At 55.2% G+C, this 46,905-nt stretch carries 44 protein-coding genes (1 of these 44 cut by a window edge); 22 read left to right on the top strand and 22 right to left on the bottom strand.

Annotation, left to right across the window (positions count from 1 at the left end; translation table 11 throughout):
- Nucleotides 1-107: 107 nt before the first annotated feature.
- Together mobB and mobA are read right to left on the bottom strand one after the other, a co-directional pair.
- Nucleotides 108-611: a molybdopterin-guanine dinucleotide biosynthesis protein MobB gene (gene mobB, locus LJA86_RS21580; protein ID WP_229226710.1), complete on the bottom strand. Its 504-nt coding sequence runs from the start codon at nucleotides 609-611 to the stop codon at nucleotides 108-110.
- Entirely contained in the window at nucleotides 608-1,192 is a 585-nt protein-coding gene (mobA, locus tag LJA86_RS21575; protein WP_229226709.1) for a molybdenum cofactor guanylyltransferase MobA, read from the bottom strand. Before mobA ends, mobB begins: the two co-directional genes overlap by 4 nt.
- A 68-nt stretch (nucleotides 1,193-1,260) precedes the next feature.
- On the opposite strand from mobA, the gene LJA86_RS21570 reads away from it, so the two are divergent.
- The 3 genes from LJA86_RS21570 to dsbA all read left to right on the top strand — a co-directional run bounded on the left by LJA86_RS21570 (nucleotide 1,261) and on the right by dsbA (nucleotide 3,243).
- Nucleotides 1,261-1,530, top strand: a complete 270-nt coding sequence (locus LJA86_RS21570; RefSeq protein ID WP_008501866.1) for a YihD family protein — start codon at nucleotides 1,261-1,263, stop codon at nucleotides 1,528-1,530.
- A gap of 75 nt (nucleotides 1,531-1,605) precedes the next feature.
- Nucleotides 1,606-2,592: a serine/threonine protein kinase gene (locus LJA86_RS21565; RefSeq protein ID WP_045909080.1), complete on the top strand. Its 987-nt coding sequence runs from the start codon at nucleotides 1,606-1,608 to the stop codon at nucleotides 2,590-2,592.
- Nucleotides 2,593-2,619: 27 nt separating this feature from the next.
- Nucleotides 2,620-3,243, top strand: a complete 624-nt coding sequence (dsbA, locus tag LJA86_RS21560; protein ID WP_045909081.1) for a thiol:disulfide interchange protein DsbA — start codon at nucleotides 2,620-2,622, stop codon at nucleotides 3,241-3,243.
- A gap of 23 nt (nucleotides 3,244-3,266) precedes the next feature.
- On the opposite strand, the gene LJA86_RS21555 is transcribed toward dsbA, so the two are convergent.
- Nucleotides 3,267-4,175 carry an acyltransferase gene (locus LJA86_RS21555; RefSeq protein ID WP_024909221.1) on the bottom strand — a complete coding sequence of 303 codons (909 nt, stop codon included), beginning with the start codon at nucleotides 4,173-4,175 and terminating at the stop codon, nucleotides 3,267-3,269.
- 440 nt (nucleotides 4,176-4,615) lie between these two features.
- Between LJA86_RS21555 and polA the strand changes: the two genes are divergently transcribed.
- Nucleotides 4,616-7,408 (top strand): DNA polymerase I, encoded by a 2,793-nt coding sequence (gene polA, locus LJA86_RS21550; RefSeq protein ID WP_229226708.1) that lies wholly within the window; start codon nucleotides 4,616-4,618, stop codon nucleotides 7,406-7,408.
- A 312-nt stretch (nucleotides 7,409-7,720) separates the two neighbouring features.
- Here the strand turns inward: polA and yihA are convergent, their stop codons facing one another.
- Entirely contained in the window at nucleotides 7,721-8,350 is a 630-nt protein-coding gene (gene yihA, locus LJA86_RS21545; protein ID WP_048226811.1) for a ribosome biogenesis GTP-binding protein YihA/YsxC, read from the bottom strand.
- 577 nt (nucleotides 8,351-8,927) lie between these two features.
- Here yihA and yihI point away from each other — a divergent pair.
- Entirely contained in the window at nucleotides 8,928-9,443 is a 516-nt protein-coding gene (yihI, locus tag LJA86_RS21540; RefSeq protein WP_008501860.1) for a Der GTPase-activating protein YihI, read from the top strand.
- Between the two features lie 188 nt (nucleotides 9,444-9,631).
- On the top strand, nucleotides 9,632-11,005 hold the full coding sequence (gene hemN, locus LJA86_RS21535; RefSeq protein ID WP_229226707.1) for an oxygen-independent coproporphyrinogen III oxidase: 1,374 nt from the start codon (nucleotides 9,632-9,634) through the stop codon (nucleotides 11,003-11,005).
- Nucleotides 11,006-11,105: 100 nt separating this feature from the next.
- On the opposite strand, the gene LJA86_RS21530 is transcribed toward hemN, so the two are convergent.
- From LJA86_RS21530 to glnA, 4 genes are all read right to left on the bottom strand, one after another.
- On the bottom strand, nucleotides 11,106-11,216 hold the full coding sequence (locus LJA86_RS21530) for a YshB family small membrane protein (protein WP_032622955.1): 111 nt from the start codon (nucleotides 11,214-11,216) through the stop codon (nucleotides 11,106-11,108).
- Between the two features lie 110 nt (nucleotides 11,217-11,326).
- Nucleotides 11,327-12,739, bottom strand: a complete 1,413-nt coding sequence (gene glnG, locus LJA86_RS21525) for a nitrogen regulation protein NR(I) (RefSeq protein ID WP_023309765.1) — start codon at nucleotides 12,737-12,739, stop codon at nucleotides 11,327-11,329.
- A gap of 11 nt (nucleotides 12,740-12,750) precedes the next feature.
- Nucleotides 12,751-13,800 (bottom strand): nitrogen regulation protein NR(II), encoded by a 1,050-nt coding sequence (glnL, locus tag LJA86_RS21520; protein ID WP_032644301.1) that lies wholly within the window; start codon nucleotides 13,798-13,800, stop codon nucleotides 12,751-12,753.
- A 170-nt stretch (nucleotides 13,801-13,970) separates the two neighbouring features.
- The gene (gene glnA / locus LJA86_RS21515) at nucleotides 13,971-15,380 is read right to left on the bottom strand and encodes a glutamate--ammonia ligase (RefSeq protein ID WP_008501856.1); all 1,410 of its coding nucleotides are present in this window, start codon (nucleotides 15,378-15,380) and stop codon (nucleotides 13,971-13,973) included.
- A 378-nt stretch (nucleotides 15,381-15,758) separates the two neighbouring features.
- On the opposite strand from glnA, the gene typA reads away from it, so the two are divergent.
- The gene (typA, locus tag LJA86_RS21510; RefSeq protein ID WP_023331638.1) at nucleotides 15,759-17,582 is read left to right on the top strand and encodes a ribosome-dependent GTPase TypA; all 1,824 of its coding nucleotides are present in this window, start codon (nucleotides 15,759-15,761) and stop codon (nucleotides 17,580-17,582) included.
- A 54-nt stretch (nucleotides 17,583-17,636) separates the two neighbouring features.
- On the opposite strand, the gene LJA86_RS21505 is transcribed toward typA, so the two are convergent.
- Both LJA86_RS21505 and LJA86_RS21500 read right to left on the bottom strand, forming a co-directional pair.
- Nucleotides 17,637-20,513 carry an autotransporter outer membrane beta-barrel domain-containing protein gene (locus LJA86_RS21505; RefSeq protein WP_229226706.1) on the bottom strand — a complete coding sequence of 959 codons (2,877 nt, stop codon included), beginning with the start codon at nucleotides 20,511-20,513 and terminating at the stop codon, nucleotides 17,637-17,639.
- Between the two features lie 71 nt (nucleotides 20,514-20,584).
- Complete coding sequence (locus LJA86_RS21500) at nucleotides 20,585-21,202, bottom strand: helix-turn-helix transcriptional regulator (protein ID WP_229226705.1); 618 nt, start codon at nucleotides 21,200-21,202, stop codon at nucleotides 20,585-20,587.
- 547 nt (nucleotides 21,203-21,749) lie between these two features.
- On the opposite strand from LJA86_RS21500, the gene LJA86_RS21495 reads away from it, so the two are divergent.
- From LJA86_RS21495 to fabY, 6 genes are all read left to right on the top strand, one after another.
- Complete coding sequence (locus LJA86_RS21495) at nucleotides 21,750-22,487, top strand: winged helix-turn-helix domain-containing protein (RefSeq protein ID WP_048226821.1); 738 nt, start codon at nucleotides 21,750-21,752, stop codon at nucleotides 22,485-22,487.
- Nucleotides 22,484-22,954 carry a hypothetical protein gene (locus LJA86_RS21490; protein WP_048226823.1) on the top strand — a complete coding sequence of 157 codons (471 nt, stop codon included), beginning with the start codon at nucleotides 22,484-22,486 and terminating at the stop codon, nucleotides 22,952-22,954. Before LJA86_RS21495 ends, LJA86_RS21490 begins: the two co-directional genes overlap by 4 nt.
- An 88-nt stretch (nucleotides 22,955-23,042) precedes the next feature.
- Nucleotides 23,043-23,642 (top strand): glucose-1-phosphatase, encoded by a 600-nt coding sequence (yihX, locus tag LJA86_RS21485; RefSeq protein WP_045909089.1) that lies wholly within the window; start codon nucleotides 23,043-23,045, stop codon nucleotides 23,640-23,642.
- Entirely contained in the window at nucleotides 23,636-24,517 is an 882-nt protein-coding gene (locus tag LJA86_RS21480; protein WP_045909090.1) for a virulence factor BrkB family protein, read from the top strand. The genes yihX and LJA86_RS21480 overlap by 7 nt, the downstream gene beginning before the upstream one ends.
- Nucleotides 24,514-24,951 carry a D-aminoacyl-tRNA deacylase gene (gene dtd, locus LJA86_RS21475; protein WP_006808716.1) on the top strand — a complete coding sequence of 146 codons (438 nt, stop codon included), beginning with the start codon at nucleotides 24,514-24,516 and terminating at the stop codon, nucleotides 24,949-24,951. Before LJA86_RS21480 ends, dtd begins: the two co-directional genes overlap by 4 nt.
- A 44-nt stretch (nucleotides 24,952-24,995) precedes the next feature.
- A complete protein-coding gene (gene fabY / locus LJA86_RS21470) occupies nucleotides 24,996-25,937 on the top strand; it encodes a fatty acid biosynthesis protein FabY (protein ID WP_023309755.1) in 942 nt (313 codons plus the stop codon).
- A gap of 8 nt (nucleotides 25,938-25,945) precedes the next feature.
- Here fabY and LJA86_RS21465 read toward each other — a convergent pair whose 3' ends face one another.
- Nucleotides 25,946-26,866, bottom strand: coding sequence for an alpha/beta hydrolase (locus tag LJA86_RS21465; protein ID WP_229226704.1), 921 nt, complete (start codon nucleotides 26,864-26,866; stop codon nucleotides 25,946-25,948).
- Nucleotides 26,867-27,064: 198 nt separating this feature from the next.
- Here LJA86_RS21465 and LJA86_RS21460 point away from each other — a divergent pair, with 198 nt between their 5' ends.
- A complete protein-coding gene (locus LJA86_RS21460) occupies nucleotides 27,065-27,307 on the top strand; it encodes a ribbon-helix-helix protein, CopG family (RefSeq protein ID WP_045909092.1) in 243 nt (80 codons plus the stop codon).
- A gap of 2 nt (nucleotides 27,308-27,309) precedes the next feature.
- Nucleotides 27,310-27,681 (top strand): type II toxin-antitoxin system VapC family toxin, encoded by a 372-nt coding sequence (locus LJA86_RS21455; protein ID WP_080347348.1) that lies wholly within the window; start codon nucleotides 27,310-27,312, stop codon nucleotides 27,679-27,681.
- 39 nt (nucleotides 27,682-27,720) lie between these two features.
- Here the strand turns inward: LJA86_RS21455 and fdhE are convergent, their stop codons facing one another.
- The 4 genes from fdhE to fdnG are packed head-to-tail and all read right to left on the bottom strand — an operon-like array spanning nucleotide 27,721 to nucleotide 33,244.
- Nucleotides 27,721-28,650: a formate dehydrogenase accessory protein FdhE gene (gene fdhE, locus LJA86_RS21450; RefSeq protein WP_008501833.1), complete on the bottom strand. Its 930-nt coding sequence runs from the start codon at nucleotides 28,648-28,650 to the stop codon at nucleotides 27,721-27,723.
- Nucleotides 28,647-29,282, bottom strand: a complete 636-nt coding sequence (gene fdoI, locus LJA86_RS21445; RefSeq protein ID WP_014172232.1) for a formate dehydrogenase cytochrome b556 subunit — start codon at nucleotides 29,280-29,282, stop codon at nucleotides 28,647-28,649. The genes fdhE and fdoI overlap by 4 nt, the downstream gene beginning before the upstream one ends.
- Nucleotides 29,279-30,181 carry a formate dehydrogenase subunit beta gene (gene fdxH / locus LJA86_RS21440; RefSeq protein ID WP_008501831.1) on the bottom strand — a complete coding sequence of 301 codons (903 nt, stop codon included), beginning with the start codon at nucleotides 30,179-30,181 and terminating at the stop codon, nucleotides 29,279-29,281. Before fdxH ends, fdoI begins: the two co-directional genes overlap by 4 nt.
- A gap of 12 nt (nucleotides 30,182-30,193) precedes the next feature.
- Nucleotides 30,194-33,244: a formate dehydrogenase-N subunit alpha gene (fdnG, locus tag LJA86_RS21435; RefSeq protein WP_086374971.1), complete on the bottom strand. Its 3,051-nt coding sequence runs from the start codon at nucleotides 33,242-33,244 to the stop codon at nucleotides 30,194-30,196.
- A 372-nt stretch (nucleotides 33,245-33,616) separates the two neighbouring features.
- Here fdnG and fdhD point away from each other — a divergent pair, with 372 nt between their 5' ends.
- Together fdhD and LJA86_RS21425 are read left to right on the top strand one after the other, a co-directional pair.
- Nucleotides 33,617-34,453: a formate dehydrogenase accessory sulfurtransferase FdhD gene (gene fdhD, locus LJA86_RS21430; RefSeq protein ID WP_045909097.1), complete on the top strand. Its 837-nt coding sequence runs from the start codon at nucleotides 33,617-33,619 to the stop codon at nucleotides 34,451-34,453.
- Between the two features lie 114 nt (nucleotides 34,454-34,567).
- Nucleotides 34,568-34,780 (top strand): DUF1471 domain-containing protein, encoded by a 213-nt coding sequence (locus LJA86_RS21425; protein ID WP_021242795.1) that lies wholly within the window; start codon nucleotides 34,568-34,570, stop codon nucleotides 34,778-34,780.
- 40 nt (nucleotides 34,781-34,820) lie between these two features.
- Here LJA86_RS21425 and LJA86_RS21420 read toward each other — a convergent pair whose 3' ends face one another.
- Both LJA86_RS21420 and LJA86_RS21415 read right to left on the bottom strand, forming a co-directional pair.
- Entirely contained in the window at nucleotides 34,821-35,144 is a 324-nt protein-coding gene (locus LJA86_RS21420) for an AzlD domain-containing protein (RefSeq protein WP_008501826.1), read from the bottom strand.
- Complete coding sequence (locus tag LJA86_RS21415) at nucleotides 35,144-35,803, bottom strand: AzlC family ABC transporter permease (RefSeq protein WP_223539708.1); 660 nt, start codon at nucleotides 35,801-35,803, stop codon at nucleotides 35,144-35,146. The genes LJA86_RS21420 and LJA86_RS21415 overlap by 1 nt, the downstream gene beginning before the upstream one ends.
- Before the next feature lie 102 nt (nucleotides 35,804-35,905).
- Here LJA86_RS21415 and LJA86_RS21410 point away from each other — a divergent pair, with 102 nt between their 5' ends.
- From LJA86_RS21410 to LJA86_RS21395, 4 genes are all read left to right on the top strand, one after another.
- Nucleotides 35,906-36,454, top strand: a complete 549-nt coding sequence (locus tag LJA86_RS21410) for a helix-turn-helix domain-containing protein (RefSeq protein WP_023309744.1) — start codon at nucleotides 35,906-35,908, stop codon at nucleotides 36,452-36,454.
- A gap of 17 nt (nucleotides 36,455-36,471) precedes the next feature.
- Nucleotides 36,472-37,467 (top strand): LacI family DNA-binding transcriptional regulator, encoded by a 996-nt coding sequence (locus tag LJA86_RS21405; RefSeq protein ID WP_048226829.1) that lies wholly within the window; start codon nucleotides 36,472-36,474, stop codon nucleotides 37,465-37,467.
- 104 nt (nucleotides 37,468-37,571) lie between these two features.
- Nucleotides 37,572-39,695, top strand: coding sequence for an alpha-galactosidase (locus LJA86_RS21400; RefSeq protein ID WP_229226703.1), 2,124 nt, complete (start codon nucleotides 37,572-37,574; stop codon nucleotides 39,693-39,695).
- A gap of 44 nt (nucleotides 39,696-39,739) precedes the next feature.
- Nucleotides 39,740-41,017 carry an MFS transporter gene (locus LJA86_RS21395; RefSeq protein WP_229226702.1) on the top strand — a complete coding sequence of 426 codons (1,278 nt, stop codon included), beginning with the start codon at nucleotides 39,740-39,742 and terminating at the stop codon, nucleotides 41,015-41,017.
- Here the strand turns inward: LJA86_RS21395 and rhaM are convergent.
- The 5 genes from rhaM to rhaB form a co-directional block, all read right to left on the bottom strand.
- Nucleotides 41,005-41,319, bottom strand: coding sequence for an L-rhamnose mutarotase (gene rhaM / locus LJA86_RS21390; RefSeq protein ID WP_069719780.1), 315 nt, complete (start codon nucleotides 41,317-41,319; stop codon nucleotides 41,005-41,007). The two genes, LJA86_RS21395 and rhaM, sit on opposite strands and share 13 nt — an antisense overlap.
- Nucleotides 41,316-42,464, bottom strand: coding sequence for a lactaldehyde reductase (gene fucO, locus LJA86_RS21385; protein ID WP_229226701.1), 1,149 nt, complete (start codon nucleotides 42,462-42,464; stop codon nucleotides 41,316-41,318). The genes rhaM and fucO overlap by 4 nt, the downstream gene beginning before the upstream one ends.
- Before the next feature lie 41 nt (nucleotides 42,465-42,505).
- Entirely contained in the window at nucleotides 42,506-43,336 is an 831-nt protein-coding gene (gene rhaD / locus LJA86_RS21380; protein WP_048028382.1) for a rhamnulose-1-phosphate aldolase, read from the bottom strand.
- A 95-nt stretch (nucleotides 43,337-43,431) separates the two neighbouring features.
- Complete coding sequence (gene rhaA, locus LJA86_RS21375; RefSeq protein ID WP_229226700.1) at nucleotides 43,432-44,691, bottom strand: L-rhamnose isomerase; 1,260 nt, start codon at nucleotides 44,689-44,691, stop codon at nucleotides 43,432-43,434.
- The gene (gene rhaB, locus LJA86_RS21370) at nucleotides 44,688-46,157 is read right to left on the bottom strand and encodes a rhamnulokinase (protein ID WP_229226699.1); all 1,470 of its coding nucleotides are present in this window, start codon (nucleotides 46,155-46,157) and stop codon (nucleotides 44,688-44,690) included. The genes rhaA and rhaB overlap by 4 nt, the downstream gene beginning before the upstream one ends.
- Nucleotides 46,158-46,458: 301 nt before the next feature.
- On the opposite strand from rhaB, the gene rhaS reads away from it, so the two are divergent.
- Nucleotides 46,459-46,905: the 5' portion of an HTH-type transcriptional activator RhaS gene (gene rhaS / locus LJA86_RS21365; protein WP_048226845.1), read on the top strand. 390 nt of this gene lie beyond the right edge of the window; only the first 447 of its 837 coding nucleotides appear in the window; the start codon lies at nucleotides 46,459-46,461; its stop codon lies beyond the right edge, outside the window.

Here is a 46,905-nt window from a genome sequence, read left to right as displayed (position 1 = left end):
CTGCCAGGCATCAATTAAGTGAAGAGGCCATCCGAAAGGATGGCCTTTTTGCGTTTATACGCCAAAAAAACGGCAGGCCGGGTAAGGCAAAGCCGCCACCCGGCACGTCAGGGCGCACTCCACGTCACAATAAAGCCCGCAATCCCATCCACATCATTTAAGTCCAGCACCGGAACCTCAAGCGGCAATACCACATCACTGGCCACCGCAATAACATGCTCATCAAGCGTCAACTCGCTCATATCATGCCCGGCATCGCTTCTGAACAGCAGGATCTTAGGTACTGCCTCATGCTTAAATCCCTCAATCAGCACCAGATCCAGGGTGGAATGATCCATCCGACTGACCAGATAAGCGAGATCCAGCGGCGCCTCATCCGGCGTTTCTGTCATTAACGCCCAGCGCTGAGGACTTGCTACCATCGTTTGTGCTGCTCCGGCCTTACGCAGCTCATAGCTGTCTTTTCCTGGCGTATCGATATCCATGTTGTGATGACTATGCTTAATCAATCCTGGACGAAGGCCTCTGGCACACAGCGCGGGTATCAGCTTTTTCAGCAGCGTGGTTTTCCCGGTCCCACTCCATGCGGAAATGGCTAAAAGAGGTATCATTTTTTCTCCTGCATCATCTGCAAATCTTCATGCGTATTCACGTTCACAAACGCTGATTTCACATCGCTAAAATCAACGGAATGGCCGTCAGACTCACGCATGAAGACCATCACCCTGCGCTCTCCCACAGCCAGATAGCTCTGCAGAGCAGGCACTAGCGATCGATGCATCAACGCGATAGCAGGATGGTCACGCTCGCCGTCATGTACCCAAACCACAGGTGCTGTACCACGAAGCAGGAACAGACGCTCGACGAGATCGGAGGGAATAAACGGGTTATCGCAGGGGCAGAAGATAAACCACTCTCCGTGCGACTGTTGCATGACCGAAAGCATACCGGCAAGCGGGCCCGGGTAATTCTCAAGGCTATCCTGATAAACGGCGTACCCGCTGCGCCGGTAAGTGTCGATATGCCTGTTCGCGCTGATGGCCATTGCCGTCACCTGGCCGGCGAGCGTATCGGCGACATGCTGCCATAAGGGTTTTCCATTAAGAAGCTGAAGCCCCTTATCTTTACCGCCCATTCGCGTTGCTCTGCCGCCTGCCAGAACGACCCCGATGATTTCCTGGCTAACATTCACGAATATCGCCTCTTTTATTGTGGGATTGACCCTGCTAACGTGTCACTCTAAATGAAAGGAGCACCACCATGAAATGTAAACGTCTGAATGAAGTTATTGAACTCCTCCAGCCCGCCTGGCAAAAAGAGCCAGAGCTAAATCTGATGCAATTTTTACAGAAACTGGCGAAAGAGTCAGGTTTTGACGGCGATCTGGCAGACCTTTCTGACGACATCCTGATCTACCACCTTAAAATGCGCGACTCCGCCAAAGATGCTGTTATTCCTGGTATTCAGAAAGATTATGAGGAAGATTTTAAGACCGCATTGCTGCGCGCCCGAGGCGTAATTAAAGAGTAAAAGCTTGTAAGCGGCGGCACCGAAATCGCCACAAGATGATATCCTGAATCATTCGTATAATTTCCGGATGATCGGATGAACGACCAGGCTTTTACTTTCCAGACATTACACCCGGACACCATTATGGATGCCCTGTTTGAACAGGGTATTCGGGTGGATTCCGGGCTAACACCATTAAACAGCTACGAAAACCGCGTCTATCAATTTCAGGACGAGGATCGTCAGCGCTACGTCGTAAAATTCTATCGTCCTGAACGCTGGTCCGCTGAACAAATTCAGGAAGAGCATCAGTTTGCTCACGATCTGCTGGATGACGATGTCCCCGTTGCCGCGCCCCTGAAATTCAATAACCAAACGCTCCTCACGCACGAAGGGTATTACTACGCAGTATTCCCAAGCCTGGGTGGTCGTCAGTTTGAAGCGGATAATATCGATCAGATGGAGTGGGTTGCCCGCTATCTTGGGCGTATACACCAGACGGGACGCAAAAAAGCCTTTATTGCCCGCCCGACGATGGGGATTCAGGAATACCTTCTTGAACCGCGCGAACTATTCGAAACGTCTGCAATGATCCCCGCTGCGCTAAAGGATGATTTCCTCAACGCCACCGATAAGCTTATTGCTGCAGTGAAAACCTGCTGGCGCGATGATATTTCCGTCCTGCGCCTGCATGGCGATTGTCACGCCGGGAATATTCTCTGGCGTGATGGCCCGCTGTTTGTCGATCTCGATGATGCGCGTATGGGGCCAGCGGTTCAGGACCTGTGGATGCTGCTCAATGGCGACAAAGCCGAGCAACGCATGCAGCTTGAAACCATTATTGAAGCTTATGAAGAATTTAGCCCGTTTAATTCAGACGAAATTGCCCTGATTGAGCCTTTACGTGCGATGCGTTTTGTTTATTATCTCGCATGGTTAATCAGGCGTTGGGACGATCCGGCATTTCCTCGCAATTTCCCGTGGCTTACCGGAGAGGATTACTGGCGTAGCCAGATATCTACATTTACTGAGCAGGTTAAGGTTCTTCAGGAGCCCCCTCTGCAATTAACGCCGATGTATTAATTGGACACACCCAGGAGAGAGTTAATCATGAAAAAAATTTGGCTGGCGCTGGCAGGTATGATTCTGGCATTTAGCGCTTCTGCTGCGCAGTTTACCGACGGCAAACAGTTCATCACGCTGGACAAGCCGGTCGCTGGCGAGCCACAGGTTCTGGAGTTCTTCTCGTTCTATTGCCCACACTGCTATCAGTTCGAGCAGGTGCTGCATGTTTCTGACAACGTGAAGAAAAAGCTGCCGGAAGGCACCAAAATGACCAAGTACCACGTTGAGTTCCTGGGCCCATTGGGTAAAGACCTGACTCAGGCATGGGCGGTGGCGATGGCACTGGGCGTGGAAGATAAGATCACTTCGCCAATGTTTGAAGCCGTACAGAAAACCCAGACCGTTCAGACCACTGCGGATATCCGTAAAGTGTTCGTTGATGCGGGCGTGAAAGGTGAAGAGTACGATGCCGCATGGAACAGCTTCGTGGTGAAATCACTGGTTGCCCAGCAGGAAAAAGCGGCTGCTGATCTCCAGCTTCAGGGCGTTCCGGCGATGTTTGTTAACGGCAAATATCAGCTGAACATGCAGGGCATGGACACCAGCAGCATGGATATTTTCGTACAGCAGTATGCAGATACCGTGAAATACCTGGTTGAGAAGAAGTAATTTCGTTGATGTAAAAACGCCGGTCACTGACCGGCGTTTTTGTATGAAGATTTTATCTTGTCTATCTGTTCGTCTTTCTCTTTCCAGAGCGTATTAAGCCACTGCTGGAAACGACGTTTGAAGTTCTTATCGTTTACGTAATCACCGTGCAGTTCAGCGTCAATCGGAACCAGATCGACGTGCACGACAATGCGCGTCAGTTTGCCGCTGAGCATATCGAAGAACGGCGTCCTGTCGTTTTCCGGATAGCAGAGCGTGACGTTAAGAAGTTTATCGAACTGTGCTCCCAGTACGTTAAGCGCCATCGCAATCCCTGCCGCTTTTGGCGGCAACAGGTGCTGATAAGGAGAGCGAGTTTGCTGGCGCTTCTCTTCCGTAAACCGGGAACCTTCAACAAAGTTCACGATGGTCGTAGGATGTGCGCGAAACTTTTCACAGGAACGGCGCGTGGTCTCCACATCCTTACCGCGACGTTCCGGATGACGAATCAAATAGCTGCGCGAATAGCGTTTCATAAACGGCATATCGAGCGCCCAGCAGGCCAGCCCGATAAAAGGCACCCAGGCGAGCTGCTGTTTCAGGAAGTATTTGTTCATCGGGATGTGTTTGCGAAAAAGCACGCATAACACCACGATGTCCGCCCAGCTGTGGTGATTGCAGATCAGCAGGTACCAGTTCTTTTTGTTGAGACTCTCGAGCCCTTTGACATCCCACTTCAGATGCGGGTTAAGGCACAACAGGATCGCCAGCCCTTCGCACCAGCAATACATCATGAAGTTACAAAATGCGGACACGGCTCGCCACACCACGGGTACGGGCAGCAGCAGTTTAATGATCCCGGCGAGAATGATCGGCACGGAACAGGCGATCGTCACCAGGATAGTTAAAATGATGCTTAGCAGTAATGTTATTGCAGCGAGCAATCTCGACATGATGAGCTTTTTCAAATAGTTAGCTGTAAGTGAGCGACCGGCTAGTCGACGCTGGGCGCTGATTTTACCAGAAAACAAACGAATGAATGGCGCTTTCACATGATGATTTGGCGGCTTTTACCCTGGCGCAGCAGATTTCTCTGGGGTTCTGCGCGAATCAAGGCTTATATCCACATAGACTAAATTGCCATCAGTTGACCATATAGATAAGATCTAACAACATAACAGCATGATAATTAAGATCTAAATATTACCTCATATGTGTTTTTCGTGTCTGTTATTCATATGAAGTGAAAATATTCACAAACTTATCCACAGTTTTATTTTTGCGAGCGATCCTCACTATCGCAAAATCTTTTCCTGTATCTGGCGCTAATAACTGATGTTTTCATCCTTCTGTGGCATCCTTTACTCATAAATTGATTAAAGGCACGGACATTATGGTTCAGATCCCAGAAAACCCTCTTATTCTCGTCGATGGCTCTTCTTACCTGTATCGGGCATACCATGCGTTTCCTCCTCTGACCAATAGCGCAGGGGAACCTACCGGCGCAATGTACGGCGTGCTGAATATGTTGCGCAGCCTGATCCTGCAGTATCAGCCAACCCATGCGGCCGTCGTTTTTGATGCAAAAGGCAAAACGTTCCGCGACGAGTTGTTTGAACATTACAAATCCCACCGTCCGCCAATGCCTGACGATCTGCGTGCGCAGATAGAGCCGCTGCATGCCATGGTAAAAGCCATGGGGCTACCGCTGCTGGCCGTTTCTGGCGTTGAAGCCGATGACGTCATCGGTACGCTGGCGCGTGAAGCCGAAAAGATGGGGCGTCCCGTGCTGATCAGCACCGGTGATAAAGATATGGCACAGCTGGTGACGCCAGGGATCACCCTGATTAACACCATGACCAACACCATTCTGGGGCCTGAAGAGGTCGTCACTAAGTATGGCGTGCCGCCAGAGCTGATTATCGATTTCCTCGCGTTGATGGGCGACTCCTCGGATAACATCCCTGGTGTTCCTGGCGTCGGTGAGAAAACCGCGCAGGCGCTGCTTCAGGGGCTGGGCGGGCTGGATACGCTCTACGCCGAATCAGACAAAATCGCCGGGCTTTCCTTCCGTGGTGCAAAAACCATGGCCGGGAAGCTGGAAGAGAACAAAGAGGTGGCTTATCTCTCCTATAAGCTGGCAACCATCAAAACCGATGTCGAACTGGAGCTGGGCTGTGAGCAGCTGGAAGTGCAGCAGCCTTCTGCGGACGAGCTTCTAAGCCTGTTTAAGAAATACGAATTCAAGCGCTGGACCACTGACGTGGAAGCCGGCAAGTGGCTGCAGGCAAAAGGGGCGAAACCTGCTGCAAAGCCGAAGGAGACGATTGTCGTTGACGCAGAAGAGCAGGCGGAAGAAGAAGCCGTGGTGCTTACCTTCGACAACTACGAAACCCTTCTTGAAGAGTCGCAGCTCATTGCCTGGATCGAAAAACTGAAAAAAGCGCCGGTCTTCGCCTTTGACACCGAAACGGACAGTCTCGATAACATCTCTGCCAATATGGTAGGCCTGTCATTTGCGACAGAGCCTGGTCATGCGGCCTATGTTCCCGTGGCGCACGATTACCTGGACGCGCCGGAACAGATCTCCCGTGAGCGCGTGCTTGAGCTGCTGAAGCCGATCCTGGAAGACGAAAAGGCGCTTAAGGTTGGGCAAAACCTCAAGTACGACCGTGGCATTCTGCAAAACTACGGCATTGAACTGCGCGGGATCGCCTTCGACACCATGCTCGAATCCTACATTCTGGACAGCGTCGCGGGCCGCCATGATATGGATTCCTTATCTGACCGCTGGCTTAAGCACAAAACCATCACCTATGAAGAGATTGCCGGTAAAGGGAAAAATCAGCTCACCTTTAACCAGATTGCTCTCGAAGAGGCAGGACGCTACGCGGCTGAAGACGCTGACGTTACGCTGCAGCTGCACCTGAAGATGTGGCCAAAGCTGCAGAAGCACGAAGGTCCGCTGAACGTGTTCCAGCATATTGAGATGCCGCTGGTGCCCGTGCTGTCCCGCATTGAACGCAACGGCGTGAAAATCGATCCAACGGTGCTGCATAACCACTCCGGGGAACTGGCGCAGCGTCTGACCGAGCTGGAGCAAAAAGCGCATGAGCTTGCAGGCGAGCCGTTTAACCTCTCTTCGCCGAAGCAGCTGCAAACCATTCTGTTTGAAAAGCAGGGCATCAAGCCGCTGAAGAAAACCCCTGGTGGTGCGCCTTCAACCTCTGAAGAGGTGCTGGAAGAGCTGGCGCTGGATTACCCGCTTCCAAAAGTGATTCTGGAGTACCGTGGTCTCGCGAAGCTGAAGTCTACCTACACTGATAAGCTCCCGCTGATGATCAATCCGAAAACGGGCCGCGTGCACACCTCATACCATCAGGCTGTCGCGGCGACCGGTCGTCTCTCGTCAACCGATCCCAACCTGCAGAACATCCCGGTACGTAACGAAGAGGGCCGCCGTATTCGCCAGGCTTTCATCGCACCAGAGGATTATCTGATTGTCTCGGCGGACTACTCGCAAATCGAACTGCGCATTATGGCGCACCTGTCCCGCGACAAAGGCCTGCTGAGCGCTTTTGCCGAAGGGAAGGATATCCACCGGGCGACTGCAGCCGAAGTCTTCGGTCTGCCGCTGGACAGCGTAACCAACGAACAGCGCCGCAGCGCTAAGGCGATCAACTTCGGGCTGATTTACGGCATGAGTGCATTCGGGCTTTCGCGCCAGCTCAACATTCCGCGTAAAGAGTCGCAGAAGTATATGGATCTCTACTTCGAGCGTTATCCGGGCGTGCTGGAATATATGGAACGTACCCGCGCGCAGGCGAAAGAGAAAGGCTACGTTGAAACCCTGGACGGCCGCCGTCTCTATCTCCCGGACATCAAATCCAGCAACGCCGCGCGCCGCGCGGGTGCAGAGCGTGCCGCGATCAACGCCCCGATGCAGGGTACTGCGGCGGACATTATTAAGCGTGCAATGATCGCCGTTGATGCCTGGCTCGAGAAAGAGAAACCGCGCGTGAAAATGATCATGCAGGTACACGATGAACTGGTATTTGAAGTGCACAAGGACGACCTCGACGCCGTGTCGAAGAAGATCCACGAACTGATGGAAAGCAGCATGACGCTGGACGTGCCGTTGCTGGTGGAAGTGGGAAGTGGTGAAAACTGGGATCAGGCTCACTAACGGTTCTTCGCATAACGCGCTGTTTATGTAAGTTTGCAACATAAGAACGTGCGTTTTGTGACGATCATTAGAATTCCCTATGTAAAGAATGAAAAAAAACTACAAAAAGTGCTTTTTCTACAGCACAAAAAGGGGTAGAGTTATCGGCGTAGGGTACAGAGGTAAGATGTTCTATCTTTCAGACCTTTTACTTCACGTAATCGGATTTGGCTGAATATTTTAGCCGCCCCAGTCAGTAATGACTGGGGCGTTTTTTATTGCGGCAAAGAAACTTTCGGGCAAAAAAAAGCGCGGCTATCGCCGCGCCCGGTATTACTCTTCTTCCGCTTCCGTCGCGGGTTCCAGCTCGTTAAACCAGGTGTCGAGCTTTTGACGCAGCTTGTCCACGCCCTGCTTTTTCAGCGAGGAGAACGGTTCAACCTGCACATCCCCGTTGAACGCCAGCACCGCTTCACGAACCATATTCACCTGCGCTTTACGCGCGCCGCTTGCCAGCTTATCGGCTTTTGTCAGCAGCACCAGCACGGCGATATCGCTTGCCACCGCCCAGTCGATCATCTGCTGATCCAGATCTTTCAGGGGATGGCGAATATCCATCAGCACCACCAGACCTTTCAGGCACAGGCGTTTTTCCAGGTATTCACCCAGCGCACGCTGCCACTTGATTTTCATCTCTTCGGGTACCTGCGCGTAACCGTACCCCGGTAAGTCGACCAGGCGTTTGCCCTCTGCGACTTCAAACAGGTTGATCAGCTGGGTACGGCCAGGTGTTTTTGAGGTACGCGCGAGGTTCTTCTGATTGGTCAGCGTATTCAGGGCGCTGGATTTCCCCGCATTAGAGCGGCCAGCAAAGGCCACTTCAATACCGGTATCAGAGGGGAGGTGGCGAATATCGGGCGCACTGGTGACAAAATGCGTCTGTTGGTAGTTCCAGGTAGTCACGTGGTCGTCTCCAAAATCGTAATCTGAGGGGGATTATACCCGAATGCAGGCAAAAGGCTTTTCTGATTGCTATACCCTGTAGGCGAATGCCCCCACCGGTGTGAGAGATCGGCCAGTGATGCTATGGGAGATTTCAGAGAATTCGCAGGCGTTAAAAAATGCAAACTGTTTTAAATCATAAGCTTATTTTCGGGTAATTGTCTGAAAATCTCTTTTTATACCGTTTCGTTGCTTGTTAGTTTAACGGAACAAGGTAAAGTGTGCGTCAGGGCGAGGAAGCCAACAGGAAATCGACTTAAGGATTAGGGTCAGGAGCGCCAGGAGGCGAAGACGCAGGATTGTCAGGACGACCAGCGCCTGGAGGCGTTTTAACAGGAAATGGAACCGTATCACGGACGGTATTAGCCAAGGGATAAACAGGGTTTGTTGTTGGCAAACATGGAATGTCTGACCCGCTAAGGGTTGTGAGTCAGGAAAAAAGGCGACAGATTGCTCTGTCGCCTTTTTTCTTTGCTTGCTTTCTGCTAGATTTCGCCGCAATTCTATACTGAAGAAAACGACTTAAAGATAAAACATCATGAAAAAACCAACCTCCGCTGCGGGCGCGAAACGCCCTGCAAAAGCACGCCGCAAAACGCGCGAAGAACTGAACCAGGAAGCGCGCGACCGCAAACGCGACAAAAAACATCGCGGTCATGCTGCGGGTAGCCGTGCCAACGGTGGTGGTGCAGCGGGCGCTTCTGCAAAAAGCAAACAGCAGAAAGATCCTCGTATCGGCAGTAAAACTCCCATTCCACTGGGCGTGACAGACACCCCGGTCACTAAGCAGCACAAACCAAAGAGCGAGAAACCTATGCTTTCACCGCAGGCTGAGCTGGATTTGCTGGAGAACGATGAGCGCCTGGACGCGCTGCTGGAACGTCTTGAAGAGGGTGAAACCCTGACCGCTGAAGAGCAGTCATGGGTGGATGCCAAACTGGATCGCATCGACGAGCTGATGCAGAAGCTGGGCCTGTCATACGACGATGAAGACGACGAAGAAGAAGACGAAAAGCAGGAAGATATGATGCGTCTTCTGAAGGGTGGAAACTAACATTTGCACCCGGCAGGCACGATAGTCCTGCTTATAACCCTTCCGGTTATATGTTATCTGGTGTGGTTATTCGTTAAACTACGGCGGTTGTCGCGGCGACAGAAGTGGCTGCGCACCCGAATGATGGCCCGCAATGGGGTCAGAACGGGCCGCCGTATACGAACGCGACACCAACGGAAGGAGTGAGCATGTCAGCACCAACTATCGACTGGGATTTGGCCCTAATCCAGAAATATAACTATTCCGGGCCGCGTTATACGTCATACCCCACCGCGCTGGAGTTCTCCGATGCCTTCGGCGAGGGGGATTTTCAGCAGGCTGTTGCGCGCTATCCTGAGCGTCCGCTGTCGCTCTACGTCCATATTCCGTTCTGCCACAAGCTTTGCTACTTCTGCGGCTGCAATAAAATCGTGACCCGCCAGCAGCATAAAGCCGACCAGTACCTTGACGCGCTCGAACAGGAAATTGTGCATCGCGCGCCGCTGTTCAAAGGCCGTCACGTCAGCCAGCTGCACTGGGGCGGCGGCACGCCAACCTATCTGAATAAAGCGCAAATCAGCCGCCTGATGACGCTTCTGCGCGATAATTTCAGTTTTAACGACGACGCAGAAATCTCGATCGAAGTCGATCCGCGTGAAATTGAGCTGGATGTACTGGATCACTTACGCGCCGAAGGCTTCAATCGTCTGAGCATGGGCGTGCAGGATTTCAATAAAGAGGTTCAGCGTCTGGTGAACCGCGAGCAGGACGAAGACTTTATCTTTGCCTTACTCAACCATGCGCGTGAAATTGGCTTCACCTCGACCAATATTGACCTGATTTACGGCCTGCCAAAGCAAACGCCGGAAAGCTTCGCCTTCACGCTGAAGCGCGTGGCCGAACTTAACCCGGACCGTCTGAGCGTCTTTAACTACGCGCATCTGCCGACGCTGTTTGCCGCCCAGCGTAAAATCAAAGATGCCGATCTGCCTTCTGCCCAGCAGAAGCTGGATATCCTGCAGGAAACCATCACCTCGCTGACCGACACCGGCTATCAGTTTATCGGCATGGATCACTTTGCCCGTCCGGACGACGAACTGGCGGTCGCTCAGCGCGAAGGGGTCCTGCACCGCAACTTCCAGGGCTACACGACCCAGGGCGATACCGATTTGCTGGGAATGGGCGTCTCCGCCATCAGCATGATCGGCGACTGCTACGCGCAAAACCAGAAAGAACTGAAGCTGTATTACCAGCAGGTTGATGAGACGGGCAACGCGCTGTGGCGCGGCATCGCATTAACGCACGACGACTGTATCCGTCGCGATGTGATTAAGGCGCTTATCTGCAACTTCCGTCTCGATTTCAGCGACGTGGAAGCGCAATGGACGCTGAACTTTAGCGATTATTTCGCGGAAGACCTGAAGCTGCTGGCGCCGCTGGCGAAAGACGGGCTGGTGGATGTGTCGGAGAGCGCGATTGAGGTCACGCCAAAAGGGCGTCTGTTGATCCGCAATATCTGCATGTGCTTCGACGCGTATCTGCGTCAGAAAGCGCGTATGCAGCAGTTCTCGCGGGTGATTTAAACTGCAATGCCGGGTGGCGGCTTCGCCTTACCCGGCCTACAAAAGTGCGAAATGTAGGCCGGGAAAGCGAAGCGCCACCCGGCTTTTCATCGCCAACTCGCTAGCTAAACAGCCCAACCAGCGCCGCACACAGCACCGCCGCAACGGCGGTTTGTGGCGTGTGGCTTTCAGCGGCTCCGCTAGAGAGCATATTCACGAATGTTTCCAGCATGATGTTCACCCCCAATTTCCGGGCACGATCATACAAAACTCATCGGAACAGTAAAGCGCAAAATAACGGCAATTTGCGCTCAATTAATAACCTTTACACAAGCGCGGATATTATTCCATTCCCAGCTCTTTCAGCTTGCGCGTCAGGGTATTGCGTCCCCATCCCAACAGGCGAGCGGCTTCCTGCTTGTGGCCCTGCGTATGACGAAGCGCGGTAGTTAACAGCGTACGCTCCATCTCAGGCTGCGCTTCAGACAGCAGGTTTTGATGACCGGAACGCAGCGCGCGGTCGGCCCACTGCGCCAGCAGCGTTGCCCAGCTGTCCGGCAAAGCATGCCCGGTGCTGCTTTCAGGCGCGGTCGCTTCAAACAGCTCGGCCGGTAAATCCTGAATCAGCACTTCCTGCCCGGCGGCCATCACGGTTAACCAGCGGCAGGTGTTTTCCAGCTGACGCACGTTGCCCGGCCACGCCAGGCGCGTAAGGGCAGCATCGGTTTCCGGGTGAAGCTGCTTGGCCTCCACACCCAGCTCGCGGGCGGCTACCTGCAGGAAATGGCGCGCCAGGCGGGGAATATCTTCCCGGCGTTCACGCAGCGGCGGCAGATGAACGCGAATGACGTTCAGACGATGGAATAAATCCTCACGGAATTTGCCTTCCTGCACGCGCTGCTCCAGGTTCTGGTGGGTCGCGGCAATAATGCGCACGTCCACCTTCACCGGTGCATAGCCGCCCACGCGGTAAAACTGTCCGTCCGCCAGCACGCGCAGCAGGCGGGTCTGGACATCCAGCGGCATATCGCCGATCTCATCCAGGAACAGCGTGCCGCCGTCTGCCTGTTCGAACCGCCCCTGGCGAATGGTATTTGCGCCAGTAAACGCCCCTTTTTCGTGCCCGAACAGTTCGGATTCAATCAAATCCTTCGGGATCGCCGCCATATTCAGGGCAATGAACGGTGCTTTTGCCCGCGGGCTATGGCGATGCAGGGCATGCGCCACAAGCTCTTTACCGGTTCCCGATTCGCCGTTAATCAAGACGCTGATGGACGAGCGGGACAGACGGCCAATAATGCGAAAGACGTCCTGCATCGCCGGCGCTTCGCCGATGATGTCGGTGGTTGGCCCAAAATCGGGCGCGTGGCGCGGCTGCTGCTGCTCCTGATAGTGGCTAATCGCGCGCTCGACCAGCGCCACCGCCTCGTCGATATCAAACGGTTTGGGCAGATAATCGAATGCCCCTTGCTGATAGGCGCTCACCGCGGCATCCAGATCGGAGTGGGCCGTCATTATGATGACCGGAAGCATAGGGTGGCGTTGTTTGATCTGCTTTAACAGCGCCAGCCCGTCCATGCCCGGCATGCGAATATCCGACAGCAGAACATCGGGCGTTTTGGTGGTGAGTGCGTCGAGCACTTCGCTGCCGCTCTCAAACGTCGTGCAGCTTAATCCCGCCCCTGTGAGCGCGCGTTCAAGCACCCAACGGATGGAGCTATCGTCATCGACTACCCAGACTATCCCTCGTTGCATAAACGTCACCTTTATTTTTTAATCGGCAGGAAAACCGAAAACTCGGTATGTCCCGGCCAACTGGTAAATTCAATTTTTCCAGAGTGTTGATCGATCAAACTGCGGGCAATGGATAAGCCCAGGCCGGTTCCGCCTTCGCGACCGCTGACCATCGGGTAGAACAGGGTGTCCTGCAGATGCGATGGAATGCCGGGCCCGTTATCCTCGACGTCGATTCGGGCTGCAAGCCGATAGCGCACGCCGTGTAACGTGAGCTGGAAGGCGGTACGGGTGCGTAAAATAATCTCGCCCCCGTCAGGCCCCAGCGCCTGCAGGGCATTGCGCACAATGTTCAACAGGACCTGCTCAATCTGATCCGGGTCATGAGCCAGTTCCGGCAGGCTTGGGTCGTAATCACGTACCAACGTGACGTTCTCCGGCAGCTCCATCGAGACGAGCTTCACCACCCGTTCAGCCACTTTATGGATGCTTTCTGTGACGTGCATTCCCGGCTGCTGTGGCCCGAGAAGGCGGTCAACCAGATTCCGCAGACGGTCCGCCTGCTCGATGATGACGTTGGTGTACTCCGCCAGCGCAGGGTCGGGCAGCGCCTTGGTCAGAAGCTGCGCCGCACCGCGTAATCCGCCCAGCGGGTTTTTGATTTCATGCGCCAGACCGCGCACCAGGTCTCGGGCGGCAATTTGCTGTGCATGCTGAAGCTGTTCCTGGCTCAGTCGGCGCTGATTATCCATCGGCGCCATTTCCAGCAGGATCAGACCTTCGGGAAGACGTTGCGCGGTCAGCGACAGAATGTGCGAACGCCCGTCGATCACCAGCGTCACTTCGTTATCGGTGAAACCCTGGCCTGCCTGTAAACTTTCCTGCATCAGGCCAATATTCAGCGAAAAATAGCTCAGGAGTTCCGGAAGTGGGGTGCCGAACAATTTACGTGCGCTTTGGGCGAGCAGCTGCTGTGCCGCCGGGTTGGCGTAATGAACGGCCAGCTCGTCATCGACCAGCAAAATGCTGTTAATCAAAGAATTGAGGATCTGCCCAGCATCGGGCAGCGTGCCAGTTGCCATTCAGCAGTCTCCTGGAGTCGTTTGCACTAATTTAGTGCAGTATAGCGTTTTCGGCGTCAAAAGCGCGTGAGATCAGATTGTTGGTGGAGAAAAAAGCCCATCCGGAGATGGGCTAAAAGTTTCCACGGCAACTACTCCCGGCGCTTGTCACGCCGGGTAAAACAACTTAATTAAACGCTGTAGTACAGTTCGAACTCAACCGGATGCGGAGTCATACGCACGCGGTCGTTCTCTTCAGTGCGCAGCGCGATGTAAGCATCGATAGCGTCGTCAGTGAATACGCCACCTGCAGTCAGGAACTCGCGGTCTGCGTCCAGCGCCTGCAGGGCTTCTTCCAGAGAGCCAGCAACCTGTGGGATCTCTTTCGCTTCTTCTGGCGGCAGGTCGTACAGGTTTTTGTCCATCGCTTCGCCTGGGTGGATCTTGTTCTTGATACCGTCCAGACCGGCCATCAGCAGTGCTGCGAAGCACAGGTATGGGTTAGCCGCTGGATCCGGGAAGCGCACTTCGATACGACGCGCTTTAGGAGACGCCACCACCGGGATACGGATAGAAGCAGAACGGTTACGCGCAGAGTAGGCCAGCATCACTGGCGCTTCGTAGCCCGGGACCAGACGCTTGTAGGAGTTGGTGGTTGGGTTCGCCAGGGCGTTGATCGCTTTAGCGTGTTTGATTACGCCGCCAATGTAATACAGCGCCTGCTCGGACAGACCGGCATATTTGTCGCCAGAGAACAGGTTGGTACCGTTCTTGGACAGAGACATGTGGCAGTGCATACCGGAACCGTTGTCGCCAAACATTGGTTTTGGCATGAAGGTCGCGGTTTTACCGAAACGGTGCGCAACGTTGTGCACAACGTATTTGTAGATCTGAATTTCGTCCGCTTTTTTGGTCATGGTGTTGAAGCGGGTAGCCACTTCGTTCTGACCCGCCGTCGCCACTTCGTGGTGGTGCGCTTCAACAACCAAGCCCATCTCTTCCATCACCAGACACATAGTGGAACGAATGTCCTGTGCAGAGTCGACCGGAGGAACCGGGAAGTAACCGCCTTTCACGCCTGGACGGTGACCTTTGTTACCACCTTCGTATTTGGTGGAGGAGTTCCATGCGCCTTCGATGTCGTCGATAGCCACGTGTGAGCCAGAAATAGACGCACCGAAACGGATGTCATCGAACAGGAAGAACTCTGGCTCTGGCCCGAACAGAACGGTGTCTGCGATGCCGGTAGAACGCAGGTACTCTTCAGCGCGTTTCGCGATAGAACGTGGGTCGCGGTCGTAGCCCTGCAGGGTGCCTGGCTCGAGGATGTCGCAACGGATGATCAGGGTAGGTTCTTCGAAGAACGGATCAATGACCGCAGTGGTCGCATCTGGCATCAGAACCATGTCGGATTCGTTAATGCCTTTCCAGCCACCAATGGAGGAGCCGTCAAACATTTTGCCTTCTTCAAAGAATTCGGCGTTCACCTGATGAGCAGGGATTGTGACGTGCTGTTCTTTACCTTTGGTATCGGTGAAGCGCAGATCAACAAACTTCACTTCATGTTCGTTCAGCATCGTCAAAACGTGTTCAGCGGACATACTTAACTCTCCAGATTGGTCATTGTCGTCGTGGTAACGAGGTCTTCAATTTCTGTTTGTACTGGCTGGTGCCATGTATTTTTTATAAAGCGAAATCTGTGCCAACTTTTAAAACACCCCAAAAAGGCGTTATCATGCGCACCATAGTGCAAAAGGGCTGCACCACGATGGATTTGTTGCACCAGTATAGTGCTTCAATGTGAACATTGAGCACCATATTGGTGCAATTTACGTTAAAGTGCCCTTTTACCGCTCCGTGAAAGCGATCACAAAGCATCTCTGCAATACTTGTTTGCGGGGGATGTTTGTGATCCTGTTTTGTAGTGCGATTAATCCGTGTACAATAACGCGCTATTTCTAAATGCCTGAGGCAAAGTTGTGATCGAAAATTTGCGTAACATCGCCATCATCGCGCACGTTGACCATGGTAAAACTACCCTGGTCGATAAGCTGCTGCAGCAATCCGGTACGTTTGATGCGCGTGCCGAAACCCAAGAACGCGTGATGGACTCCAACGATTTGGAGAAAGAGCGTGGGATTACCATCCTCGCGAAAAACACCGCGATTAAATGGAATGACTACCGTATCAACATCGTTGATACCCCAGGGCACGCCGACTTCGGTGGTGAAGTTGAACGTGTAATGTCCATGGTAGACTCCGTTCTGCTGGTCGTTGACGCAATGGATGGCCCAATGCCACAGACGCGCTTCGTGACCAAAAAAGCATTTGCCCATGGTCTGAAGCCAATCGTTGTTATCAACAAAGTTGACCGCCCTGGCGCGCGTCCTGACTGGGTTGTTGACCAGGTATTCGACCTGTTCGTTAACCTCGACGCGACCGACGAGCAGCTGGACTTCCCTATTGTTTACGCCTCTGCGCTGAACGGTATCGCAGGTCTGGACCACGAAGACATGGCTGAAGACATGACCCCGCTGTATCAGGCGATTGTTGACCGTGTTCCTGCGCCAAACGTCGATCTCGACGGTACCCTGCAGATGCAGATCTCTCAGCTCGATTACAACAACTACGTTGGCGTTATCGGCATTGGTCGTATCAAGCGCGGTAAAGTGAAGCCGAACCAGCAGGTCACTATCATCGATAGCGAAGGCAAAACCCGTAACGGTAAAGTTGGTAAAGTACTGACTCACCTGGGTCTTGAGCGTATCGAGAGCGACATCGCTGAAGCGGGCGACATCATCGCTATCACCGGTCTGGGTGAACTGAACATCTCCGACACCATCTGCGATCCGCAGAACGTCGAAGCGCTGCCAGCCCTGTCCGTTGATGAACCAACCGTATCCATGTTCTTCAACGTCAACACCTCTCCGTTCTGTGGTAAAGAAGGTAAGTTCGTTACCTCTCGTCAGATCCTTGACCGCCTGAACAAAGAGCTGGTGCACAACGTTGCGCTGCGCGTTGAAGAAACCGAAGACGCTGATGCATTCCGCGTTTCGGGTCGTGGTGAGCTGCACCTGTCTGTTCTGATCGAAAACATGCGTCGTGAAGGTTTCGAAATGGCGGTTTCCCGTCCGAAAGTTATCTTCCGCGAAATCGATGGCCGTAAACAAGAGCCGTTCGAAAACGTGACGCTGGACGTTGAAGAGCAGCACCAGGGTTCTGTGATGCAGGCTCTGGGTGAGCGTAAAGGCGACCTGAAAAACATGAATCCAGATGGCAAAGGCCGCGTACGTCTCGACTACGTGATCCCAAGCCGTGGCCTGATCGGCTTCCGTTCTGAGTTCATGACCATGACTTCAGGTACCGGTCTGCTGTACTCCACCTTCAGCCACTACGACGACGTTCGTCCGGGTGAAGTGGGCCAGCGTAACAACGGCGTGCTGATCTCCAACGGTCAGGGTAAAGCGGTTGCGTTTGCGCTGTTCGGTCTGCAGGATCGCGGTAAGCTGTTCCTGGGTCACGGTGCTGAGGTTTATGAAGGCCAGATCATCGGTATTCACAGTCGTTCTAACGACCTGACCGTAAACTGCCTGACCGGTAAGAAACTGACCAACATGCGTGCGTCCGGTACTGACGAAGCAACGGTTCTGGTTCCACCGATCAAGATGACTCTGGAGCAGGCTCTGGAATTCATCGATGATGACGAACTGGTCGAAGTGACTCCACAGTCAATTCGTATCCGTAAACGTCACCTGACCGAGAACGATCGTAAACGTGCTATGCGCGGTGCGAAAGAAGACTAATACGGTTAATCCGTAGTAAAAAAAGCCGCTGATTTCTCAGCGGCTTTTTTGTTGCTATTTAAAGCTGTATTTCACCCCCAGCATCCCCTGCGTATCGCTGTAGCCTTTGTCGCCTATCTGCTGAGCCACGTTGCCCCATACGCTAAGCTGCGGCGTAATCTGCCCCTCTACGCCTGTCTTGAGTTCACCGATATTGCGCGTACCACGCATCTCATTGCTAACGTCATCCATGCGGATATGCGTGGTCTGGGTGTTGTGGATCCAGTTCGCTTCGATAAACGGCTGGAAGGTCCGTGATTTACCGTCGTCAATCGCGTTATGTCCGCTGATGTAGGCCTTCACGCCGAGGCGCGTCATCAGGTTCCCCTGGGTTTCGTCTTTCACCCGCGTGCCGTTGCGCTCACGATGGTCGTCAGCCTGCACGTCCATCCAAACGGCCTGCGCTTTCGGCTGGAGCCAGTAGCTGTTGCGGCCGCTTTCGCCCACCTTAACGCTATAGCCTGCTTCTACAGAGGCGGTCACGCCGCTGGAGCGATAGTTCTCTGTGGCCTGATCCTGTCCCATCACCTTATTGTCGAACCAGTTATACAGCACCCAGCTATCAACGTAAGTGCCACTTTTATCCGCGTCGTTTGCGTACCAGGTACCGTACAGACCGACGCTATAGCCATTCACTTCACCGCGTGAGTGGTAGCCGGTCAGGCTGGAAGCGCTCCGGCTCTGACTGTTGCCGTAGCCCGCCATCAGGCCAAGATGCCAACGGTCCAGACCGTCGGTGCTCCACTGGGCGACATCGCCACCCAACTGCAGCACGTAGCGATTGGCGGTGGTTTTTAACTGGCCGCTGCCATCTCTGAAACGCGTATGACCGCCGACGTTACGCATCCACAGGCTCGTCACTTTCTGCTCGCCAGTGAGCATGTCGGTGTACTGCGTTTCACCCAGACGATCGTGCAGGCGGGTCATAAACAGCGTATTTGCCGCATAGCTGTTTGCCAGATAGCTACCAAATTCCGGGCGATACTGATGCTCGCTTTTCGGTGGTGCAGGCGGTGGGACCGGATCTTGCGGCGGAATCACTGGGTCAACGGGCGGATCTACCGGGTCGACTGGTGGGTCCACAGGGTCAACAGGCGGGTCTACGGGGTCGACCGGTGGGTCAACTGGATCAACGGGCTCGGCCAGGCTGGTCAGAAACCAGTTTTTACCTTTTTGCACAACGTTATAGTCATAACCGCCCGCCACGATACGGCTGGCCTTCTCAAACGTCCCGTCAGAGTTGCCGCCAACGCTGACAATTTCAATCCCTTCTACGGTTTGCGCGCCAGTACCGCCAATGTTGTTCACTTCCACCCCGGTATGACCGGACGTGTTGCCTTCAACAATCAGTTTGTCCGTTTCCGAAGTGTCGTCAAACAGGACGGTATTGAAAACCAGCTTGCCGCCGTTGCCGATAAAATCATCCTTGATGGTCAGCGTTTGCCACGCCGCGTCCTCTGCATGCTGAAAATTAATCGTGCCGCCCGCATTCAGCGTCAGGCTGGTTAGCGTGGAGCTGTCGCGCAGATTCCAGACGGCATCATTCATCGTCAGTGCGATAGTACCGGTACCCGCGGCGTTGCTTTCAATGAAGGACGCCCCATTCCACAGGGAGTTGTCATCCATTGTCAGCGTAATGGTACTGTTTTGTGCCGGAAGCGTGCTGGTGGCCGCGACGCCGCCCGCGGAAAGGACATCGCCGTTGAGGATTAATTTGCCTCCAGCGGACGCGTCAATTACCCCGCCGTTACTGGCGTTCAGGGCATAGCTACCGTTGTCGCCATGGCCTGCGGTGGTAATGGTTGCACCACCCGCGAGGGCTATCACGCCGCGTGACCAGGCATACATCCCGTGCGGCGCTTGCGCAGAGCTGCTGGTTTTCTCGCTGCTGTTTACCGCAATGGCGACGTTATCTCCCAGATTCACCGCACCGGTGTAAGCATAGACGCCATGCGCGCTGGCACCGTTGGTCGTGATAGTGGCGCCTTCATCAAGGGTGATAGTAGACGAGCCGGTAGAATAAACCCCGGAAGCACTGGCCGCGTCGGTGGTAATCGTCGCGCTTTTGCCTAGCTCAATTTTTGACGCAGAGCCCGCATACAGGCCATAGGCCGATGTGCCGTACGTTTCGATGGTCGCCTCATCTCCCAGACGAACGTAAGAGCCGCTCTGGTTGGTTCGGATCCCTTCGGCGTAGGTACCGCGCGTCACAATATGGGCACGATCGCCGACGATAACGTTATTTTTTGCCTTCGACGCATCATTCAGTGCATAGGCGCTAATCCCGCGTCCTGTGCTGCCCGTGGTTTCGATATAGAGATCGTCCCCCACATAAATATTGGCGGAGCCAAGCGATCCCTGGCTGAAGGAGCTGTAGCCGGCATTGATGCCGTCACCGCTTTGGCCATTAACGTAAATGTGGGTGCGATCGCCGGTAATGATAAATACCGGGTTGTCCGGCGTGTTGATACCGTGGGTACGAATACCGTCGACGTCTTTACCATTATTGGCAGCCACTTTTGACTGGGTGCGAATAGTCAGATCGTCACCAAATATCACCCCCGGACTGCCGGACGTGGAGTTCTGAATAACGGTAACGGAATGCTCAAAGGCTTCCGCCCCAGGCCCTTCGAGGGTGATCCCATCTCCGTAGATCGGGATATTACCGGCGCTGTACTGGTAGACATAGTTAGGATCGCCGGTATTTTTGATAAAGTTCGTGTTTGCCGTTGCAGGTATCATCGCCTGTATTTCTGCAGGCAAATCCGTTACCGCTCCGGAAGCGGGTAAATTAGCAAAATCTATTACCGCTGCATGTGCGGTAAATAGCGCTGACGACAACGCCAGCGAAATCGCAGCGGCGACTGGTGAGTGTTTCATTAAATATGGCATGACTGCCCCCTTTCTTTCAGGCGTACAACATCCTCCACACCATTAAATGTGGGTAGGTAAACAGGTTGAAATTACAAAATAGAAACGAGAATTTTATGAATGCTGGTGCCTAACTTCCTCTCAAGTCGTATTTTATGGACGTAAATTTTTTTAACATCAATGCCGTCTGTTTTTATAATCTCCTGAAGGCACGCTCCTGACAAAAATCTATTAAGCAACGTGAATTCAAAAGCATTTAAGATACTGCCGCGTCTGCTATTCACTCGTCTCCCGGTGAATAGATGGCTAATCTTTTCTTTTAATATAATGTCACTGTCATCTGAATAAATAACTCCCTTTATTTCACTGCGGTGAGTGAGAAAATAATTGGCCAATGCTTCCAGCTTGCGGTCTGAGATAATCACAATGTTCATGTTAGTTCTCGCCAGACGTTCAATCCATTGCGGATCGGCAAGTTCGCGCAGGTTGTACATCGAAAAGTCTACAAATATAAATCCGCGTAATAAGTGATTCTTGTTTCCCCGCACTATTTTATTTTCTACTGCAATCTGCAGGAAATGGTTATCACCTGGCCAAACTGCGAACGAGGCGTTTCCACAATATTGTGAACGTACTGTGTTATCTGGATATAACTGACAGGACAATTCACAGCTTATACAGCGGACAACCTTATGCGACGATGTTATCATCCAGTCCACTCCTGTCTTATTTTCACCGTCAATATTTCACTGCCATGCAAATGTGTCAATCTTGAAACATATCCAGTGGCCCTCTCTTGTTTATGAAAAATAGTGATAAAGAATATAAATTCCTGGTGATGTCTATTCTGTCAGGCCATGGCCATCGCGAAAGGACATACGTTGGTCGACGTATTCCAGGAATATTCGACAGTCCCTTAAGATTATTCGACAAAAAAAATCCCAGGAGAAGATTCACGAAATAGCACTAAAAGCTAAAGATTCGTTTCTTTAATCTGCCGCAACGACCGTCTTTTCTCTTGTTGTGGCTCAATATAATTATTTGGTCTGGCGAAGTGTAATGAAATCTCATTATGTCGTTTTAGATGAGAAAAACCTAAGAAAAACACCTCTTAACCTATTGAAAATAAATGTGTTATTTTTAATCTTAGTTGGAATGGTATCGCGTCCTGATCCTTCTGACCTATACTCTTGTTAAATATACGTATGTCTTTTTGGTGTGTATGGTTAAGTATTGTTATTGCTGAGGAAAGGAAAATTGTATCTCATTAACAAATTGGTCGAGTATGATCCAGAAAACAAAACCCTGGTAAATCATATTTCCGGGCGCTCGATACAATTGCAGCTTCCTGCCAACCTCTGTTTTCTCTATCTCGTCACCCATCCCGGAGAAATAATTTCGCAAAATAAGTTAATGATAGTGGGGTGGGGTGAGCGCAATGACGTCACCACACCGAATACCTTTTATCAGGCTATTTTGACATTACGCAACGCCCTGGCTGAGGTGGGGTTACCGCGCGATACGGTAAAAACGATTTCGCGTCGTGGGCTTATGCTTTCCGAAGCCACCCAGGTTGAACGATTTATCCCAGGCGCTGAGCCGATAATAGCCAATAAAGACGCAGTCGTTGCCGATAGCACCGCGGTGAAGAGTCCGGCCTGGCTGATAATAACGACCGCAACGCTTTTGCTGATCGCGCTTATCAACGGGGGGATATTATACAAACAGCACCAGAACATGCCGTTTAGTCACTACATTCCACTTTCTACGGGCAGCAGTGCCTGCCAGCTTTTTTATGCGCCTAACGAACCTATGCAGGACCATTACTTGCGCTTGTTAAACAATAACCCTGGCCTGTGTGCCGAAAAGCGATATGTTTTTCTCATCGGCTACAGTAAAACGGAGCGAATCGCGGCGTTTGCCTGTAATAAGGATCCGCGTCGCGACGCGGCAGCGTTTTGTACCACCCATTATTTTTGGGCACACGAGCAATGATGACTCTTCGAAACCGTATTATTTTACTGGCGGCGATTCTGGTGGCAGCTATTACCAGCGGCTGGCTAGCTTACTCGAATTTGTCGAGTACGCCGATACGCTGCACGGGAAATGTGGAATGGACGATTGGTAAAAACCGATTTGTGGGTACGGTTTCCTGGCGAATGCAGCATCGGGAGGGCGCGACCATCATTAACGGTAAATTATTTGGTCAGACGGTGTCTGAAGTTAACCGGACCATCTATTTTCACTACAGTTACCATCAGAATGCGCGCGTGTTAAATAACGATCGTATTGTTAAAACCTTCGCCGATAATGCGGATGAGGCTGATATCAACGCAACGCTACCGGGCTTTTACCGTACGCCGGGTCGGGACCTGAGCCTGATGATTGATGAGTACCGGGGGGCCTGGCTTTTTGCCGCGTCAAACGTCCCTTCACTTTACTGTCGTAAAAACGCGCCGTAAAAATCGATCGCACACCTTAGAGCGCACGCATAGTCAAATCTCTTTATTCCCGCTACAGTTACCTCTCCACGGCGAGCAGGAGATAAACATGCTTTATATCTTTGATTTAGGAAACGTCATCGTCGATATCGATTTTAATCGCGTGTTGGGTGCATGGAGCGACTTTAGCCGCGTGCCGCTGGCAACGTTAAAGCAAAATTTCGCGATGGGTGAGACCTTCCATCAGCATGAACGCGGCGAGATCAGCGATGAAGAATTCGCTGAACGTTTCTGTCAGGAGATGGATCTACCGTTAAGCTACGAGCAGTTTTCACACGGCTGGCAGGCCGTATTTGTCGCCATCCGGCCTGAGGTGATCGACATCATGCATAAGCTTCGCGAGCAGGGACATCGGGTCGTTGTGCTGTCAAACACCAACCGTCTGCACACCACGTTCTGGCCTGAGGAGTACCCTGAAGTTAAGGCGGCGGCGGATAAGATCTATCTCTCGCAGGAGATGGGGATGCGTAAGCCTGAAGCGCGAATTTATCAGGCTGTTCTGCAGGCAGAGGGATTCACCGCCGCCGATGCGGTCTTTTTCGATGACAACGCCGATAATATAGAGGGAGCTAACCAGTTGGGTATTACGTCAATTCTGGTGACCGGAAAAGAGACGATACCTGACTACTTTGCGAAGCAGCTATGCTAAAAACCGTTCATCAAAAAGCCACGCACCATACTCGCCCACTGCGGGCCTGGCTGAAACTGCTCTGGCACCGGATTGATGAGGACAATATGACCACGCTGGCGGGTAACCTCGCCTACGTGTCGCTGCTCTCATTGGTGCCGCTGGTGGCGGTCATCTTTGCCCTGTTCTCCGCCTTTCCGATGTTTGCGGACGTCAGCGTGCAGCTTCGTCATTTTGTCTTTGCGAATTTCATTCCGGCAACCGGGGATGTCATCCAGAACTACATTGAGCAGTTTGTTGCTAACTCCAGCAAGATGACGGCAGTGGGGGCGTGCGGTCTTATCGTCACCGCGCTGCTGTTGATGTACGCCATCGATAACGCGCTAAACACGATCTGGCGGAGTAAAAAAGCGCGGCCAAAGGTCTATTCCTTTGCCGTGTACTGGATGATCCTCACGCTGGGACCGCTGCTGGCCGGGGCGAGCCTGGCAATCAGTTCTTATCTACTCTCCCTGCGCTGGGCGAGTGATTTAAACGGCGCTATTGATAATGTGCTTCGCATCTTTCCGTTGATCCTGTCGTGGCTCTCGTTCTGGCTGCTCTATAGCGTTGTGCCGACCACGCGCGTGCCTAACCGCGATGCGGTCGTGGGGGCGCTGGTGGCGGCATTGCTCTTTGAGCTCGGTAAGAAAGGGTTTGCCCTCTACATCACTATGTTTCCGTCCTATCAGCTGATTTACGGCGTGCTGGCGGTGATCCCCATTTTGTTTGTCTGGGTCTACTGGACATGGTGTATCGTCTTGCTTGGTGCTGAAATAACTGTCACTCTCGGTGTATACCGCGAACTTAAAAAAGCAGCAGCAGCTGAAAAACAACAAGAAGCAGACCAACCATGATTGCATTGATACAGCGCGTAACCCGTGCCAGCGTCACCGTGGAGGGAGAGGTGACGGGTGAAATTGGCCCAGGACTTTTGGTGTTGTTAGGTGTCGAAAAGGATGATGACGAACAAAAAGCCAACCGCTTGTGTGAGCGCGTGCTGGGCTACCGTATTTTCAGCGATGCGGAAGGCAAAATGAACCTGAACGTCCAGCAGGCAGGCGGCAGCGTGCTGGTGGTTTCCCAGTTTACGCTGGCAGCGGATACCGAGCGCGGTATGCGCCCGAGTTTCTCCAAAGGGGCCGCGCCGGATCGTGCAGAAGCACTTTACGAGTACTTTGTTGAGCGTTGTCGCCAGCAGGACATGAATACGCAAACCGGACGATTCGCTGCAGATATGCAGGTATCGCTGGTGAACGATGGCCCCGTCACATTCTGGCTCCAGGTATGAGCATACTTACGGCATGGCCGCGGGTAACAAGAGAGAGTACAGCTATGTATCACCTTCGAGTACCGCAAACGGAAGAAGAGTTAGACGCTTATTACCAGTTCCGCTGGGAAATGCTGCGCAAACCACTGCATCAGCCAAAAGGCTCTGAACGCGACGCCTGGGACGCGATGGCCCACCATCAGATGGTGATGGACGAAGAGGGCAACCTCGTGGCCGTCGGGCGTTTGTATATCAACGCCGATAACGAAGCGTCTATTCGCTTTATGGCGGTTCATCCCTCCGTGCAGGACAAAGGTCTGGGTACGCTAATGGCGATGACCCTGGAATCCGTCGCCCGTCAGGAAGGCGTTAAGCGCGTCACCTGTAGCGCCCGCGAAGATGCCGTTGAGTTCTTCGCTAAACTCGGTTTTGTGAATCAGGGGGAAATCACGACCCCGCAAACCACGCCGATTCGTCATTTTTTGATGATCAAACCCATCGCTACGCTGGACGATATTCTGCATCGCGCCGACTGGTGCGGACAGCTCCAGCAGGCCTGGTATCAGCACATTCCGCTCAGTGAAAAAATGGGCGTGCGCATTCAGCAGTACACCGGACAAAAATTTATTACCACCATGCCGGAAACCGGCAATCAGAACCCGCACCACACGCTGTTTGCCGGCAGCCTGTTCTCACTGGCCACGCTCACCGGCTGGGGACTGATCTGGCTGATGCTGCGCGAGCGCCATCTGGGTGGCACCATCATTCTTGCCGATGCTCATATCCGCTATAGCGCACCGATCAGCGGCAAGCCGAGTGCGGTGGCCGATCTGGGGTCACTGGGCGGCGATCTGGACCGTCTGGCTCGTGGCCGCAAGGCTCGCGTCCAAATGCAGGTTGAACTGTTTGGTGATAAAACACCGGGCGCGGTGTTTGAAGGCACCTACATTGTTCTTCCGGCGAAACCTTTTGGCGCGTATGAAGAGGGTGGGAACGAGGAGGAGTAATCTCCTGTTCACGCTCCCCGGGCGTGCTGAATCCGCCCGGCGACATCCCGCATAACGTCTCGCGCTGACTGGCTAACGCCGCCAAGCTGAAAGAAGCCATGGATGACGCCCAGCCAGCGCTGAGCGGTACACTTCACACCCTGCTCCGTCAGATGCTGGAACAACATTTCGCCCTCATCGCAGAGCGGATCGTACTCTGCAGTAATAATGTGCACAGGCGGAAGACCGTAAAAATCATCGCGCCACAGCGGACTTGCTTCGGGGTGCTGGCGGTCGGTGTCAGCGAGGTACATTTCATACCCACTGAGCAGGGTATCGCGGGTGATGATGTAATCCGTGCCATTGAGGGCATAGCTTTCAAAACTGGCCGTGGCGTCAAGCATGGGGTAGATGAGAATGAGCTGCGCAGGTTGCCACAGCCCTTTAACCTTAAGCCGCAGCGCCGTTACCAGCGCAAGATGTCCCCCTGCGCTGTCTCCGCAAAGGGTGATCCGGTTTTTATCCACGCCCAGTTTGTCCGCATAGTGCCAGACCAGATCGGCACCTCTTTCCGCATCGTCATGTGCGGCGGGGAAAGTATGCTCCGGCGCCAGCCTGTACTGAATCGCAATCACCCGGCAGTTGCCGTAGCAGGCTAACTGACGGAGTTGGTTGTCATGGGTATCAAAGCCGCCGCTGATAAAGCATCCGCCGTGGTAGTAGATGGCAGCAGGCAATATTTCAGGTGCATTGAGAGGTGAAAATACCCGAATGGTAAGACCCTCAAGAACAAGCGTCTCCACCTGAACGCGCGTTTCGGTCTCCCCGGCAAGCCCCGTGCTGGCAATATAGCCTGCTCGTCGCACCTCAATGCTCTGACGACGTGACGAGGGCCGACCTGCAGCGATAAACCCCTGAACCAGCTGTGCAATACCCTTTTCCAGCGCCATGAAAATCCCCTTTTACTGTATGGATGAACAGTTTTATAGCCTGGTTTGATTCAAAAGAAAACAAGAATAGTGTTGAGGGCAACAATCTGGAAAGCACCTCGCAAACGGAAGGCAAACTATTGGCTGGGACTTTAACCCTACTGAGAGAAAGCGTATGTTGCCTTGAAAATAGACAATAGTGATATACTGAGGTGATATATGAGTTTACTGGCGGAGCTTAACATGGGCAGAATCCTGATCGATTTGTCGGATGACGTTATTCAACGTCTCGATAACCTCAAACAGCTGCGTAACCAACCTCGTGCCGAATTACTGCGTGAAGCAATTGAGCAGTATCTCGATCAGCAAAGCTCGTCCGTTATCCGTGATGCGCTTGGTCTTTGGGGGAACCAGCAAGAAGACGGTTTAGAGTATGAGCGCAAGCTGCGTGAGGAGTGGTAGTGATGGAACACATGGCGGTTTTTGATACCAATATCCTGATCGACCTTTTCAACAATCGCGTCGAGGCAGCAAATACGATCGAAAACACAGCATCGCACCGGTCAATCAGTCTAATCACATGGATGGAAGTCATGGTAGGGGCGCGCAAGCATGGCCACGAAGCGAAAACCGCGGCGGTAATGGGCGCATTTGAGGTTATCGATGTAACCCGAGAGATCGCAGAAAGAAGCGTCGTGCTCCGTGAGAAGCATGGCATGAAACTGCCGGATGCCATTATTTTAGCGACTGCCCAAAGCAGAAATTGCCCGTTAATCACCCGGAATACCAAAGACTTTCAGGGGATTGCCGGGGTGGTTTTACCTTATCAATTGTAGGCCGGGCAAGCACGCGCCGCCCGGCACTGTCACAGGGAATTACTCCCCTTCACCCGGGAACAGGAACGGGTTGATCGAGCTACGGGCAAAGCCCTCCTGTTCCATCTTCGCGTCCAGAATCAGCGAGGCGAGATCGTCGGCCACCGCTTCGACTTTCGGGTCTTTTTCCTGATACAGAATCTTCAGGTAAGTGCCGCAGTCGCCGCAGCTTTCGGCTTTCACCGCCGCGTCTTCATTTTCCAGCGACCAGTAGTTCAGATCGCGGGTCTGTTCGCAGTTGCTGCACTTGATGCGCACCACGTGCCACTCGGTTTCACACAGGTTGCAGTGCAGGTAGCGCAGCCCCTGCGTGGTGCCGATTTGCACCATGCTGGAGACCGGCATAGAGCCGCAGACCGGGCAGAACTGGCGCGCCTCGCCGTATTCGGCGCGCGCTTTACCCGGGATCAGGCTTGCCATTTGCGCCCAGTAAAGCGACAGCGCAGCCCAGATAAACGGCGCTTTATCGCTACTGACCAGTGAGAAGTCAGAGGCAAACAGCGCGCTCGCCATCTCTTCCAGCTCTTGTTCGGAGGCTTTTTCCAGATTTTCAATGACCGCCAGCGCGGTACCGCTCATCTCCGGCTTCAGCTCGGCAATGAGCGAATGCAGCAGCTTTTGCCAGTGCTTGTCGCGCGGCAGGACGTGAATGTCCAGCGGCGGCTTGCCCTGCGCGTTGGCTTCTTTGATGCGCGCGGTCAGATCCATTTGCAAGGGGTGGTCATACAGCACCACTTCCTGCGCGTGGGCGACCAGTGCGGCAAAACGCAGAAAATCGCCCAGCGGGTTGTTCTCTGCCAGCTCGCGCAGACGCTCTGCGCGGCGGTTGTAGAGGTTCTTGAGTCTGGGGAATAACAACGGCGGAATATAATCCGCCGTGCGTTTCTCGCTCGACCCCAGCTCATCTTGCGGGATTATGCGAATACTCATTCAGATGACTTTTCCTGTTTCTGGCGGACTTCACGGTACCAGCGCGGGTGATGCTTCTTCGCCCACGTACTGGTTACCCATCCTTCCACCATCGCGGTAATGGTGCCTTTCACCCAAAGGGCGGCGTAGATATGCACCATGATAACCACAATTAACGCCACTGCGGCAAATGAATGCAGCATCAGCGCGAATCGGATCACCGGGATTGAGAAAGCAGGCGCAAAGTACGGACGCCAGATGATCACGCCGCTCACCAGCAACAGGACCAGGAAGATAATCGCCGCCCAGAATACGCATTTCTGGCCGAAGTTATAACGCCCGGTGTCACCCACTTCCTCGTTGACGACGATCTTACGAATATTCTTCGCCCAAAAGATATCATCCCGATTGATTAGGTTATGGTGCCAGTAGCGGAAAAACATAATGATGAACGACGCGAACATGATGACGCCCACAAACGGGTGCAGGATGCGCGCCAGCTGTGGTGTCCCCATGATCTGCATCAGCCAGTTGAAGGACGGGAAGAAGAACCCCAGCCCGCTTATCGCCGCCAGCATGAAGCAGAAGGCGGTGACCCAGTGGTTGATGCGTTCCGGCGCGGTGTAGCGCACGATGGTGTCACGTTTTTTCATTTGCGCACCTCGTCTTTCTCTTCATGCAGGTTGTCGTCTTCCTCTTCCGCGCGGTTCGGACCGACGCCGACGTAGTGGAAGATGCTCGCTGCGAAGGTGGCAGCAAAGCCCACCGCTGCCAGCGGTTTCCAGATGCCTTTCCAGAACTTCACGGTAGCGCTGATTTCCGGGTTCTCCGGCAGGCCGTGATACAGATTCGGCTTGTCGGCGTGGTGCAGCACGTACATCACGTGCGTACCGCCAACCCCGGCCGGATCGTACAGGCCCGCGTTGTCGTAACCACGGGTCTTCAGCTCGCCCACGCGCTCTGCCGCCAGCGTTTTCATATCCTCTTTGGAGCCAAAGTGGATTGCGCCGGTTGGGCAGGTCTTCACGCATGCAGGCTCCTGGCCGACGGTAACGCGGTCCACGCACAGGGTGCATTTGTAGACGCGGTTGTCTTCCGGGTTCAGGCGCGGTACGTCGAACGGACAGCCCGCGATGCAGTAGCCGCAGCCGATGCACTGTTCGGACTGGAAGTCGACGATGCCGTTGGCATACTGAATGATAGCCCCTTCTGACGGACATGCCTTCAGGCAGCCCGGATCCGCACAGTGCATACAGCCGTCTTTGCGGATAAGCCATTCCAGTTTGTCGTTCTGCTCCACTTCCGAGAAACGCATCACCGTCCAGGACTTGGCGGTCAGGTCTGCCGGGTTGTCGTACACCCCGACGTTGTGACCCACTTCGTCACGCAGGTCGTTCCACTCAGAGCAGGCCACCTGACAAGCTTTACAGCCGATACAGGTCGTCACGTCGATAAGCTTCGCCACTTCCTGCTGGTGGTCCCGCGCCTGAGGCGCGGGCGTGAAACCGTTAGTCGCGGAACGACGGATAATGTCTTGAGATTGATAAGCCATAAGTCGTCTCCGTTACACCTTTTCCACGTTCACGAGGAAGGCCTTAAACTCCGGCGTCTGCGTGTTCGCATCACCGACGAACGGCGTCAGGGTGTTCGCAATGAACCCTTTCTTCGCCACGCCCTCATAACCCCAGTGAATCGGAATACCGATGGTATCCACCTGCTGACCGTGAACGTTCAGAGTGCGAATACGCTTGGTCACCACCGCCTTGGCCTTAATGTAGCCGCGGTTAGAGGAGACCTTCACGGTATCGCCATGGGCAATGCCGAGCTTGTTCGCCAGCTTCTCGCCGATCTCCACAAACTGTTCCGGCTGCGCGATGGCGTTAAGCAGCGCGTGCTTGGTCCAGTAGTGGAAGTGCTCGGTCAGACGGTAGGTGGTACCCACGTACGGGAACTTGTCTTTTTTACCCAGCGCTTCAAAGTCGCCCTTGAAGATACGGGCAGCCGGGTTAGAGACCACGTTCGGGTGCAGCGGGTTGGTGCCCAGCGGCGTCTCAAACGGCTCGTAGTGTTCCGGGAACGGACCTTCCGCCATCTTATCGATAGCGAACAGACGCCCCATCCCTTCAGGCTGCATGATAAACGGCCCAACGTCGCTGCCCGGTGCGGCAGTGCTGTAGTCCGGAATATCCACGCCGCCCCATTTCGCGCCGTCCCACTTCAGCAGCTGACGCTTCGGATCCCACGGGTTGCCCTGCGGGTCAGCGGACGCACGGTTATAGAGGATGCGGCGGTTGAGCGGCCACGCCCATGCCCAGCCCAGCGTATTGCCAAGGCCTGACGGGTCGGCGTTATCGCGGTTGGCCATCTGGTTGCCTTTCGGCGTCCAGCTACCGGCAAAGATCCAGCAGCCGCTGGAGGTGGTACCGTCATCGCGCAGGTGGGCGAAGGTACTAAGCTGATCGCCTTTCTTCGCCAGCACGGTGCCGGTGGCCGGGTCGATAACGTCCGCCAGTGCCTTACCGTTGCTCTCCATCGCCACTTCTTCTGGCGCAGGGTTTTCCGGCGTCGAGTAGTTCCAGGTCATGTTCAGGACCGGTTCCGGGTTCGCGCCGCCTTCTGCCGCGTACATCTTACGCAGGCGCAAGAAGATACCGGCCAGGATCTCGCCGTCGTTCATGGCGATGCCCGGGGCGTCAGCACCTTTCCAGTGCCACTGCAGCCAGCGTCCGGAGTTAACGATAGACCCGTTCTCTTCCGCAAAGCAGGTCGAAGGCAGACGGAACACTTCGGTCTGAATCTTCGACGGATCGACGTCGTTCGATTCGCCGTGGTTCTGCCAGAAGGTCGAGGTCTCGGTATTGAGCGGGTCAATCGTCACCAGGAACTTCAGTTTTGACAGCGACTCAACAACCTTGTTCTTGTTCGGGAACGAGGCAACCGGGTTAAAGCCCTGGCACAGATAGCCGTTCACTTTGCCCTGGTGCATCATCTCGAAATACTGCAGAACGTCGTAACCTTTGTCCCACTTCGGCAGCCAGTCAAAGCCCCAGCTGTTTTCCGCCGTCGCTTTATCCCCGAAGAACGCTTTCATCATCGAGACGAAGAACTTCGGATAGTTGCCCCAGTAGTTCACCTGGCCTTCAAGCAGCGGTTTAGGCGTGCTGGCCGTCAGGTAGGTTTGCAGGTCGGTCTGTTTCTCGCTTGGCAGGTTCATATAGCCCGGCAGGCTCTGAGACAGCAGGCCGAGGTCGGTCAGACCCTGAATGTTGGAGTGACCGCGCAGGGCGTTCACGCCGCCGCCTGCCATCCCCATGTTGCCGAGCAGAAGCTGAACCATCGCCATGGTGCGGATGTTCTGCGCGCCGATGGAGTGTTGCGTCCAGCCGAGGGCGTACAGGAACGACGCGGTTTTGTCTTTCGCGCTGGTTTCGGCGATAAGCTCGCACACCTTCAGGAAGTCCGCCTTCGGCGTCCCACAGATGTTTTCGACAACCTCCGGCGTGTAGCGGGAAACGTGCTCTTTCAGCAGGTTCCACACGCAGCGCGGGTGTTGCAACGTGGTGTCGCGCTTCGCAAAGCCTTTCTCATCCAGCTCGTAGTTCCAGCTGGTTTTGTCGTACTTGCGTTTTTCAGCGTCGTAACCGCTAAACAGGCCATCTTCGAAGTGGTAATCCTCACGCACGATCAGGCTGGCGTTGGTATAGGCTTCGGTGTATTCGCGGTTGTATTTTTCGTTGGTCATCAGGTACAGCAGTACGCCTGACAGGAAAGTGATGTCAGTACCTGAACGAATAGGGGTGTAGAAATCCGCCACTGACGCAGTACGCGTAAAGCGGGGATCGATCACAATCAGTTTCGCACCGTTGTGGATTTTGGCTTCCATCGCCCAGCGGAACCCGACCGGGTGCGCTTCAGCGGCGTTACCGCCCATCACCACAATGAGGTTGGCGTTCTTGATGTCGACCCAGTGGTTGGTCATCGCACCGCGACCAAATGTTGGAGCAAGACTTGCTACCGTTGGTCCGTGTCAGACACGCGCCTGGTTGTCGACCGCGAGCATACCGAGTGCGCGCGTAAATTTCTGGGTTAAATAACCGGTTTCGTTACTGGAAGCAGAAGCACACAGCATCCCGGTGGAGAGCCAGCGGTTGACCGTGACGCCGTCGGCGTTCTTCTCAACAAAGTTGGCATCGCGGTCTTCTTTAATCAGTTTAGCGATGCGGTCAAACGCCTCTTCCCAGCTGATTTGCTGCCATTTGTCGGAACCCGGCGCGCGATATTCAGGGAATTTCAGGCGGCTTTCGGAGTGGATAAAGTCCACCAGACCGGCCCCTTTCGGGCACAATGCGCCGCGGTTAACCGGGTGATCCGGGTCGCCTTCGATATGGAAAATAGACGCTTTGGCGTTTTTAGCACCGTCGCCGAGGCTATACATTAACAGCCCGCAACCGACAGAGCAGTACGTACAGGTATTACGGGTTTCACGGGTGCGCAGCAGTTTATACTGCCGCGTTTCCGCCAGCGCTACGCCGGGCGCAAAGCCCAGTGCCGCTGCCGTGGTGCCTGCCATACCGCCAGCGCAGATCTTAAAGAACTGCCTTCTGCTGACCTGCATGGGTCACTCCTTGTTTCGACATTGCTTACATATGTAGTTTTGACTTCGCGGTTGAAGAATGACCGCAAAGGAGAAAAATTTGCGTTAATCCCTCAATTCCACGAGGGATATCATCAGAATACCACATTGTCGGTACCGCTGTTCTAATGGCGTTAATACAAAGTGAACGTATTATCACCATGTTGATTATAAAGTGTGATATAGATCACATTAACAGCTCTGCATGTTAAAGCGATGTAGCCGGTGGTAGGTTGCACCCCTGCTAAATGAGTAGGAGAATGGTTGTCGAAAAGTTGATCCATACTATGTGTACAGCCTGTGGTTTATGCTGCAATAGCACGCTCGCTTCCGTGGTTGTTCAGGAATACCGCTGTGTCTAAACAAAACCGTGATCCCCACTCGTCACCCCTGCCTGCCGGCATTGTGGAACTGTCGGTACACCGACCGCCCCGCATAACCGATGCCACGCCCGATTTTCTGGCGGAAGAAGTGCCCGTTGCGCTCGTTTACAACGGCATCTCGCATGTGGTGATGATGGCATCTCCGAAAGATCTTGAGCTGTTCGCCATCGGTTTTTCCCTCTCGGAAGGCATCATCGAGCATCCGCAAGAGATCTACGGCATGGACGTGGTCCAGGCCTGCAACGGTCTTGAAGTGCAAATCGAACTCTCCAGCCGCCGCTTTATGGGGCTTAAGGAGCGTCGTCGCGCGCTGGCCGGGCGTACCGGCTGCGGCGTGTGCGGCGTTGAGCAGCTTAACGATATTGGCAAGCCCGTTGCGCCACTGCCGTTTACTCAGACCTTTAATCTGGCGCACCTCGACCCCGCCCTTGAGCATCTCAACGACGTACAGCCCATCGGCCAGCTGAGCGGCTGCACGCACGCGGCGGCGTGGGTATTGCCGTCGGGAGAAATTGCCGGTGGGCATGAAGACGTGGGTCGCCACGTGGCGCTGGATAAGCTGCTCGGTCGTCGTGCGCGTGAAAGTCAGGTCTGGCAGCAGGGCGCGGCGCTCGTTTCCAGCCGGGCCAGCTACGAGATGGTGCAAAAGTCCGCCATGTGCGGTGTGGAAATTTTGTTCGCGGTGTCGGCGGCGACCACGCTGGCGGTAGAGGTAGCGGAGCGCTGTAACCTGACGCTGGTGGGCTTCTGCAAGCCGGGAAGGGCGACGATTTATACCCATCCTCAGCGATTAATAGTTGATCAGTAATTTTGAATGATATTAGCAAATCCTTCCGCTTTTAGTTGTTCGCGATGAGGTCTAGTATTTATCTCATCAAGGCACGGTGCCTTACCTAAACAACTTAATGAAAGGGTTTAAATCATGAAAAGCATCAAAACTTTTGTCGCTGTAATCGCTCTGGCTGCTTCTTTCGGTTCTTTCGCTGCGCAGACTGTGACCGCAACCGCCTCTACCATTGATGGTGCAGAAGCGAAAATCGCGGCTCAGGCTCAGGAAGCGGGCGCGTCATCGTACAAAATTACCCAGGCATTCTCCGGTAACCGCGTACACATGACTGCTGAACTGAACAAATAAGCGAGTCACACCGTCGAAAGAGCGCCCCCGGGGCGCTTTTTTAGTTTATGCCCGCCACGCGCAGCAATGCCGTCACCACCGCCGCGGCCACAATCACCACGATTAACGGCATTTTCCGCCAGGCCAAAAACACCGCAAACGCCACGCCCAGCACGCGCGCCATGCCTGCGAAGTGTTCTCCCTCATAAAAGGTGGTCGCCAGCGCGACGGAGAACAGCAATACCGTTGCCGCATCTGACAGCAGCGCCTGAGAACGCTCCGACAACGCCAGCCGGTTGCCGAGTTTGGCACCGCCAAGGCGCATTAAATAGGTTCCGGCAGAAAGAATGGCGATGCCGAGAATAAAGACCGTCATGTTTTCCATTATTTTTTCCTCGCGGCAAGACCGAGTAAAGAGAGCAGCACCGGTAATCCCACCGGGGCAAACGGCACGGCGGCCAGCGATAACACAGCGCCGCTGCAGGCGCGGATCAGCGTGGTACGGTTTTTAAATGCGGGAACCACTAATGCCAGCAGAATGGCCGGAAATACCGCGTCCAGCCCGATGGTTTCCGGGTCGGGCAACAGTTTGCCCACCATGGCACCCAGCAGCGCGCCCAGCGGCCAGATGAGGGCAACGCCTAAGCCGCACAGCCAGTAGGCGGCTTTACGCTGTTCGGCGGTTTTTTGCGACAGGCCAAACACCACGCTTTCATCGTTCATGATGTGGCAGCCCAGCAGGCTCAGACCGCGCTTGCCCACCAGCTCACGCACCGTCACGCCAAACGGCACATGCCGCGCGTTAACCAGTAAACCTGCCGCCGCAGCTGCCAGCGGATTGCCGCCGCTCGCCACGATGCCGATAAACATAAATTCAGACGCGCCCGCCAGCACGGTAATGGAGAGCACAAACGGCACCCAGACCGGGAAACCGTAGGCCATCGCCAGCGAGCCGTAGGACATTCCGACCACGCCCACCGCGAGGCAGACCAGAATGATTGCTTTTATGGTGTCGCCTTTCAGACAAGAGAGATGATGCTTCATACAATTTTAGCCATATCGAACGTGTATCCATTATAATGAACGCAACGAAAATGATTTTCAAGACGAACGAATTGTTCGTTTTATAGAACGCGAGGCCGTTATATGACGCAGCCGATCAGCCTGATCGCCAAAAGTCTGGTGCGAGAACGCCTGCGAACCGGGCTTTCACTGGCGGAAATTGCCCGCCGTGCCGGGATCGCAAAATCCACGCTTTCCCAGCTGGAGTCCGGCAACGGTAACCCTAGCCTGGAAACGCTGTGGTCGCTCTGCGTGGCGCTGGATATTCCTTTCGCCCGTTTGCTTGAGCCACAGTTGCCGACCACGCAGGTGATCCGCCGTGGTGAAGGGACAAAAGTGGTGGCTGGACAGGCTAACTATGAAGCCATTTTACTGGCGGCATGCCCCCCAGGCGCGCGCCGCGATGTCTATCTTCTGATGACCCAACCGGGAGCAGACCGTATTTCACAGCCGCATCCACCGGGCTCGGTTGAACATATTATTGTGACGCAGGGGCGGGCGCTGGTCGGTCTGCTCGACGCGGCGGAAGAGCTCGGCGCAGGGGATTACATTTGTTATCCCGCCGACCAGCCGCATATCTTCAAGGCCCTGGAGCCAGACACTTACGCGCTGCTGGTGGCGGAACAAAACTAACAGAGATACGGAAACTCATGTCGCTTAAAGCCATTGCCAAAGAACTGGGGCTGTCAGTCACCACCGTCAGCCGCGCCCTCAACGGATATGACGACGTCTCCGCCGAGACGCGCGCACGCGTGGAAGCAGAGGCCCAGCGCCGTGGTTACCGACCGAACACCTTCGCCCGGCGCCTGAAGATGGGCAAAATTGACGCCGTTGGGCTGGTGTTCCCGGTCCATCCTGTTCCGCTCAATAACAGCGTATTTATGGACATGGTCGGCGAAATTAGCCACGAACTGGCGCGACATGAAATCGATTTGTTGCTGATTGCCGATGACGATCTGGCCGATAAACACAGCTACATGCGCATGGTGCAAAGCCGCCGCGTGGATGCGCTGATCGTGGCACACACGCTGGATCACGATCCCCGTCTTGAGCAGCTGCAGGCGGCCGGTTTTCCTTTCCTGGCGCTCGGGCGCAGCCATCTCCCGCAGCCGTACGCGTGGTTTGATTTCGACAACTACGCCGGTACGCATCAGGCTACCCGCTGGCTGATCGAGAAAGGCCATCAGCGTATCGCGCTACTTGGCGAAAGCAACAATCAGGCGTTTATCACCCAGCGCCGTCAGGGCTATCTGGACGCGTTGCGGGAAGCCGGGCTTTCCAGCGAATGGCTGCGCGCTATGCCGCCTTCGCGCCGCGTTGGGTATGCCACCACGAAAGAACTGCTTGCCCTGCCGCAGCCGCCCACGGCCATCATCACCGACTGCAACACCCATGGCGACGGCGCGGCGATGGCGCTGGCGCAGATGGGGCGTTTATCCGGCGACAACGCCGTCTCACTGGTGGTTTATGACGGACTACCCCAGGACAGCATCGTCGATATTGACGTGGCGTCGGTGATCCAGTCTACCCGCCAGGGCGTCGGGAAACAGATTGCCGATATGGTGCGCCAGCTGATTAACGGCGACGATATTGAACAGCTTCAGGTGCTCTGGCAGCCAGAATTCTCTCCGGGCCAGACGGCTTAAATAGCGCAAAATTTTAAACCCGATCACAGAACCGAAACGTTTTGGTTTGTATCCGAAACGTTTCGGATCAACACTCAGATCATCCCGATGACAGGAGATGTCTGATGCAAGATTCCGTTTTACGTCTCGAAACCACGACGGTAGACGTGGTGATTAAAACCCATCCATTCGCCGAAATTCTCTACTGGGGGCCTCACCTTCGGCACTTTTCGCCGCAGGATGTTGCTCTGCTCGCGCGTCCTGTTGCCAACGGCAGGCTTGACGTCGACTCCCCAGTTACGCTGATGGCCGAGCTGGGGCACGGCCTGTTTGGCTCGCCGGGCATTGAGGGGCATCGCCAGGGGCTGGACGGTTCCCCGGTGTTCAAAACCACCCAGGTGCAGCAGGGCGTAAATACCCTGACGATAACCGCCGAAGATGAGCATGCGGGACTGCGCCTGACCAGCGAGCTGGCGCTGGATGCCAGCGGCGTGCTGGTGGTTCGTCACGGTTTAACGAATCTGAAAGCGATCCCCTGGCAGGTGGACCGTTTCGCCGTCACGCTGCCGGTGGCCGAGCGCGCGCAGGAGGTGATGGCCTTCCACGGACGCTGGATCCGTGAATTCCAGCCGCACCGCGTAAAGCTTGAACACGACAGCTTCGTGATTGAAAACCGCCGGGGTAAAACCTCCCACGAGCACTTCCCGGCGCTGATTGCCGGTACGCCGTCGTTCAGCGAAATGCAGGGTGACGTCTGGGGCGTGCATCTGGGCTGGAGCGGTAATCACCGCCTGCGCGCGGAAGCGAAAACCGATGGTCGTCGCTACCTGCAGGCCGAAGCGCTCTACCTGCCGGGTGAAATGGCGGTTGAGGAGGGCGATACGCTCTGGACGCCGCGCCTGTATGCCAGCTACTCCCCGCAGGGCCTGAACGGCATGAGCCAGCCGTTCCATCGCTACCTGCGCAACAACGTCATCCGCTTCCCGGAAAACAAACCGCGCCCGGTGCACCTCAATACCTGGGAAGGGATCTACTTCAACCACGATCCGGACTACATCATGCGCATGGCCGACGAGGCTGCCGCGCTGGGCGTGGAGCGCTTCATCATTGATGATGGCTGGTTCAAAGGCCGTAATGACGACCATGCGGCGCTGGGCGACTGGTATCTGGATGAGGAAAAATACCCGAACGGCCTGACGCCAGTGATCGACCACGTCAAGCGGCTCGGCATGGAGTTTGGCATCTGGGTAGAGCCGGAGATGATCAATCCGGATTCCGATTTGTACCGCGCGCATCCTGACTGGGTACTGGCGCTGCCGGGCTATCCCCAGGCGACCGGACGACACCAGCTGGTGCTCAATCTCAACATCCCGGAGGCCTTTGATTACCTGGTGGAGCGCATGAGCTGGCTGCTGGGCGAGCATGCGGTCGACTATGTGAAGTGGGACATGAACCGCGAGCTGGTGCAGCCGGGACACAACGGTAAAGCCGCTGCCGACGCGCAGACCCGCCAGTTTTACCGCCTGCTGGACGTGCTGGGCGAGCGCTTCCCGCACATTGAGTTTGAATCGTGCTCCTCCGGCGGTGGGCGCATTGATTATGAGGTACTGACCCGCAGCCACCGCTTCTGGGCGTCTGACAACAACGACGCGCTGGAGCGCAGCACCATCCAGCGCGGCATGAGCTACTTCTTCCCGCCGGAGGTGATGGGCGCGCATATCGGTCATCATAAATGTCACGCCACCTTCCGCCAGCATAGCATCCAGTTTCGCGGCTTGACGGCCCTGTTTGGCCATATGGGGCTGGAGCTGGATCCGCTCACCGTGGACGCGCAGGAGCGCGAAGGCTATCGCCATTACGCCGCGCTGCACAAGCAGTGGCGAGAGGTGATCCACCATGGTACCCAGTGGCGTATTGATATGCCGGATGCCACCACGCTGGCGCAGGGGATGGTGAGCGAAGATAAGGCGCAGGGGCTGTTTATGGTCAGCCAGCTCGCGATGCCGGATTACAGCCTGATGATGCCGCTGCGCATGGCGGGGCTGGAGGCTAGCGCGCGGTACCGCGTCATGCTGCTCGATCACCCGAATATTCAGATTACGGGCGAGGGAGGGCACACCATGCGCAAGCTGCCAGCGTGGATGGAAACGCCGCAAACGGTGAGCGGCGAGTGGCTGATGCAGGCGGGCATTGCGCTGCCGATTCTGGATCCGGAAACCGCCGTTCTGATTGGCGTTGAACGCGTGTAAAGGTGACGGGCCGGGCAGCCGGCCCTCCGTTGAGGATAAAAATAATGAACACAACAACCTGTACCCACAAAGACAACCCTAACTTCTGGATCTTCGGGCTGTTCTTCTTTCTCTACTTCTTCATCATGGCCACCTGCTTTCCGTTCCTGCCGATTTGGCTGTCGGACATCATCGGCCTGAATAAAACCCATACCGGGATTGTCTTCTCCTGCATCTCGCTGTCGGCCATCGCGTTCCAGCCGCTACTGGGCGTTATTTCGGACAAGCTGGGGCTGAAAAAACACCTTCTGTGGATCATCGCGGTGCTGCTGGTTCTGTTCGCACCGTTCTTCCTGTACGTCTTCGCGCCGCTGCTGAAAGCCAATATCTGGCTGGGCGCGCTGAGCGGCGGGCTGTATATCGGTTTTGTATTTTCGGCCGGATCGGGGGCGATTGAGGCCTACATCGAACGCGTGAGCCGCAACAGCTTCTTTGAATACGGCAAGGCGCGGATGTTTGGCTGTCTCGGCTGGGGCTTGTGCGCCTCCACGGGCGGCATCCTGTTCGGCATCGATCCGTCGTATGTTTTCTGGATGGGATCGGGAGCGGCATTGCTGCTGATGCTGCTGCTGGTGGTCGCGAAGCCGAAGCCCAACCAGACGGCGCAGGTCATGGATGCCCTGGGCGCGAACCAGCCGCAAATCACCGCAAAAACCGTGTTCAACCTGTTCCGCCAGCGCAGAATGTGGATGTTTATCCTCTACGTGATTGGCGTGGCCTGCGTGTATGACGTTTTCGATCAGCAGTTTGCCACCTTCTTTAAAACCTTCTTCGCCACGCCGCAGGAGGGGACCCGCGCCTTTGGTTTCGCAACGACTGCCGGGGAGATTTGTAATGCCATCATTATGTTCTGTTCGCCGTGGATCATTAACCGCATCGGCGCGAAGAACACGCTGCTGATCGCCGGGGTGATTATGGCGACGCGCATTATCGGCTCGTCGTTCGCCACCACTGCCGTGGAGGTGATTGCCCTCAAGATGCTGCACGCACTGGAAGTCCCGTTCCTGCTGGTGGGCGCCTTCAAGTACATCACCGGGGTGTTTGATACCCGACTGTCGGCGACTATCTATCTGATCGGCTTCCAGTTTGCCAAACAGTCGGCGGCGATTATTCTCTCCGCTTTTGCCGGGAATATGTATGACCGGATCGGCTTCCAGGAGACGTATCTGATGCTGGGCTGTTTCGTGCTGGCGATTACGGTGGTGTCGGCGTTTACGCTGAGCAGCAGGCAGGAGATTGCCGCCGCCTCGGGGGCGGCAGCGCTAACACATCAGTCCAGGTAAAAGACCTCTTTAAGTTCCGCACTCACCGGGCTGTTATCCGGGTTCGACGGCATGACGTCGCCCATATGTTTCCACCAGCGCTGGCAGACGTCGGTATTCGCTACCGCGTTCCAGCGCTCCTCCGATTCAATCTCCACGGTCGCAAACAGCAGGTTACGGGCTTTGTCGAGATAAATGGCGTAGTGGTGAGCGCCGTGGTCTTTCAGCACCGCTTCAAGCTCGGGCCAAATTGGATTGTGGCGACGCGCGTACTCCTCGTGCGCGTCCGGGTTCACCTGCATCACAAACGCTTTGCGGATCATAATGCCTCCAGATAGAGCTCGCGGACTTCATCGCGGCTGGCGGTGCGCGGATTGCATGGCGCACACGGATCCGCGAGGGCTTTATCCAGCCAGCCTTCGATATCGGCTTTAGTGACGCCGAGCTGGCTGAAGCCCGCAGGAATGCCGACGCGAGCGCTCAGGTCGCGAATCGCCTGAATGGCGGACATGCTGGCGGCTTCATCGCTCATGCCGCGGGTATCGACGCCCATCGCCTGCGCCACCCGGGCGAAGCGGGTGATGGCGTTCGGGCGGTTAAAGCTTTCGACGATCGGCAGCAGAATGGCGTTGCACACGCCGTGCGGCAGGTTATGCGTCGCGCCCGGCTGGTGTGCCAGAGCGTGTACCAGACCCAGACCCGCACTGTTAAACGCCATGCCCGCCAGATACTGGCCAAACGCCATCTGCTCGCGCGCCTCAAGGTTATGACCGTTATCAACCGCCTCCGGCAGCCTCAGGTTGATCAGGCGAATCGCCTCCAGCGCGTTGGCATCGGTCAGCGGGTGCGCGCCAACGGACACATAGGCTTCAATGGCGTGGGTTAATGCGTCCATACCGGTTGCGGCGGTCACGGAGGCCGGAATATCCAGCATGACGCTGGCATCGTCCACGGCGATATCCGGGATGATGTTCGGGTCGATGATCACCTCTTTCACCTGACGCGCGGAGTCGATGATCACCGCATTACTGGTCATCTCCGCCGCCGTTCCTGCGGTGGTGTTGATCGCTACCAGCGGTACCCCCGCATTTTTCACCTTGCCGACGCCGGAATAATCGGTTGACGGGCCGGGGTTAGCGGTGAGGATTTTAATCGCCTTGGCGGTATCAATCGGGCTGCCGCCGCCAAAGGCAATGACGTAATGACACTCCGCGTCCCGGTAAGCCGAAAATCCTTTTTGCACCAGCGCTTCTGTTGGGTTCGGGAACACCTCATCGAACAGGTGATACGACATCTGATGGGCGTCCAGCGCGGTAAACAGGCTGTCGAGCAGGCCCAGCTTCACCAGCTGGCCGTCGGTGACAATCAGCGCTTTTCCCCACTGCTTGTTCGCTACCAGATTGACCATATCGCCGATTGCGCCCGCGCCGTGAAGGCTGATTTTTGGAAGCGCCAACATAAAGCTCATGATAATTCTCCTTAACGATCAACGTTTGTCCTGCAAAGGCGTTATGCGTATAAATCCAGCGCGGATTGCAGCGGGCTCACGCCAAAGCGCTTGCCGAGGGCGATGAGCGCTTCCCGGGGAATGGTCTGCTTCATGCCGCCCATGGCGTACACTTTCACCAGCACTTCCGCTGATTTCTCGGCGGTGTCGATCAGGCCAAAGGTTTCATCCAGCGTTGGACCGCTGCCGAACACGCCGTGGAACGGCCATAGCACCAGAGAATGTTTTTGCATATCAACGGCGGTTGCCTGGCCGATTTCGTCGGTACCCGGTACCATCCACGGCAGAATGCCCACGCCATCCGGGAACACCACCAGACACTCGGTACTGCCTTCCCAGAGCTTGCGGGTGATGACATCGGCGCTGTTTTCCAGCACGTAGGTCAGGGCGATCAGGTTCGTGGCGTGGCAGTGCATGATCACGCGGTCCTTGCCATTGGTCGCTTTGATGCGCTCGCAGTGGGAGAGGAAGTGCGCCGGCAGTTCGGAGGTGGGCACCGCTTCATCCGTGAGCCCCCACAGAATGTGGTAACCCGCGCCGTCGCTGTCCACTTTCACCACGCCGAGGTTGGCCTCCGGGTCGAGCTGGACGTTACGGAAAAACTTGCCGGAACCGGTGACGATAAACGGCGTGTTGGCGAGCAGCGGCATCGGCTGGCTCAGCGCGATATAGCGCGGCTTCGCGTGGAAATCGGCCGCGAAAGGTTCGATATCCGCGTCGTCCAGGCGCAGCGTCAGGTTGCCGCCGTTGCGCTCGTCCCAGCCTTTCAGCCAGGCGTCGGAGGTGGCTTTGATCATGCCCTGGACGAACCAGGAGTGGGTGATAGTCTGCATACTGTGGTTCCTTTGAAAATGCCGGGTGGCGCTACGCTTACCCGGCCTACTCTTACCCGTAGACCCGGCAGGCAACGTGCTGCCGGGCGATGTTTTTACTGACGAGCGGCGAGAACGTCTTTCTCATATGCCCGCACGTTGTTCAGCCACTGGCTGCCCGCCGGGGCATCGTTACGCTGGCAGTACATCTCCCACACTGCCTGCCACGGCAGGGATTTCTGCTCTTCCAGCAGCGCCAGACGTGCGGTGTAGTCACCGTTAGCCTCCAGCTGTTTCAGCGTGGCGACAGGCTCCAGCAACGCGCGCAGCAGGGCTTTCTTCATATTGCGGGTGCCGATAACCCACGCCGCGATGCGGTTGATTGAGGCATCGAAGAAGTCGAGGCCGATGTGTACGCGGTCAAAGAGGTCGTGGCGGATGATTTCGCTGGCAATCGCCTGGGTTTCGTCATCCAGCAGCACCACGTGGTCGCTGTCCCAGCGCACCGGACGGCTGACGTGCAGCAGCAGACGCGGCACGTAGAGCATGGCGGCGGAGATTTTGTCGGAGATCACCTCGGTCGGGTGGAAGTGGCCAGCATCCAGACACAGCGCGGTCTGGCGGCTGGTGGCGTAACCCATATAGAACTCGTTCGAGCCCACGGTATAGCTCTCGGCGCCTATACCGAACAGCTTGCTCTCGACGGCGTCGATGTGGTGCGCCGGGTCCAGCTTCTCGCTGAGAGCCTCATCCAGCGCGGCCAGCAGGCGCTGGCGCGGAGCCAGACGATCGACGGTGATATCCTTCATGCCGTCCGGGATCCAGATGTTCATCACCGATGGCGTGCCGAGCTGCTCGCCGAAATACGCCGAAACGCGGCGGCTGGCCTTCACGTGATCGATCCAGAACTGGCGGATGTCGTTGTCCGCGTGGGCGAGAGTAAAACCGTCCGCACTCAGCGGATGTGAGAAGCAGGACGGGTTAAAGTCCAGGCCCAGCCTGTTGGTTTTGGCCCACTCTACCCAGTTCTTAAAGTGTTCCGGTTTGATTTCGTTGCGCGCCACCGGCTCATCGGATTCGAGATAGATTGCATGCAGATTTAGGCGCTTTGGCCCCGGGATCAGGCTCAGCGCCAGTTCAAGGTCGGCGCGCAGTTCGGTCGCGTTGCGCGCTTTGCCAGGATAGTTACCCGTGGCCTGAATACCCCCCGTCAGGGAACCGGCTGGGTTCTCGAAGCCAGCGACGTCATCGCCCTGCCAGCAGTGCATGGAGACGGGCAGACGGTCGAGCTGGCGCAGCGCCTCTTCGACATCCACGCCGACGGTGGCGAAACGCTGTTTAGCCAGATCCCAGGCTTGTTCTAATTGAGTTGTCATGCACAAAGCTCCTTAGTCAGTCGGTTTTGCTGAAACTGCGCGCGAAAGCGAGCAATTTCATGGCAGGGATTGGGTGTGAAGGTGGTCAGACTGGCGTTCGCCGTCACCACCGAACGGAAGTCGTCAACGTTGGAAAGTTCGTCCAGAGTCATCAGCTGAATGCCGATATTGCCGAGCGTGGAGGCCTCCACGGGACCTGCCACCACGGTGATGCCGCAGGCATCGGCGCAGAGCTGGTTCAGCAGCTGGTTCTGGCAGCCTCCGCCCACGATATGCAGCTGGCTGAAGGGTTTTCCGCGAAGGCTCGCCAGCTCGCTGAGGATGTCGGCATACAGCAGGGCGAGGCTGTCAAAAATGCAGCGCGCCAGTTGGGGAGGGCTGGACGGCACCGGCTGCCCGACCTCGACGCAGGCGGCCTGAATTTCGGCGCTCATGTGCGCCGGATTGATAAAGCGCTCATCGTTCGGGTTGATCAGGAACGTGCAGGCCTTCAGCTTCTCGGTTTCGGCGATAAGCGCAGGCAGGTCGGTAATGTTCTGCTCTTTCAGTACCCGCTGGAGCAGCCACAGCCCCATGATGTTTTTCAGTACGCGGTAGCGGCCTTCGGCACCCCCTTCGTTGGTAATGTTTGCGGCCATGGCAGCATCGCTGGCGTACGGGGTTTTGCTCTCAAAGCCCATCAGCGACCAGGTACCGGAAGAGAGGTAAGCCGCGTCTTTGCTCGCAAGTGGGGAAGCAATCACCGCGCTGGCGGTATCGTGGCTGGCGACGGCAACGACAGGAATTGCGTTCCCCTGTGGGCAAATCCAGTGACCGATCACATTACCCGGGTGGGTTGGTGTACCGAACCAGGAAGGCGACGCTCCCGTCCAGGCCAGCAGATGTTCATCCCAGTTATCCGAGTTGATGTTGACCAACTGCGTGGTGGTGGCGTTGGTATATTCCCAGTTCATGTTGCCGGTCAGGCGATAGCTCAGGTAGTCCGGGATCAGCAGCGCATGGGCCACGTCCGCCACCAGCTCTGGCTGTTGCTCGACCAAAGCACGCAGCTGATAAAGCGTGTTAAACGGCAGAAACTGAATGCCGCTGCGTCTGTAGATGTTGTCCTTACCAAGCTGGGCGATAGCGTGCGCCATCAGGCCGTCGGTGCGGTTGTCGCGATAAGAAACCGGCAAGCCGACGCGTTCGCCATGGCGATCAAGCAGAACGTAGTCCACGCCCCAGGTATCAATGCCGATGCTGTCGATGCGAATACCATCGTTGCAGACGTTGTTCAGTCCGATACGGATCTCCGCCTCCAGGGCATCGATATCCCAGGCCACAAAACCTTCCTGTTTTTGCAGGCAGTTGGCGAAACGGTGCATTTCGCGAAGCGCAAGCGTGTGCTGCTCACGGTCCCAGCTCGCGAGCATTACGCGCCCGCTGGATGCGCCTAAATCGACAGCCACACAATGGCGAAAAGTCATAGTCGGGTCCTTTCTTAAGTCATTAGCGGTGAGTGTAAAAAAGGGAAGAAAAAGTCACCTTCTCACCACTGACAGGCCAAATCTCGCGCTGGCAAGAAAGCAAAGGTGAATGTGAGGGAGTTCACAGTTTCCAGTGGTAGCGGGATTTTCAGGCAGTGTGACGCTGACCGCATTTCCCGATCTTTCCCCCTGTTTCTTGAAAAATGGACAGCTTTTGCGAGGTTTACTGCCAAAAATTGAAGGTGAGTGCGGAAGGCCTTAATTACTATTTTGAGAACATTTTTCATTGGTGGAGGCCGTTATGACCGTACTGCACAGCGTGGATTTTTTTCCTTCAGGAGGGGCGCCTGTCGCGATTGAGCCACGGCTTCCTCAGGCCGCGTTCCCGGAGCATCACCATGATTTTCATGAAATTGTGATTGTTGAGCGCGGGACGGGTATTCATGTCTTCAATGGCCAGCCGTATACCATCAGCGGCGGTACGGTGTGCTTCGTGCGCGACCACGATCGGCACCTGTATGAGCATACCGACAACCTGTATCTGACGAATGTGCTCTACCGTTCCCCGGACGCGTTCCAGTTTCTTTCGCGGCTGAATCAGCTGTTGCCCCAGGAGCAAGACGGACACTATCCGTCGCACTGGCGCGTGAATCAGTCCACCCTGCAGCAGGTGCGTCAGCTGGTGGACCAAATGGAGAAGAGCGAGGACGGGCGGGAGACGCACGCCATTGCCACGCGCGAACTGCTG

This window comes from Enterobacter sp. TCD1-1 (assembly GCF_020567405.1).
In the GTDB taxonomy this organism is placed as follows: domain Bacteria; phylum Pseudomonadota; class Gammaproteobacteria; order Enterobacterales; family Enterobacteriaceae; genus Enterobacter; species Enterobacter quasiroggenkampii.
The sequence above is the reverse complement of the archived record's forward strand: the minus strand, read 5'-3'. Positions and strand labels throughout refer to the sequence as shown.

Excerpts from the sequence above, each read along its gene's own strand:
- fabY (WP_023309755.1), top strand. The coding sequence starts at position 24,996 with ATGTATCACCTTCGAGTACCGCAAACGGAAGAAGAGTTAGACGCTTAT.
- dtd (WP_006808716.1), top strand. The coding sequence starts at position 24,514 with ATGATTGCATTGATACAGCGCGTAACCCGTGCCAGCGTCACCGTGGAG.
- LJA86_RS21395 (WP_229226702.1), top strand. The coding sequence starts at position 39,740 with ATGAACACAACAACCTGTACCCACAAAGACAACCCTAACTTCTGGATC.
- LJA86_RS21505 (WP_229226706.1), bottom strand. The coding sequence starts at position 20,513 with ATGCCATATTTAATGAAACACTCACCAGTCGCCGCTGCGATTTCGCTG.
- LJA86_RS21405 (WP_048226829.1), top strand. The coding sequence starts at position 36,472 with ATGTCGCTTAAAGCCATTGCCAAAGAACTGGGGCTGTCAGTCACCACC.
- yihI (WP_008501860.1), top strand. The coding sequence starts at position 8,928 with ATGAAAAAACCAACCTCCGCTGCGGGCGCGAAACGCCCTGCAAAAGCA.
- yihX (WP_045909089.1), top strand. The coding sequence starts at position 23,043 with ATGCTTTATATCTTTGATTTAGGAAACGTCATCGTCGATATCGATTTT.
- mobB (WP_229226710.1), bottom strand. The coding sequence starts at position 611 with ATGATACCTCTTTTAGCCATTTCCGCATGGAGTGGGACCGGGAAAACC.
- hemN (WP_229226707.1), top strand. The coding sequence starts at position 9,632 with ATGTCAGCACCAACTATCGACTGGGATTTGGCCCTAATCCAGAAATAT.
- fucO (WP_229226701.1), bottom strand. The coding sequence starts at position 42,464 with ATGAGCTTTATGTTGGCGCTTCCAAAAATCAGCCTTCACGGCGCGGGC.
- polA (WP_229226708.1), top strand. The coding sequence starts at position 4,616 with ATGGTTCAGATCCCAGAAAACCCTCTTATTCTCGTCGATGGCTCTTCT.
- LJA86_RS21530 (WP_032622955.1), bottom strand. The coding sequence starts at position 11,216 with ATGCTGGAAACATTCGTGAATATGCTCTCTAGCGGAGCCGCTGAAAGC.
- LJA86_RS21465 (WP_229226704.1), bottom strand. The coding sequence starts at position 26,866 with ATGGCGCTGGAAAAGGGTATTGCACAGCTGGTTCAGGGGTTTATCGCT.
- LJA86_RS21400 (WP_229226703.1), top strand. The coding sequence starts at position 37,572 with ATGCAAGATTCCGTTTTACGTCTCGAAACCACGACGGTAGACGTGGTG.
- glnG (WP_023309765.1), bottom strand. The coding sequence starts at position 12,739 with ATGCAACGAGGGATAGTCTGGGTAGTCGATGACGATAGCTCCATCCGT.
- LJA86_RS21420 (WP_008501826.1), bottom strand. The coding sequence starts at position 35,144 with ATGGAAAACATGACGGTCTTTATTCTCGGCATCGCCATTCTTTCTGCC.
- LJA86_RS21460 (WP_045909092.1), top strand. The coding sequence starts at position 27,065 with ATGAGTTTACTGGCGGAGCTTAACATGGGCAGAATCCTGATCGATTTG.
- LJA86_RS21570 (WP_008501866.1), top strand. The coding sequence starts at position 1,261 with ATGAAATGTAAACGTCTGAATGAAGTTATTGAACTCCTCCAGCCCGCC.
- fdoI (WP_014172232.1), bottom strand. The coding sequence starts at position 29,282 with ATGAAAAAACGTGACACCATCGTGCGCTACACCGCGCCGGAACGCATC.
- rhaM (WP_069719780.1), bottom strand. The coding sequence starts at position 41,319 with ATGATCCGCAAAGCGTTTGTGATGCAGGTGAACCCGGACGCGCACGAG.
- fdhE (WP_008501833.1), bottom strand. The coding sequence starts at position 28,650 with ATGAGTATTCGCATAATCCCGCAAGATGAGCTGGGGTCGAGCGAGAAA.
- LJA86_RS21455 (WP_080347348.1), top strand. The coding sequence starts at position 27,310 with ATGGAACACATGGCGGTTTTTGATACCAATATCCTGATCGACCTTTTC.
- LJA86_RS21480 (WP_045909090.1), top strand. The coding sequence starts at position 23,636 with ATGCTAAAAACCGTTCATCAAAAAGCCACGCACCATACTCGCCCACTG.
- LJA86_RS21490 (WP_048226823.1), top strand. The coding sequence starts at position 22,484 with ATGATGACTCTTCGAAACCGTATTATTTTACTGGCGGCGATTCTGGTG.
- LJA86_RS21555 (WP_024909221.1), bottom strand. The coding sequence starts at position 4,175 with ATGTCGAGATTGCTCGCTGCAATAACATTACTGCTAAGCATCATTTTA.
- LJA86_RS21565 (WP_045909080.1), top strand. The coding sequence starts at position 1,606 with ATGAACGACCAGGCTTTTACTTTCCAGACATTACACCCGGACACCATT.
- LJA86_RS21500 (WP_229226705.1), bottom strand. The coding sequence starts at position 21,202 with ATGATAACATCGTCGCATAAGGTTGTCCGCTGTATAAGCTGTGAATTG.
- rhaB (WP_229226699.1), bottom strand. The coding sequence starts at position 46,157 with ATGACTTTTCGCCATTGTGTGGCTGTCGATTTAGGCGCATCCAGCGGG.
- glnA (WP_008501856.1), bottom strand. The coding sequence starts at position 15,380 with ATGTCCGCTGAACACGTTTTGACGATGCTGAACGAACATGAAGTGAAG.
- fdxH (WP_008501831.1), bottom strand. The coding sequence starts at position 30,181 with ATGGCTTATCAATCTCAAGACATTATCCGTCGTTCCGCGACTAACGGT.
- LJA86_RS21415 (WP_223539708.1), bottom strand. The coding sequence starts at position 35,803 with ATGAAGCATCATCTCTCTTGTCTGAAAGGCGACACCATAAAAGCAATC.
- rhaA (WP_229226700.1), bottom strand. The coding sequence starts at position 44,691 with ATGACAACTCAATTAGAACAAGCCTGGGATCTGGCTAAACAGCGTTTC.
- LJA86_RS21425 (WP_021242795.1), top strand. The coding sequence starts at position 34,568 with ATGAAAAGCATCAAAACTTTTGTCGCTGTAATCGCTCTGGCTGCTTCT.
- glnL (WP_032644301.1), bottom strand. The coding sequence starts at position 13,800 with ATGGCAACTGGCACGCTGCCCGATGCTGGGCAGATCCTCAATTCTTTG.
- LJA86_RS21410 (WP_023309744.1), top strand. The coding sequence starts at position 35,906 with ATGACGCAGCCGATCAGCCTGATCGCCAAAAGTCTGGTGCGAGAACGC.
- dsbA (WP_045909081.1), top strand. The coding sequence starts at position 2,620 with ATGAAAAAAATTTGGCTGGCGCTGGCAGGTATGATTCTGGCATTTAGC.
- rhaD (WP_048028382.1), bottom strand. The coding sequence starts at position 43,336 with ATGCAGACTATCACCCACTCCTGGTTCGTCCAGGGCATGATCAAAGCC.